Below are 57,671 nucleotides of genomic sequence, written 5' to 3' on the forward strand. Positions count from 1 at the left end.
ATCAAAGGTTTTGATTATTTTTTCATCAATTGATGCTGTCTTTGGCCAATCGGCAATACAGAGTGCATTTTCAGGTGTTCTTTCTGAGATATGCTGCCATACCTCCTCGGTCAAGAAAGGCATAAATGGATGCAACAGCTTTAGGTTTTCTTCAAATAGGCGAATGACCGTTTCATATGTTTTTCTGTCTATGGGCTGCTGATATGCAGGTTTCACAATCTCGAGGAGCCATGAACAAAAATCGTCCCAGACCAGTTTATAGATGGCCATCAGGGCATCTGAAATACGGTATTTGCCAAAATGACCTTCAATTTCTGCCAAGACTTGGTTGAACCGGGCGGTGTACCAATCAACACCTATTTTGGCAGCTTCGGGTTGATCGATATTGGCAATTTCCCAACCCTTGACCAAGCGAAAGGCGTTCCAAATCTTGTTGGCAAAGTTTGCCCCCTGTTGGCAAAGGGCCTCATCGAACATTAGATCGTTTCCAGCAGCAGAACTAAGCAATAATCCTACCCGAACGCCATCTGCACCATAATCCGCTATCAATTTTAAGGCATCGGGCGAATTGCCCAATTGTTTCGACATTTTACGCCGTTGCTTGTCGCGCACCAATCCGGTAAGATATACACTGTCAAACGGTCGCTCGTCGCGAAATTCATACCCCGCCACTATCATACGTGCCACCCAGAAAAATAGAATGTCGGGAGCGGTCACCAAATCATTGGTCGGATAGTAATACTTCACTTCTTCGTTGTCGGGATCTAAAATGCCGCCGAACACACTGATGGGCCATAACCATGAAGAGAACCATGTATCCAAAACATCAGGGTCTTGGCGTAGCGTCGAGGCGTCGATGTTTGAATTTTTGGTCTTTGCCTTTTCTAAAGCCTCCTCCTTAGTTTCGGCCACCACAAAATCATTTTGCCCAGTACCGTAATAATAAGCAGGTATTTGCTGACCCCACCAAAGTTGACGGGAAATATTCCAATCGCGTATGTTCTCCATCCAATGACGGTAGATGTTTTCGAATTTCTTTGGAAAAAACTTTACTTCCCCACTCTTCAACACTGCCTCAATAGCGGGCTTTGCCAATTCTTCCATCTTTAAGAACCACTGCTCAGATAATCGCGGCTCGATGACAGCTTTGGTACGTTCAGATAGCCCAACTTTGTTGGTGTATTGCTCGGTTTTTACCAAATGTCCATTTTCCTCAAGTTCTTTGGCAATCTCTTTTCGAACCACAAAACGGTCTTTGCCTTCATAATGGAGGCCATAGCTGTTCAAGGAAGCATCCTCATTGAAAATATCGATAACTTCCAAGTTGTGCTTCTCTCCTAAACTTTTATCGTTCTCATCGTGTGCAGGGGTTACTTTTAAACATCCGGTACCAAACTCAACATCTACATATTCATCTTCAATTATGGGAATTACCCTATTGCAAATGGGCACAATGACCTTTTTCCCCTTCAGGTGATGGTATCTTTCGTCATCAGGATTGATACAAACCGCCGTATCGCCCAAAATGGTCTCAGGCCGTGTGGTGGCAATAGTCACTTTTTCATCAGAATCTTCCACGTCATAGGCCAAATAGTACAACAGCCCTTGTTTTTCCTCATAAACGACCTCTTCATCAGATAGGGTGGTCTTGGCTTCGGGATCCCAGTTTACCATACGATACCCACGGTAAATCAGCCCTTTTTGGTACAAATCGACAAAAACCTTGATGACTGAGGCTGACATATCGTCATCCATGGTGAATTTAGTTCGCTTCCAATCACAAGAACAACCCAGTCTCTTCAATTGTTCTAAAATGACGCCCCCGTATTTATCGGTCCACTCCCAGGCATGTTTCAAAAAGTCTTCCCTAGAAATGTTGGCCTTTGAGATGCCCTCTTCTTTCAGTTTTGCCACCACTTTGGCTTCAGTGGCTATGGAAGCATGGTCCATGCCGGGCACCCAACAGGCATTTTTGCCCTGTAAACGCGCCCTGCGAATCAAAACGTCTTGCAGGGTATTGTTGAGCATATGGCCCATGTGCAGCACACCGGTTACGTTGGGTGGCGGAATTACGATGGTATAAGGCTCTCTACCATCAGGTTTCGAGCTAAAAAAGTCGTGTTCCAACCAATAGGCATACCAATGCTCTTCTACCCTATTGGGCTCATATTTTGATGCTATCTGCATAATTTCGGTACAGTTTTTGTCGAAAAAGAAAACGAATCGGTCATTTTGAGTGAAAAGCGATAAAACATGAAAACTGCGATTCTGTTGAAAAATGGCCAATCCACGAAATACGAAACAAAAATAAGTAACGTTATTACATAACAAAAGAATTTTGGATGCGGTTGTGAAAACAACTACTTTTGAAATTCACCCAAAACTAAAATGATGAAAAAAATTGTATTGTTGTTATTTGTCGGGTTATTGGCCGTAGGTATCAAAGCTCAAGAAAACACTGCGAAAATTGAGTTTAAGACCGAGACCATTAATTATGGCGAAATTGAAAAGGGAAGCGATGGGGTGCGTGTTTTTGAATTTACGAACACCGGTGATGCCCCTTTGGTCATCAGCGATGTAAAATCTAGCTGCGGATGTACGATCCCCAAAAAACCTGAGGCTCCCATTATGCCAGGTGAAACCGGTGAGATTCAGGTCAAGTATGACACTAAGAGGGTCGGGCCTATCAGAAAGGCGGTCACCGTGACCTCTAATGCCGATACGCCAACCAAAATTCTTAAAATTAAAGGATTGGTAAAGGATGGTGGAGCTAAATAAACAGTATTTTACCTTACAAAAAAACCCGCTAGTTGCGGGTTTTTTTGTTTAGAACAGTTTTTTGAGGATAAAACTAAAGGTCAGATCACGGTTTGAACGTTCTATAAGTACCCTGATGCGCTTGCCCTCTTTCTCATTGAGCATTTTTAAAATCTCTTGAAGTTTGTATCTGTGCACCCTTTTGCCATTCACTGCCAGAATAACATCGCCTTGTCTCAGGCCCGCCTCCTCAGCAGGGCTGCCCGCCCGAATGGCAGATACGACAATTTCGGGAACCAAGCTTAACCTTGTTCGATTTTCAAAAAGTATTTGTACGTTGCCCGTGGGGCCATCATCGTTTTTAACGATCCCTTGCGAGTCGGTAATGCGCTCTGCGATATAACGTACGCCGTTGTGCTGTAATTCAACACCGGCCAAATTATATTGAAAAGGAGCTTTGAAGTTTCCGTTTTTCTTAAGGGTAATCTCGTTTCTGGTATAATCAAAAACGATATTGAATCGCTTGAGAATCTCTGCGCCCACACTCCCGTTGCGATTTCCTAAATTTTTGATGGAATTAAATGATTTCATGTATGGAAAGGCCGCTTTGGCATCCTTCAGTGCAAAATCTCCGATACGAACACCGTTTACTTTGGTTCGTTTTCCAAAAATATGCCCGTTTAACCCTTTTCCGAGATAATCTTCATAGTTCTTATCTGGAATGTCAATACCATTTTCGGGATCGTGGAACAACCAGACCGCATCACTACTGCCCGTATCGACCAATAGCTTCACAGGAACCTCCCTGTCTCCATCTATTAATACTGCCGCATCAATATATGCTTTTCGGTTGATTATATCGAGGGGCAGTGTCTGGCTACGCTTATGCTTTTTTTGGGAATACCGTTGGGGATCGTACAATTTCAAAACCTGACTGCCGTAATTTATTTCGACTATGAAATCCCTAAAAAGCTGGTATCCCAATATACCGTGGACCGGAATACCCAATGAGGTCGAAAAATTAAGGTCTTTATCCAAGACCACGTACAGTGTCTGGTACCTGTTTACGGCATTTCCAATCTTAAAAGTATTGCCCTTTGACTGTAGCGCCTTCATAGGTTCACCCTCGCCGAGACCTTTAAGCGTGATTTCAGAGACGTTGTTTATCTGTACCGAATCTTGATCGGAAAGATTGAATAAGATCGGGTTACTGACCCCGCTATCGACAATGAACGATAATTTTGCATCATTCACCTCAACAGGAATTACCATGAGGTTATTGATCAACTTAAACTTGACCTTTTGGTACTTTTGGCCATTGGGTATACCAAATTGTTGAGCCGAAATACAATGACCTAGGCACAAAGCAATGAGTAAGCAATATGTGAGCTTTTTTGTCAATTCGCTTATTTATAACAGGTTGACTCTTTTAAATTTAAGAAATATTTTTATCGAACCCACAAATTTTAACATAACGATAAAAGAAAAGACCTGTTGTTTGGTAGCATTGGTTTTACCATTTTTGCTTAAAATTTAAAAAATGCCAAAAATTTCGGCCAAAGGTCTACGAATGCCAGCCTCGCCCATAAGAAAGTTGGTTCCGTTTGCAGAGCAGGCAAAAAAACGTGGCGTTAACGTCATACACTTGAACATTGGGCAACCAGATATAAAAACTCCTGAAATTGCCTTGAATGCTGTTAAAAATGCCAAAATAGAAGTATTGGCCTACAGCATGACCGAAGGTTCAGAGAATTACCGTAAAAAATTGGCACGGTACTATGCCAAAAACCAAATTCATGTAACTGCCGATGACATTATCGTAACCACTGGAGGCTCTGAGGCACTCTCTTTTGCCATGGGAACCATTATGGACAATGGTGATGAAATCATCATACCTGAGCCCTTTTATGCCAATTACAATGGTTTCGCCACCGCAATGGGCATCAAAGTGGTTCCGATTGTTTCCATGATTGAAGAGAATTTTGCCTTGCCCCCCATTTCTGAGTTTGAAAAATTGATTTCAGAACGTACCAAAGCAATTTTGGTATGCAACCCTGGCAATCCGACCGGATATTTGTATAGCAAAGAAGAAATAGCCCAGCTTGCCCAATTGGCCCGAAAACATGATCTTTTCTTGGTGGCCGATGAGGTTTATAGAGAATTCGCTTATGATGGCAGGGAACACTATTCCATTCTACAGGAACCGAATTTAGAGAACCATGCGATTATCGTAGATTCAGTATCGAAAAGGTACAGCATGTGTGGTGCCCGAGTCGGTTGCTTGGTTTCAAAGAACCGACAGATCATCAAAACCGTCCTTAAATTCGCACAAGCTCGCTTATCGCCGCCTACCTTGGCCCAGATTGCCAGTGAAGCAGCCCTGGAAACCCCTCAAAGTTACTTTCAAGAAGTGATAGACGAGTATGTGGCCAGACGCAATATTCTGGTTTCAGAACTGAAAAAGATCGAGGGTGTCAAAGTTGCCGTGCCACAAGGTGCCTTTTACTGCATGGCAGAGCTTCCTGTCGAAAGTGCCGATGATTTTGCCCAATGGCTTTTGGAAAATTATGAAATGAACGGAGAGACCGTCATGGTAGCTCCGGCCGCGGGCTTTTATGCCACTAAGGGTCTGGGCAACAATCAGATACGTATAGCCTATGTACTCGAGAAAGAGAGCTTGATAAGGGCCGTCAATATACTAGCTTCTGCCTTAAAGACTTATAAACAGCAGTAAGTGAACATTCAAGAAAACATATCCTTAAAAAACCTGAATACGTTTGGTATAGATGTCAAGGCCAGGTTATTCATAGAAATCACCAGTCTTCTTGGGCTGCAAAAAGCATTGGGCCTAGAGGCATACCCAAAAAAGTTTATCATCAGCGGAGGCAGCAACATGCTATTGACCAAAGATATCGATGCATTGGTGCTATATGTCAACATCAAGGGAGTTTCAGTCGTCGAGGAAAATGACGAAACGCTGGTCGTAAAGGCTATGGCGGGTGAAAATTGGCATCAATTTGTCATCTGGTGCCTTGAAAAAGGGTATGGGGGCATTGAGAACCTATCGCTCATTCCAGGCAATGTGGGCACTGCGCCAATACAGAACATCGGTGCCTATGGGGTCGAACTAAAAGATGTGTTCGTAAGCTGCAACGCCATGGAAATCGAAACGGGCGAGCTCGTTGAATTTGATAAAGAGGCTTGTCAGTTTGGTTATCGCGACTCTATCTTTAAACAATCTGCCAAGGGCCGTTACATCATTACATCGGTAAATCTAAGATTGACCAAGAAGAATCATGCCCTGAATACCGATTACGGAGCCATCGAAAAAGAGCTCATACACAAAAACATAGTATATCCGACCATCCAAGACATTTCAAATGCGGTGATCAAAATCAGGCAAAGTAAGCTACCAGACCCCAAAGAAATTGGCAATAGTGGCAGTTTTTTCAAAAACCCCGTTATTTCAAAGAAAAATTTTGAAAAAATGTTAAAAAAACATCCTGAAATGCCGCACTATGAAATTGATGAGGGCCTAATCAAGGTGCCTGCCGGATGGCTCATAGAACAATGTGGTTTTAAAGGAATCAGAGTAGGTGATGCCGGAGTTCATGAAAAACAGGCCCTGGTTCTGGTCAACTATGGAAATGCATCCGGAGAAGATATTTTGGCAATCGCTGAAAAAATCCAGACCTCGGTCAAAAAAAATTTCAAAATAGATTTGGTGCCCGAAGTCAATATCATAAGATAACCCCCGCATCATAATGATGAACAGGGGTCATACCAAACCAAACTAACCAAAAACTTTATAACCATCTGCCACTATCAAAGCAGCAAGTCTTTATTGTTCAAATGCTAAATAATCAATTTCATAATTTAGCGTTACATTATATACGCACGAGTCTTTGGTTTGGATTTTTTTATAAGGTGATTTTTTAAGGCCCATGAGCACACTACTTGAAAAGCATATTGTCGAACTGCTTGCCGAACGCAATGAAAAGGCAATTTCACTTCTGTACGACAATTATGCCGATACCTTGTTCGGTGTAGCCTACAAGGTGGTAAAAGATGAAGACCTTGCCCAAGATGTGCTACAGGAAAGTTTTATCAAGATCTGGAAAAAGTCTGATTCATACGACCCCACAAAGGCAAAATTGTTTACATGGCTATTCAGAATTACCCGCAATACGGCCATCGACAAGCTGCGCAGTGTCAATACAAAAGCTGACAAAGAAATCCAAATTGATGTATCCAACGTATATAATTTAGGAGTGAACAGCATACGACCAGAGTTTCTCGATATGCAAGAAACCCTTGAAAAGATTGAGCCTAAGTACCAAATTGTACTTGATGCCCTTTTTTTTCAAGGGATGACGCAGCAAGAAGCCAGCGAAGAACTCGATATTCCGTTGGGTACGATAAAGTCAAGATTGAAAATTGGCCTAAGGGAACTTCGTAAGATATATGATGCCCAAGTGGTACTCTTACTCCTGATAAATTGTATATTATGAAAGAAAAAATACGCATATTTTTAGATTCTGACCTACTTGAGAAATATCTCATGGGTGATACTTCTACCGAAGAGTCACTTCAGGTAGAGCGGTATATAGCCATGTATCCCGAGGTTCGAAAAACCTATACTGAATTGCAAGAAAATCTCGAAGCCTTTGCCAAGATGCATGCTCGAAAGACCCCTGAGGGACTTAAAGAGACCATTCTTGCCAGGATTCGTAATGAGCGTATCGGTAGAAGAAGGTTTTATCGTTATGCCGTTGCCGCCAGTATCGTGGCCATGATTTTTGCGGGCTCTTCTTACTTTTTCTGGAACCAGAACTTGGATCTACAGGAGAAAAACACCCTGGTCACCAACAAAATCAAAACATTGGAGGAGGATATGAAGGTTCAATTGGAAGATCTGCGAAACCAATACATTGTATTGAACAACCCGAATACAAAAAAATACTCCATCAATGGCAACAAAAAAGCAAGAGAGTTGAAAGCTATGGCATATGTCAACCCTGTCAAGAAATTATCATATATCAACGTAAGCAATTTGCCCGATTTGCCAGAAGACCAATGCTATCAAATGTGGGCAGAAGTGAACGGTGAACTTGTCAATTTGGGTGTAATCAAGCAATTTGGTGACAAAGAACGACTCATGGCTTTGCCCTACGGCGAAGATGCCATCGGTTATATCACCATTGAACCACAAGGTGGAAATCAATCGCCCACGGTACAGAATATTGTGGCCAATATTGATTATTGACCAGATTGCCTTAAAGTATTGATAAATGGGCGCCAAATGGTGCCCATTTTTGTACCTTTGCCCCAAAAGCAGCAATGAAACTTGTACTTCTGACCATAGGCCTTGTCGCACTTGCCGTTTTGGGCATCACTATAAAGATTTGGTCTAAAAAAGATGGAAAATTTGCCGGCACCTGTGCCAGCCAAAGTCCTTTTTTGAACAAAGAAGGTGAGGCATGTGGGTATTGTGGCAAACTACCAAGTGAACAGGAATGCAAAAAGGATTCGGTCGCTGAAATGGGATAAGTACCGAGCCAAAACCCCCTCAACAAAGTTACTTGGGCAAGACCGACACTTTACAAGAAATTATAATTAAGGCAAAGGCAGGCAACCAAATTGCTTTCAGCACCCTTTTGGATACTTTTTGGAACGACGTGTATGCCTTTCAATTCGTCCGCACTAAAAACGAAAATGATGCCGAAGACATCACCATTCGTACTTTTTCAAGGGCTTTCGACAAAATTGATACTTATGATGATACGTATGAGTTCAAAACATGGCTTATTGCCATTTCAAAGAACCTGCATGTAGATCTCATCAGAAAAAGAAAAAGAAACATTCTCGCCGAGACCGAAACGCATAGTGAAGAAATGAAAAAAATACTTGATGAGAGCCCATCGGTAGAGGATCAATTGATTATCGAACAGAATCTCGCCAATCTATTGCGGCATATAAAAAAGCTGAAACCACACTATCAAGAGGTCATCAATCTTCGCTACTTCAACGAATTGAGCTATGCCGACATTGCAACAGCACTCGATGAGCCAGTCAATAATGTAAAGGTGAAGCTGTTACGGGCGCGAAAACTATTGGCTGAAATTATCAAAAAGAGCAACAATTCGCTTGATTAAGTCTATCATGGGTGTTTTGTATCTTTGTAGTTCAAATTATTAGCTATGTCAACAGATGTTGCTGAAAGCATATCGCCCCCAAAGCGGAAGCCGAATTGGCTGCGCGTAAAATTGCCCACAGGCCAAAAATATACCCAATTGAGGGGTCTTGTGGAGAAATATGATCTTCATACCATTTGCACCTCGGGGAGTTGCCCAAACATGGGCGAATGTTGGGGTGAAGGTACTGCCACTTTCATGATTTTGGGCAATATCTGCACCCGATCTTGTGGTTTTTGCGGCGTAAAAACTGGCAGACCTGAAAGCGTGGATTGGGCCGAGCCTGAAAAAGTAGCGCGTTCCATAAAGATCATGGGCATCAAACATGCCGTTGTTACCTCTGTTGATCGCGACGACCTCAAAGACATGGGATCGATTATTTGGGCAGAAACGGTCAAGGCCATAAGAAGAATGAACCCTGAGACGACCCTAGAAACATTGATACCTGATTTTCAGGGTGTAGAAAGACATCTTGACCGAATCTTAGAAGTTGCCCCCGAAGTCATCTCGCACAACATGGAAACCGTTAAGCGGCTGACCCGAGAGGTGCGTATCCAAGCCAAATATGAGCGTAGCCTCGGTGTTCTGGACTATTTAAAGAAAAATGGTGCCAACCGCACCAAATCGGGCATTATGCTCGGTCTCGGTGAAGAAGAGGATGAAGTCATCGCAACAATGAAAGATCTCAGACATGTAAACGTCGATGTGGTTACCATTGGGCAATACCTACAGCCCTCAAAAAAGCACTTGCCGGTAAAACAGTTCATACTGCCCGAACAATTCAAGAAATTTGAGGAAATCGGCCTAGAAATGGGCTTCAGGCATGTTGAAAGCGGGGCATTGGTACGTTCATCGTACAAGGCTCACAAGCATATTGACTGATTCTTCTTAAGAACTTCGACAGACCATAAACCAATAACAACAGTTACAATGCCCAAGGTCAATATCGGAATTAACGGTTTTGGAAGAATTGGCAGAACGCTGTTCAGATTGATGCAAAAGCATTCTGAGTATCAAGTGGTAGCCGTCAATGATCTGGGCAATGCGAAAACCCTGGCCCATCTACTGAAATATGACAGTCTACACGGAACGTTCGAAGGCGAAATCTCATATGAGGAAGATAGCATTTTGGTGAAAAGCAGAAAAACCAAAGTGCTGAACCATGAACATCCGAAAGAAATCGATTGGAAATCACTCCAAGTTGATATTGTAATTGAATCATCTGGCAAATTCAAGCAAAGGGAGGAATTGCAACACCACCTACGAAATGGAGCGAAAAAGGTCATTCTCTCGGTTCCACCGATAGATGAAAACATAAAAATGATTGTCATTGGCGTCAATGAACAAACACTCGATGCCCAAGATGATATCATATCGAACGCTTCATGTACCACAAACAACGCAGCTCCGATGATAAAGGTCATCAACGAGCTATGTGGTATTGAACAGGCTTATATCACCACTGTACATTCGTACACTTCAGACCAAAGCCTACACGATAGACCACATCGTGATTTAAGGAGGTCGAGGGCCGCTGCACAGTCAATCATTCCGACCACCACGGGGGCCGCCAAGGCATTGACCAGAATTTTTCCCGAACTTTCAGAGGTAATCGGCGGCTGCGGTATCAGGGTGCCAGTGCCCAATGGGTCGCTGACCGACATTACCTTCAATGTCAAAAAACAGACTTCGATTGAAGAAATAAACAGTACTTTTAAAAGTATTTCCGAAAATGGACTGAAAAATGTGCTTTTCTATACGGAAGACCCTATAGTATCAGTAGATATAAACAATAGTTGCCATTCTTGTACGTTTGATTCTCAGATGACATCCGTAATCGGAAAAATGGTTAAAGTTATAGGATGGTACGATAATGAGACGGGCTATTGTTCAAGAATAATCGATTTAATTGAATTGCTTATCAAGAAAAACTACGTTTGATATTCAAATATCCAAATAGAAAAATAGGCCGCTTGCTTTCAATGGCATTGTTGGCACTGATGTGCCTTACCCACACTTTTGCCCAAAATCATACGATATCCAATCCTGAAATTCAGAAAATCTTTGATGAGGTCATGGCATTTCGGCACCAAAACAATTTGGATCAAGCCTTGAAATCGCTTGATAAGGCTGCGGAGCTTGCCGAGAAGAATGAAGATTTCAAAGCTTTGTTGGATACGTACCACAAATACGCCCTTTTGTATCTTGACCGTGAAGATTCCGAAACCGCCTCGTTTTATTTGGCAAGGGCCAGTATTCTGCTAAAAGATTTGGCATACCCCCATGGTGAAGCCGTTCATAAGTTTATCAATGCGATATTGCTCTACAAATCAGAAAATAATTTTCAGGCCATCAATATGCTGGAAGAGGCCCGCGAATTGAGCAATGATAGAAATTTACTCAACAACATTCTACTGGTCGAGGCCTATATTTTCATGAACATTGACAAGTTGGATGACGCAGAAAAAAATTACAATGCCCTGCTGGTCAACTCTGATGAAAAAGAGCGGGCCTTTTTGGCCACCAAAGCCAATTTGGGCCTATCACGATTAAACCGACAACTTGAAAAACCGGAAGAAAGTGTAAAACATGCCGAGGCAGCACTTGAGTTGGCCGAGAAAAATGGTTTTTTCAAAGAAATGCTTTTGGCAAATGTATGGTTGACCACGCTGTATGAGCAATTGGACAGATATCGCGAATCGTTGGAGCATAATCGAAACGTGGCCCAAATAAAAGATTCTTTGTTCACTATTGACAAAATAGAACTAGAGGCCAAAACAGCAGATAATATACGCTTTAACCATATGAGCGATGAAATCTCAAAATTGACGGAAAACAATGAAAAGTTGAGCCAATCGGCCAATAGATCTGAGATTACCGCTATTTTGACCTCGGCCTTTTTGGTCATTATCTCCCTTTTGGCCATATCATTGTTCAGAAATAACCAAATAAAGCTTAAAACGAACGATCTGCTGCATACCAAAAACAAAGAATTGGAATTAGCTAGAGACTCGGCCATCTCAGCCATGAAGGCCAAGACCAACTTTCTTTCTACCGTAACACATGAGTTAAGAACACCATTGTACGCGGTGACCGGCCTAACCCATCTGTTGCTCGAAGAAAATCCGGCCCAACACCAAAAAGAACATCTCAAATCGTTGAAGTTTTCAGGTGACTATTTGCTGAACTTCATCAATGATATTTTACAGATCAATAAAATTGATGCAGATAAGGTAGAGCCGTTGAGCGTTGAGTTCAAGCTTAAGAAAGTGCTGACAGATGTAATTGATTCATTACAGCAGAACGCAAAAGAGAAAAAAACAAAAATCAATCTGCATTACGATCAGCAGATTCCTCAAAACCTGTTGGGCGATCCTATGAAGATATCCCAGATTTTCATGAACTTGATAGGAAACGCCTTGAAGTTTACCAAAGATGGGCAGGTAGATGTCATTGCCAAACTTCTCAAAAGAGACCATGATGATATTAGGCTCTATTTTGAGGTCAAGGATAATGGTATTGGCATTTCTGAAGAGCAGCAAAAGACCATTTTCGACAGTTTCGAGCAGGGATCTATTCAAATTAATCGAGAATATGGCGGCACGGGACTTGGCCTGACCATTGTCAAGAGTTTGTTGGGTCTCTTTGGAAGCAAAATCGAACTTGAGAGCGATTTGGGCAAAGGCAGCTCGTTTTTCTTCGAACTTGAACTTAAAACCGAAGACAAAGCCGTTGCAGAAGTTTCTTTTGAGCTGAATTTAGAGGAATTTGATTTCAAGGGCCTACACGTGCTGGTAGTCGAAGACAACAAGATCAATCAGGTCATTACCAAAAAAATGCTCAACAAGAAAGAAATTACCTGCGATATCGCAAACAATGGTAATGAAGCTATCGATCTGGCCAAGGCCAACCGATACGATGCCATTTTGATGGATATTCATATGCCGGGCATAAGTGGTGAGGAAGCTACACGCCAGATACGCAAATTTGATAAAGAAATACCCATTATCGCCCTGACCGCAATCTCTTTAGATGACAGCTTAGACAGTTTTTATGCGGCAGGTTGTAACGATGTGGTGACCAAGCCTTTCAAACCAGAAGTCTTCTATCAAAAAATTGGCGAAAATATCTTCAGGTCAAAGATTGCCGACAAAGCTTGAGATACCGCTCGATATCATTCTTAAGAACCAAGGCGTCTTGTTCAGAAAAATGATGTCTTACTTCCAAGTAATAAAGATTTTCCAGCTTTTCTTCCAGTCTTGTATGATCTTTCTCGGTGGTCAGTACCACTTCATATGTCTTGAAAGTGTCAACTTCGTTATTGGAAAAAAAATGATGGTCGGCATATCTTAGATGTCTAAACTGCACATTTTGGTCCTTCAAATAGTTGACAAGGGGGTCAGGGTTGGCAATGCCCGTAACCAAAGCAACTGTTTTGTCTTTAAGTGCTGTAAGGTCAATTGGGTTTTTTGAACCCTTTAATTGGGGATCATAGGCCAAGCCACAAAAAAGTATTTTTTGATGTGGTTTGGGTCGAAGTGCATCGATTATCGATTCGCGTTCACTTTCATCAAGTTCTCTTGGGCATTTGGTCACAATAATAATATTGGCCCTTTTGGCTTCCCTTTTGGCATCGCGAAGATTTCCGGTGGGCAGATACCAATCTCTCGGATAGATATTTCCATATGACGTCAGAAGCAACGAAAAACCGGGGTTCACACGGCGGTGCTGAAAAGCATCATCCAACAAAATGATATCGGGCTTTATTTCTTGTTCCAATAATGAAATACCTCTTCTTCTATCAGCGTCAACGGCAACGGTCACCATAGGAAACTTCTTGAACATCTGATAGGGCTCATCGCCCAAATCTTCGACCGTTGAATCGGCCTGTGCTATCAAAAAGCCTTTTGATTTTCGTTTATAACCCCTGCTCAGTACCGCCAACCGATACTCATTTTTGAGCATCTCGATCAAATATTCGGTCATTGGAGTCTTTCCAGAACCTCCCACGCCCAAATTTCCTATACAAATAGTGGGCGTTTCAAAAGACCTCGATTTGAAAACACCGATATCATAAAGGTAATTGCGCAGATGAACGACCGCCGCATAGAGGAGCGACAGGGGAAAAGCTATGACCCTAAGTAAATACATCAGGGCGAAATTATAATATTTTATCTTTAAAGCCTGTTCAGGAATTTGTGATTGGAATTTTTATTGGTCATTTTTGATACATTATGAGGCAAAATTTTAAGGCGTGGCCTTAGCTACGGTTTAAAATTTTGACAGGGCCGAGAGAAAAGGCCAACGATTTGGCTTTTGAAAGAGGAGCCAGATGATGCATTGGCCGCGCAAACCTGCCCGCCGGGCAGGCGGGAAGAGGCACAAAAAAACAATTGATAAATTCAAGAACAGGCTCTTAGCGCCCAATACAAATAAAATGAAGGTCAAGGATATCATTCAAAACTTAGAGCAACTGGCCCCATTGCACTACACCGAAGGTTTTGACAATACAGGTCTTTTGGTTGGCAACCTGCAACAAGAAGTAACGGGTGTTCTGGTTACCCATGATACACTCGAAATTGTGATTGACGAGGCAATTGAGAAGAAATGTAATATGGTTGTCAGCTTTCATCCCATCATCTTTTCAGGACTCAAAAAACTTACCGGAAGCACCTATGTCGAACGTGTTGTGGTCAAGGCCATTGAAAGCCAAATGGCCATTTTTGCCATTCATACGGCTTTAGACAACTCGATGATCGGGGTGAACAAAAAGATTTGTGAGGTTCTAGGACTCAAAAATTGTGGCATGTTGATACCAAAATCAAAGACCATCAAAAAACTGACCACCTATATCCCCCTCAAAGACGCTGACCCACTGCGTAATAAGTTGTTCGAAGTAGGAGGAGGCAGTATCGGCAACTATGAAAATTGTAGCTTTTCCACTGAAGGAACAGGTAGTTTCAAACCAAGGGAAAATGCCAATCCGACCATCGGGAAAATCGGAAAAACCCATTTTGAGAATGAAGTGCAGATAAGCATGACCTTTCCTGCCCATCTAGAGGGAGACATTCTTTCCACCCTGTTCAAAAACCATCCTTATGAAGAGGTGGCCTATGAGGTGATTACACTTGACAATTCAAACCAGAACATCGGCATGGGCATGACTGGTGAGCTTGATAGCCCCATCGGAGAAAAAGAGTTCTTGGCCCTGGTCAAGGAAAAAATGCAGACAGGCTGTATCAAACATTCGGCACTATTGGGCAAAAAGGTTCGAAAGGTAGCGGTACTGGGCGGTAGTGGCGCTTTCGCCATAGAGGCAGCAAAACGTTCGGGAGCCGATGTTTTCATAACGGCCGACCTAAAATACCACGAGTTTTACAAGGCTGAAAATCAAATGGTGATCATGGATATCGGACATTTTGAATCAGAGCGGTTTACAAAAAATCTGATATACGATTTTCTTAAGAAAAAAATTCCTAATTTTGCAATCGCTTTATCGGAAAGTGACACTAATCCTATCAAGTATTTTTAGTATATGGCAAAGAAAAAAGAAGCAACCGTAGAGGAAAAATTGAGAGCCCTTTACGATTTGCAACTGATAGACTCACGTGTTGATGAGATTCGCAGCGTCAGGGGCGAACTGCCTTTAGAAGTAGAGGATCTAGAAGATGAGGTGCAGGGTCTTAAGACCCGCATCGACAAACTTAAGACCGATGTTGAGACTGTCAATTATGAAATCTCGGCCAAAAAAAACATGATTGAAGAATCGAAGGCTTTGATCAAAAAATATACCGAGCAACAAAAAAATGTTCGCAATAGCCGTGAGTTCAATTCATTGAGCAAAGAAATTGAATTTCAAGAACTTGAAATTCAATTGGCCGAAAAGAACATCAAAGAATTCAAAGCTCAAATTGAGCAGAAAAAAGAGGTTGTCGCAGATACCAAAGAGAAACTGAACGAAAGAGAAGCACACCTCAAGCACAAAAAAGGAGAGCTCGATGCCATCTTGGCTGAAACTGAAAAGGAAGAAAAGGCCCTACTTAAAAAATCAGAGGAATTTGAAGAAAAAATTGAGGAAAGATTGGTAAAAGCCTATAAGCGCATTCGCCACAATGTCAAGAACGGTTTGGCAGTGGTACCCGTAGAACGAGGCGCTTCAGGTGGTTCTTTCTTCACAATACCCCCACAAGTTCAGGTTGAGATCGCGTCACGTAAAAAAATCATCACTGACGAGCACAGCGGCCGTATTTTGGTAGATCCGATGTTGGCTGAAGAAGAGCAGCAAAAAATGGAAGTACTCTTCGAAAAGCTATAGAATAGAACGAGCAATAAAGAGATAAAGAACCACGCTTGATAGGCGTGGTTCTTTATTTAGAGAAATGACAATATCTTCTGTTCGATTTCTTCAGAGTTCCATTTTTCCCCTATATTGGGAAGTTTCATCACTTCTTGCATGATTTTTTCTTGATGGTCGCCTATGGCCAAGGCTTCTGCATAAGGCCTTTCTGAAAAGGTCACCCTACTATAAACAGGTATCCATTTGTCAGGATGCCTTTCTGCAAACCATTTTTCAATTTTCTTTTGTAACAGAAAATTTGGATTTGCCGTTTTGCTGCTCATTTCCACAAAGTTTCGATAACTGAGTTCCGCAATGGCATCTGCATTGAGCTTACGTTGTTGTTCATATTCCCTAAAAATTGACCCCCAGTCATCACCATGCTTTTTCATCAACTGGCTCAGTACAAAAATATCCTCAAAACCGGCATTCATACCCTGACCATAAAAGGGTACGATAGCATGCGCCGAATCACCCACAAGGGCCACCTTGTCCCAATACGTCCAAGGATAGCATTTCATGGTCACCAAAGCACTGGTGGGGTTTTTAAAAAAATCATCTATTAGGTTATCGATAACCTTTCTGACATTGGGAAAATGCTCTTTAAAAAAAGTTTTAGCCTTCTTTTTGGTGGTCAACTTCTCAAACGACACCTCTCCTTCAAAAGGCAAAAAGAGGGTACAGGTAAAACTACCGTCGATATTGGGCATTGCAATGAGCATGAACCTGCCACGGGGCCAAATATGAAATGAATTTTTGTCCAACTTATGGGTACCGTCATCATTTGCCGGTATGGTCAACTCTTTATACCCTACATCGATAAAGTCTTGTGAGTAATCAAATCGGCTACGACGCTGCATTTTATGCCTGATTCTAGAGAAAGCACCATCACAGCCAAAAACTATGTCAAAGTCGTATTCTTCCCACTCACTTTTTTCGGTTTCGCCTGTATACAATTTAGCTTCTGGAAGGTCAACGTCCCATACCTTTTCATTAAATCTAAAAACGGCTCCCTTTTGCTCTGCCAAATCAATCATCTTGCGGTTCAATACGCCCCGCGAGATTGACCAAATGGCCTCACCTTCTTTTCCGTAATCTTGAAAAAACAAGGGGCTATCGTTCACGTGCATTGCCCTGCGGTAAAGTGGAATGGCAATTTTTCGAACCTCATTTTCGATACCCACTTCACGAAGTGCCTTCCATCCCCTATTGCTCATGGCCAAATTGATGGAGCGTCCCGAAAAATCAATGGTTCTGATATCTGGTCGTCGGTCGAAAATGGTCACTTTGTGGCCAAATTTCCTGAGATAAATGGCCAACAACGAACCTACCAAGCCCGATCCTACAATGGCAATGTTCTTGGGGCCTTGTGACATTATGAACGTAGCATTTTAAAGTTAGTTGGCAAAAGTACTAAAATTAGCCCATAGCATTTTTATTACGACTACGGGGAAAAACAAATTCGTGCATCCTTTAGTTGATCTGAATAACGATCGAAATAAGATAGTAAAATAGTATTTGGTAGAATCCTTTAAAATAGAACAAGGTCATAATCCAAAACAGTACCTACACTCGTATCTAAAATAGAATATCCCGCTTTGGCGTCTATATATATTGAAAAAGTCCTTCACAGTTAATGCGAAGGACTTTTTTATTTCCGAGAAATAAGAAAGGCTATTCCAAAATCTTATCGACGATTCCATATTCAACCGATTCTTCTGCTCCCATCCAGTAATCACGGTCAAAATCTTTCATCACTTTTTCAAAATCCTGTCCACAGTTTTCGGCCAATATCTTGGCGCCCAATTCTTTGGTCTTGATGATTTCCCGTGCCTGGATTTCAATGTTCGAGGCTTGGCCCTGTGCTCCACCACTTGGCTGATGAATCATGACCCGTGCATGGGGCTGAATGAATCTTCTTCCCTTCTTACCGGCAGATAACAGTATAGACCCCATTGAGGCAGCCAATCCTGAGCAAATCGTTGACACCGGACTCTTTATTTGTTTCAGGGTATCATAAATTGCGAAACCGGAGGTAACATATCCTCCGGGGCTATTGATGATAAGTTGAATTTCCTTATTGTTGACAAGGTCAAGATACAATAGCCGGTCAATGACATGTTTGGCAGAGCTATCATCTACCATGCCCCAAAGAAACACCCTGCGTTCTTCCAATAACCGCCCTTGTATCAATTCTTGTACTTTTCCTTTTTCTGAACCCATAGACTTTTTACGAATTAAGCCCCAAAATTAGGCATTTTACGGTACAATTTGAACGGCTGGAGCTGTTTTAGGTAAACTGTTTTCCTACATTTCTTACAATTAATGGTTTTCGTCCATTTTTACATACAAAACTCACTGTTACACAACATTTTACCAATATCGATAAAACCGTGTCGTTTATCTTAAAACAAGACTTTTAACGATAATAACCTGAACCACAACGTCTAATTTTTGCTAAAATCGGGGCTGCCGTTTTCTTTGTAAGCAATTTGAAACCAAATCTTACGAAATAACGATTAATCCCAAAATTGATGAACTTGGCCATGCATGAATCTACTTTCTTGAATTTACTGAGATTATAATTGGCCTTGTGATTCATATGATTTTGGACTAGGGACTTAAGCCACCTGAAACCTAAGCCTATGAAAAGCAAAACTACCCCTCGATTCAAAACACCGGTATTTTTATTGTTGCTGTTGATCTCAATGGCTTCCTTTGGTCAAGTTCAGACTCCTTTTACACCAAGATATTCGGAGACCATAAATGGAGATGTGACCATTATAGCGAACAATGTTTTGTCTCGCCATGCCACCAATGCATATAATGGCTCTGATGGCAATCATGACTTTTCAAACAACGTATTCGTTGATATAGATTCTGATGCCAGCACCTTTAACTCAAGTAGTGCAAACTTTTCTAATCCTGCACCAGCAGTAAGCTGCTTGAACTTCAAAAAGGTGTTTTTGTATTGGGCAGCCGCCGATAAAGAGTATGACAATTATGATCCCGATGACGATGATGGAACAGGTACAGGTTCTAGCAGTGATGAACCTTCATGGAATTATAATCAAGTTAAACTCATGCTCCCTGGTCAAACAACCTATACAACCATTACTGCCGACGAAGTACTCTATCGGGGTCGTGATGACCATTTTGTCAATGATCCCTATGTCTGTGTAAAAGATATCACAACAGAGATACAGGGGTTGACAAATCCATATGGCAAGTTTCAGGTTGCGAACGTAAAGGCCACTGAGGGTGACCTCTACTCACATGGGGGCGGCCATACCGGTACTTCTGGCGGATGGCAAATAGTCTTTGTATATGAAAGCACCGAGCTTCTCGGTAAAAATGTGACCCTTTTTGATGGCTATGTTCACATCACACAAAGTCAAGGTGAAGTAGAGTTCGATTTTAATGGCTTTCAAACCGTACCCAATGGCAATGTCAATGCAGATATCGTCTTGGGTTCATTAGAGGGTGATCGTGACATACCAGGTGATCAATTGCAAATTTTTGACACCAATGGTGTATGGTCAAATCTCTCCACCACTTTAAGGGATGAAAACAATTTTTTTAATAGTCGAATCACCATTGATAACCAAAACTATACCGATAGAAATCCTGCTAGTACCAATACCCTTGGATTTGATGCTGCCGTTTTTGATCTAAAAAATGGTGGTAATAAATTTATCGATAATAACCAGACATCTGCGAGACTGAGAATTACCTCAGACCAAGAAACCTACGGGGTTTATCTTATTGGCTTAAGTGTTGAAGTCTATGAGCCAAGTCTCGGTGCCTTGAATTTCACCTCGTCCTCTTCTGGAGGAGGTTTTAATCCTGGCGACCAAGTTCAAATGACCTTAAGTATTGAAAACTCTGGCAATGATGATATTCAAGACCTTGAAATATTTACAACCTTGCCTCCAGAGGTTGATTTTGTAGATACAGAAACCCTACCCCCTGGTGTAACGCACAACTTCAATTCTACCACAAGGGAATTGCGATTTTTCGTTCCAAACGGAAATACTGATGTTGGAAATCCGTTATACACACTCGATTTCAATGTTCTGATTAAAGATCAGTGCTACTTTTTAGAGTCTGCTTGCTCAGCAACTTTTGCGATGCAAGCAACAGCTACATTTAGGGGTGTCACCAATACAAATCCAGTAACCACTGACAGTTCGGGTACAACAGATTCTTGTGGCATTGGCAATCACGACCCAACGATTGTTGACATTAATCAACCCGATCAAGTCAATTGGATCACGGCTGCCGATGCTTTGAACAGAACCGTTTCTTGTGATGACACAGCAGCATTAAATGCCGCACAGGCACTCGAACCCCAAACAGAATTCTGTAATTTCACACTTAATAAGGTAGCCGGAAGCTTTGCGCCCAATCCTGGTTGTGATTCAGAAGGCACATATACCAATACTTTTACCTTTACAGATGCCTGTGGTAGGGTCAGTGATACTTTTACCCAAGTCATCACTATTGAAGACATAGAAGATCCAAGTTTCGTTGAGGCGCTTCCAAGCGATACGGTTGCTCCTTATGATAACATTCCATCTCCAGCAACCTTAACGGCTACCGATAATTGCGATACGAACGCATCGGTCAATTTCAATGAAACCTATATAGGCGACAATTCCAGCACTACCTATACCATTGTTAGAACATGGACGGCCTCTGACTGTGCCGGAAACTCGATACAACATATACAGAATATCTTCGTGACCGAAGATGGCGACCCGCTCGGTCTTTCCATAAATGATATTACCGTAAACGAAAATGTGGGAACCGCTACCCTTCAGGTTACCCATGTCGGTTTTATAGCAAGTGGGTTCACAGTAAACTACGATACCGCTGACGGAGATGCCGTCGAACCGGGTGATTATGTACAGGCTTCGAACGCATTATCTTTTGTAGGCTCGCATGGCGAGGTGATGAACATTGATATCACTATCAACGACGATTCGGTCATTGAATTTACCGAAGCTTTTAACGTAAACCTGTCTTCGGGCACCAACACCCCCCCCATTAATGACAACTCGGGTGAAATAACCATACTGGACAACGACGGCGGCGGGTCGAACGGCATAGCCTTCGACGCCACCAGCGTCACCGTGAACGAGGGCGACGGAACGGCGACCTTCACCGTCAGGCTCACGGGCAACGTACAGGGGGGGTTCACCGTGGACTACGCCACCAACGACGGTAGCGCGGGAGAGCCCGGCGACTACACCGACGTCAGCGGGACGCTCAACTTCACCGGCAACGACGGCGAGAGCTACGACATCACCGTGCCCATCATCGACGACAGCCTGATCGAGCCCACCGAGGACTTCACCGTGCTGCTGGACAACCTGTCGACCACCCTGATAGGCATCAACGGCGACACCGCCACGGGCAACATACTGGACAACGACGGCGGCGGGTCGAACGGCATAGCCTTCGACGCCACCAGCGTCACCGTGAACGAGGGCGACGGAACGGCCACCTTCACCGTCAGGCTCACGGGCAACGTACAGGGGGGGTTCACCGTGGACTACGCCACCAACGACGGTAGCGCGGGAGAGCCCGGCGACTACACCGACGTCAGCGGGACGCTCAACTTCACCGGCAACGACGGCGAGAGCTACGACATCACCGTGCCCATCATCGACGACAGCCTGATCGAGCCCACCGAGGACTTCACCGTGCTGCTGGACAACCTGTCGACCACCCTGATAGGCATCAACGGCGACACCGCCACGGGCAACATACTGGACAACGACGGCGGCGGGTCGAACGGCATAGCCTTCGACGCCACCAGCGTCACCGTGAACGAGGGCGACGGAACGGCGACCTTCACCGTCAGGCTCACGGGCAACGTACAGGGGGGGTTCACCGTGGACTACGCCACCAACGACGGTAGCGCGGGAGAGCCCGGCGACTACACCGACGTCAGCGGGACGCTCAACTTCACCGGCAACGACGGCGAGAGCTACGACATCACCGTGCCCATCATCGACGACAGCCTGATCGAGCCCACCGAGGACTTCACCGTGCTGCTGGACAACCTGTCGACCACCCTGATAGGCATCAACGGCGACACCGCCACGGGCAACATACTGGACAACGACGGCGGCGGGTCGAACGGCATAGCCTTCGACGCCACCAGCGTCACCGTGAACGAGGGCGACGGAACGGCCACCTTCACCGTCAGGCTCACGGGCAACGTAGGGGGGGTTCACCGTGGACTACGCCACCAACGACGGTAGCGCGGGAGAGCCCGGCGACTACACCGACGTCAGCGGGACGCTCAACTTCACCGGCAACGACGGCGAGAGCTACGACATCACCGTGCCCATCATCGACGACAGCCTGATCGAGCCCACCGAGGACTTCACCGTGCTGCTGGACAACCTGTCGACCACCCTGATAGGCATCAACGGCGACACCGCCACGGGCAACATACTGGACAACGACGGCGGCGGGTCGAACGGCATAGCCTTCGACGCCACCAGCGTCACCGTGAACGAGGGCGACGGAACGGCCACCTTCACCGTCAGGCTCACGGGCAACGTACAGGGGGGGTTCACCGTGGACTACGCCACCAACGACGGTAGCGCGGGAGAGCCCGGCGACTACACCGACGTCAGCGGGACGCTCAACTTCACCGGCAACGACGGCGAGAGCTACGACATCACCGTGCCCATCATCGACGACAGCCTGATCGAGCCCACCGAGGACTTCACCGTGCTGCTGGACAACCTGTCGACCACCCTGATAGGCATCAACGGCGACACCGCCACGGGCAACATACTGGACAACGACGGCGGCGGGTCGAACGGCATAGCCTTCGACGCCACCAGCGTCACCGTGAACGAGGGCGACGGAACGGCGACCTTCACCGTCAGGCTCACGGGCAACGTACAGGGGGGGTTCACCGTGGACTACGCCACCAACGACGGTAGCGCGGGAGAGCCCGGCGACTACACCGACGTCAGCGGGACGCTCAACTTCACCGGCAACGACGGCGAGAGCTACGACATCACCGTGCCCATCATCGACGACAGCCTGATCGAGCCCACCGAGGACTTCACCGTGCTGCTGGACAACCTGTCGACCACCCTGATAGGCATCAACGGCGACACCGCCACGGGCAACATACTGGACAACGACGGCGGCGGGTCGAACGGCATAGCCTTCGACGCCACCAGCGTCACCGTGAACGAGGGCGACGGAACGGCCACCTTCACCGTCAGGCTCACGGGCAACGTACAGGGGGGGTTCACCGTGGACTACGCCACCAACGACGGTAGCGCGGGAGAGCCCGGCGACTACACCGACGTCAGCGGGACGCTCAACTTCACCGGCAACGACGGCGAGAGCTACGACATCACCGTGCCCATCATCGACGACAGCCTGATCGAGCCCACCGAGGACTTCACCGTGCTGCTGGACAACCTGTCGACAACCCTGATAGGCATCAACGGCGACACCGCCACGGGCAACATACTGGACAACGACGGCGGCGGGTCGAACGGCATAGCCTTCGACGCCACCAGCGTCACCGTGAACGAGGGCGACGGAACGGCGACCTTCACCGTCAGGCTCACGGGCAACGTACAGGGGGGGTTCACCGTGGACTACGCCACCAACGACGGTAGCGCGGGAGAGCCCGGCGACTACACCGACGTCAGCGGGACGCTCAACTTCACCGGCAACGACGGCGAGAGCTACGACATCACCGTGCCCATCATCGACGACAGCCTGATCGAGCCCACCGAGGACTTCACCGTGCTGCTGGACAACCTGTCGACACCCTGATAGGCATCAACGGCGACACCGCCACGGGCAACATACTGGACAACGACGGCGGCGGGTCGAACGGCATAGCCTTCGACGCCACCAGCGTCACCGTGAACGAGGGCGACGGAACGGCGACCTTCACCGTCAGGCTCACGGGCAACGTACAGGGGGGGTTCACCGTGGACTACGCCACCAACGACGGTAGCGCGGGAGAGCCCGGCGACTACACCGACGTCAGCGGGACGCTCAACTTCACCGGCAACGACGGCGAGAGCTACGACATCACCGTGCCCATCATCGACGACAGCCTGATCGAGCCCACCGAGGACTTCACCGTGCTGCTGGACAACCTGTCGAACCCTGATAGGCATCAACGGCGACACCGCCACGGGCAACATACTGGACAACGACGGCGGCGGGTCGAACGGCATAGCCTTCGACGCCACCAGCGTCACCGTGAACGAGGGCGACGGAACGGCGACCTTCACCGTCAGGCTCACGGGCAACGTACAGGGGGGGTTCACCGTGGACTACGCCACCAACGACGGTAGCGCGGGAGAGCCCGGCGACTACACCGACGTCAGCGGGACGCTCAACTTCACCGGCAACGACGGCGAGAGCTACGACATCACCGTGCCCATCATCGACGACAGCCTGATCGAGCCCACCGAGGACTTCACCGTGCTGCTGGACAACCTGTCGACCACCCTGATAGGCATCAACGGCGACACCGCCACGGGCAACATACTGGACAACGACGGCGGGGGTCGAACGGCATAGCCTTCGACGCCACCAGCGTCACCGTGAACGAGGGCGACGGAACGGCCACCTTCACCGTCAGGCTCACGGGCAACGTACAGGGGGGTTCACCGTGGACTACGCCACCAACGACGGTAGCGCGGGAGAGCCCGGCGACTACACCGACGTCAGCGGACGCTCAACTTCACCGGCAACGACGGCGAGAGCTACGACATCACCGTGCCCATCATCGACGACAGCCTGATCGAGCCCACCGAGGACTTCACCGTGCTGCTGGACAACCTGTCGACACCCTGATAGGCATCAACGGCGACACCGCCACGGGCAACATACTGGACAACGACGGCGGCGGGTCGAACGGCATAGCCTTCGACGCCACCAGCGTCACCGTGAACGAGGGCGACGGAACGGCACCTTCACCGTCAGGCTCACGGGCAACGTACAGGGGGGTTCACCGTGGACTACGCCACCAACGACGGTAGCGCGGGAGAGCCCGGCGACTACACCGACGTCAGCGGGACGCTCAACTTCACCGGCAACGACGGCGAGAGCTACGACATCACCGTGCCCATCATCGACGACAGCCTGATCGAGCCCACCGAGGACTTCACCGTGCTGCTGGACAACCTGTCGACCACCCTGATAGGCATCAACGGCGACACCGCCACGGGCAACATACTGGACAACGACGGCGGCGGGTCGAACGGCATAGCCTTCGACGCCACCAGCGTCACCGTGAACGAGGGCGACGGAACGGGACCTTCACCGTCAGGCTCACGGGCAACGTACAGGGGGGTTCACCGTGGACTACGCCACCAACGACGGTAGCGCGGGAGAGCCCGGCGACTACACCGACGTCAGCGGACGCTCAACTTCACCGGCAACGACGGCGAGAGCTACGACATCACCGTGCCCATCATCGACGACAGCCTGATCGAGCCCACCGAGGACTTCACCGTGCTGCTGGACAACCTGTCGACCACCCTGATAGGCATCAACGGCGACACCGCCACGGGCAACATACTGGACAACGACGGCGGCGGGTCGAACGGCATAGCCTTCGACGCCACCAGCGTCACCGTGAACGAGGGCGACGGAACGGCCACCTTCACCGTCAGGCTCACGGGCAACGTACAGGGGGGGTTCACCGTGGACTACGCCACCAACGACGGTAGCGCGGGAGAGCCCGGCGACTACACCGACGTCAGCGGGACGCTCAACTTCACCGGCAACGACGGCGAGAGCTACGACATCACCGTGCCCATCATCGACGACAGCCTGATCGAGCCCACCGAGGACTTCACCGTGCTGCTGGACAACCTGTCGACCACCCTGATAGGCATCAACGGCGACACCGCCACGGGCAACATACTGGACAACGACGGCGGCGGGTCGAACGGCATAGCCTTCGACGCCACCAGCGTCACCGTGAACGAGGGCGACGGAACGGCGACCTTCACCGTCAGGCTCACGGGCAACGTACAGGGGGGTTCACCGTGGACTACGCCACCAACGACGGTAGCGCGGGAGAGCCCGGCGACTACACCGACGTCAGCGGGACGCTCAACTTCACCGGCAACGACGGCGAGAGCTACGACATCACCGTGCCCATCATCGACGACAGCCTGATCGAGCCCACCGAGGACTTCACCGTGCTGCTGGACAACCTGTCGACCACCCTGATAGGCATCAACGGCGACACCGCCACGGGCAACATACTGGACAACGACGGCGGCGGGTCGAACGGCATAGCCTTCGACGCCACCAGCGTCACCGTGAACGAGGGCGACGGAACGGCGACCTTCACCGTCAGGCTCACGGGCAACGTACAGGGGGGTTCACCGTGGACTACGCCACCAACGACGGTAGCGCGGGAGAGCCCGGCGACTACACCGACGTCAGCGGGACGCTCAACTTCACCGGCAACGACGGCGAGAGCTACGACATCACCGTGCCCATCATCGACGACAGCCTGATCGAGCCCACCGAGGACTTCACCGTGCTGCTGGACAACCTGTCGACCAACCCTGATAGGCATCAACGGCGACACCGCCACGGGCAACATACTGGACAACGACGGCGGCGGGTCGAACGGCATAGCCTTCGACGCCACCAGCGTCACCGTGAACGAGGGCGACGGAACGGCCACCTTCACCGTCAGGCTCACGGGCAACGTACAGGGGGGGTTCACCGTGGACTACGCCACCAACGACGGTAGCGCGGGAGAGCCCGGCGACTACACCGACGTCAGCGGGACGCTCAACTTCACCGGCAACGACGGCGAGAGCTACGACATCACCGTGCCCATCATCGACGACAGCCTGATCGAGCCCACCGAGGACTTCACCGTGCTGCTGGACAACCTGTCGACCACCCTGATAGGCATCAACGGCGACACCGCCACGGGCAACATACTGGACAACGACGGCGGCGGGTCGAACGGCATAGCCTTCGACGCCACCAGCGTCACCGTGAACGAGGGCGACGGAACGGCCACCTTCACCGTCAGGCTCACGGGCAACGTACAGGGGGGTTCACCGTGGACTACGCCACCAACGACGGTAGCGCGGGAGAGCCCGGCGACTACACCGACGTCAGCGGGACGCTCAACTTCACCGGCAACGACGGCGAGAGCTACGACATCACCGTGCCCATCATCGACGACAGCCTGATCGAGCCCACCGAGGACTTCACCGTGCTGCTGGACAACCTGTCGACCACCCTGATAGGCATCAACGGCGACCACCGCCACGGGCAACATACTGGACAACGACGGCGGCGGGTCGAAGCATAGCCTTCGACGCACCAGCGTCACCGTGAACGAGGGCGACGGAACGGCCACCTTCACCGTCAGGCTCACGGGCAACGTACAGGGGGGTTCACCGTGGACTACGCCACCAACGACGGTAGCGCGGGAGAGCCCGGCGACTACACCGACGTCAGCGGGACGCTCAACTTCACCGGCAACGACGGCGAGAGCTACGACATCACCGTGCCCATCATCGACGACAGCCTGATCGAGCCCACCGAGGACTTCACCGTGCTGCTGGACAACCTGTCGACAACCCTGATAGGCATCAACGGCGACACCGCCACGGGCAACATACTGGACAACGACGGCGGCGGGTCGAACGGCATAGCCTTCGACGCCACCAGCGTCACCGTGAACGAGGGCGACGGAACGGCGACCTTCACCGTCAGGCTCACGGGCAACGTACAGGGGGGGTTCACCGTGGACTACGCCACCAACGACGGTAGCGCGGGAGAGCCCGGCGACTACACCGACGTCAGCGGGACGCTCAACTTCACCGGCAACGACGGCGAGAGCTACGACATCACCGTGCCCATCATCGACGACAGCCTGATCGAGCCCACCGAGGACTTCACCGTGCTGCTGGACAACCTGTCGACCACCCTGATAGGCATCAACGGCGACACCGCCACGGGCAACATACTGGACAACGACGGCGGCGGGTCGAACGGCATAGCCTTCGACGCCACCAGCGTCACCGTGAACGAGGGCGACGGAACGGCGACCTTCACCGTCAGGCTCACGGGCAACGTACAGGGGGGGTTCACCGTGGACTACGCCACCAACGACGGTAGCGCGGGAGAGCCCGGCGACTACACCGACGTCAGCGGGACGCTCAACTTCACCGGCAACGACGGCGAGAGCTACGACATCACCGTGCCCATCATCGACGACAGCCTGATCGAGCCCACCGAGGACTTCACCGTGCTGCTGGACAACCTGTCGACAACCCTGATAGGCATCAACGGCGACACCGCCACGGGCAACATACTGGACAACGACGGCGGCGGGTCGAACGGCATAGCCTTCGACGCCACCAGCGTCACCGTGAACGAGGGCGACGGAACGGCCACCTTCACCGTCAGGCTCACGGGCAACGTACAGGGGGGGTTCACCGTGGACTACGCCACCAACGACGGTAGCGCGGGAGAGCCCGGCGACTACACCGACGTCAGCGGGACGCTCAACTTCACCGGCAACGACGGCGAGAGCTACGACATCACCGTGCCCATCATCGACGACAGCCTGATCGAGCCCACCGAGGACTTCACCGTGCTGCTGGACAACCTGTCGACAACCCTGATAGGCATCAACGGCGACACCGCCACGGGCAACATACTGGACAACGACGGCGGCGGGTCGAACGGCATAGCCTTCGACGCCACCAGCGTCACCGTGAACGAGGGCGACGGAACGGCGACCTTCACCGTCAGGCTCACGGGCAACGTACAGGGGGGGTTCACCGTGGACTACGCCACCAACGACGGTAGCGCGGGAGAGCCCGGCGACTACACCGACGTCAGCGGGACGCTCAACTTCACCGGCAACGACGGCGAGAGCTACGACATCACCGTGCCCATCATCGACGACAGCCTGATCGAGCCCACCGAGGACTTCACCGTGCTGCTGGACAACCTGTCGACAACCCTGATAGGCATCAACGGCGACACCGCCACGGGCAACATACTGGACAACGACGGCGGCGGGTCGAACGGCATAGCCTTCGACGCCACCAGCGTCACCGTGAACGAGGGCGACGGAACGGCGACCTTCACCGTCAGGCTCACGGGCAACGTACAGGGGGGTTCACCGTGGACTACGCCACCAACGACGGTAGCGCGGGAGAGCCCGGCGACTACACCGACGTCAGCGGGACGCTCAACTTCACCGGCAACGACGGCGAGAGCTACGACATCACCGTGCCCATCATCGACGACAGCCTGATCGAGCCCACCGAGGACTTCACCGTGCTGCTGGACAACCTGTCGACCACCCTGATAGGCATCAACGGCGACACCGCCACGGGCAACATACTGGACAACGACGGCGGCGGGTCGAACGGCATAGCCTTCGACGCCACCAGCGTCACCGTGAACGAGGGCGACGGAACGGCCACCTTCACCGTCAGGCTCACGGGCAACGTACAGGGGGGTTCACCGTGGACTACGCCACCAACGACGGTAGCGCGGGAGAGCCCGGCGACTACACCGACGTCAGCGGGACGCTCAACTTCACCGGCAACGACGGCGAGAGCTACGACATCACCGTGCCCATCATCGACGACAGCCTGATCGAGCCCACCGAGGACTTCACCGTGCTGCTGGACAACCTGTCGACCACCCTGATAGGCATCAACGGCGACACCGCCACGGGCAACATACTGGACAACGACGGCGGCGGGTCGAACGGCATAGCCTTCGACGCCACCAGCGTCACCGTGAACGAGGGCGACGGAACGGCCACCTTCACCGTCAGGCTCACGGGCAACGTACAGGGAGGGTTCACCGTGGACTACGCCACCAACGACGGTAGCGCGGGAGAGCCCGGCGACTACACCGACGTCAGCGGGACGCTCAACTTCACCGGCAACGACGGCGAGAGCTACGACATCACCGTGCCCATCATCGACGACAGCCTGATCGAGCCCACCGAGGACTTCACCGTGCTGCTGGACAACCTGTCGACCACCCTGATAGGCATCAACGGCGACACCGCCACGGGCAACATACTGGACAACGACGGCGGCGGGTCGAACGGCATAGCCTTCGACGCCACCAGCGTCACCGTGAACGAGGGCGACGGAACGGCGACCTTCACCGTCAGGCTCACGGGCAACGTACAGGGAGGGTTCACCGTGGACTACGCCACCAACGACGGTAGCGCGGGAGAGCCCGGCGACTACACCGACGTCAGCGGAACGCTCAACTTCACCGGCAACGACGGCGAGAGCTACGACATCACCGTGCCCATCATCGACGACAGCCTGATCGAGCCCACCGAGGACTTCACCGTGCTGCTGGACAACCTGTCGACAACCCTGATAGGCATCAACGGCGACACCGCCACGGGCAACATACTGGACAACGACGGCGGCGGGTCGAACGGCATAGCCTTCGACGCCACCAGCGTCACCGTGAACGAGGGCGACGGAACGGCCACCTTCACCGTCAGGCTCACGGGCAACGTACAGGGGGGGTTCACCGTGGACTACGCCACCAACGACGGTAGCGCGGGAGAGCCCGGCGACTACACCGACGTCAGCGGGACGCTCAACTTCACCGGCAACGACGGCGAGAGCTACGACATCACCGTGCCCATCATCGACGACAGCCTGATCGAGCCCACCGAGGACTTCACCGTGCTGCTGGACAACCTGTCGACCACCCTGATAGGCATCAACGGCGACACCGCCACGGGCAACATACTGGACAACGACGGCGGCGGGTCGAACGGCATAGCCTTCGACGCCACCAGCGTCACCGTGAACGAGGGCGACGGAACGGCGACCTTCACCGTCAGGCTCACGGGCAACGTACAGGGGGGGTTCACCGTGGACTACGCCACCAACGACGGTAGCGCGGGAGAGCCCGGCGACTACACCGACGTCAGCGGAACGCTCAACTTCACCGGCAACGACGGCGAGAGCTACGACATCACCGTGCCCATCATCGACGACAGCCTGATCGAGCCCACCGAGGACTTCACCGTGCTGCTGGACAACCTGTCGACCACCCTGATAGGCATCAACGGCGACACCGCCACGGGCAACATACTGGACAACGATAACATTCCTGGGGTTACGGGCCTATCATTTGACAGCACCGAGGTAACGGTTGATGAAGATGCAGGCACAGCTATCTTTACGGTACGTCTGACAGGAGATGTTCAAAATGGATTTACAGTAGATTATACAACTGTGGATGATTTTGCCATCAGTCCTGATGACTATACATCGACCAGCGCAACGTTGACCTTTGCTGGTAATGATGGCGAGAATTATGATATTATTGTTCCAATTATCGATGATGTAATCGTTGAGAATACAGAATCATATCAAGTCGTATTGTCAAATCTTTCGCCCAATGTCATAGGCATCAACGGCGACACCGCGACCGGAAACATTATCGACAATGATAGTGATAATGATTTCCCAGGCGATGTAACCGCTAACTGTGATGACGTGCCAACGGTACCCGTAATCACATTGAATGCCGACGGATGCAACTATACAGAAGTCTTTGAAGAGACCATTACAGGTCAAGACGATGGTTGTGCCACAGAGTACACCATCACCAGAACGTGGACCATCACCGATTGTGTTGATAATGTTCGTGTACACGTACAGACCATTACAGTAGTTGACGATGAAGCACCAAACTTTGTGGAAGCGCTGCCAAGTGATATGACCGTATCATGTGACAGTGTACCACAGGCTGAAACATTGACGGCCATCGACAACTGTGACAACGATGCCTTCGTTACGTTCGATGAGCAGATTACCGATACGGATAGCTGCGGTTCGAATTATATGATCACCAGAACGTGGACGGCCATGGATTGTGCTGGCAACCAAACGGTTCATGTACAGACCATTACGGTTGAGGACACAGAGGCACCTGTTTTCGTGGAAGAATTGCCGCAAAGTATGACGGTAATGTGTAACGAAGTGCCCGATGCCGCCACACTTACCGCAATCGACAATTGTGATACCGATGTATCGGTAACCTATGATGAGACCATCACTAACGATGCGAACTGTTCACAGGGTTATATGATTACCAGAACCTGGTCAACGACCGATTGTGCGGGCAATGTAAATAGTCACACACAGGTGATCACCATTAATCCAACAGGTCCGATTACAGCTAGTGACTATGAGGAGCAAATCACGATCATGTGCGGAGATGATGTGCCTGAGGTACCAGAATTGACCTTCATGGGCGGTTGCGGCAATTATCAAGTAGACTTTACGGAAGATACCGTATTCTCTGATGACACTGATGATTATATGATTACCAGAACCTGGGAGGTCACTGACTCATGCGGCAATATGGCCACTTTTGAGCAGGTCATCTTTGTAATGCAACCACAATTGGAAGAGGTGACCATAGAAATATGTGTCGAAGATGATCCGATTGATCTTATAGACCATCTTCCAGAGTCATTTGACACCAATGGTGTATTCGAAGTCATGAACGGTAATGTCATTTTGGATGGCAGCACGTTCAATCCTGCAAACCTTGAAGTAGGCGACTATCTGATATCGTACAGTTCTACCGAAGGTACTTGTAAGTACTATGTTGATTTTACCATCAAGGTCGATAGTGATTGTGTACCATGTGGAAGAGATGAGATACAGGTTTCCAAAACGGTAACCGCCAATGGCGATGGTATCAATGATGTGTTCGAAATTACCGGAGTGGAGTATTGCAATTATACTTTCAATGTAATGCTATTCAACCGCTGGGGAGACAAGGTCTTTGAATCAAGGAACTATGAAAACAACTGGGGTGGATTCTCACCAAACAACTCGTTTGGTAATTCAGGAATGCTTCCAGCTGGCACCTATTATTATATCATTTCCGTGAACGAGGCAGATTTTGAGCCTATCAATGGGTTTATCTATCTCGGAACCAGTAAGTAATAACAACCACTGAAAAATCCCGGCCGACCATGCCGGGATTTTTTTTTATCCCGGTTTTCCGATCAACTTGATTTTCACGCCAGAAATACGTTCATCCATAGAAAAATACACTTCAACGAAACATAGGTTTCAGAACGAATATTAAGACACGTTCAACGTCTAAATTACTGATATAGAGCATGTTTTTGTTGCTTTGTATATGAATTATATCCAAATCTTAATTCAACAGGAATACTGAAAAAACTTAACCGATACACCATGAAAAAAATTACTTTACTCGTTCTATTGGGCATGGTTTTTTGTGGTTTGCAGTCTTTTGCGCAGCAATTGCCGCAGTTTACCCAATACATGTTCAACACCATATCGGTAAACCCTGCCTATGCAGGAAGCCGAGAAACGATGAACGTTACCGCCTTGCACCGTAACCAATGGGCAGGGCTTGATGGCAACCCGACCACGAGTACCTTTTCATTTCATGCTCCTTTGAATAACGAGCGGGTAGGGCTTGGCCTTTCGTACATCACAGACCAATTGGGTTTCGAGAACACCAATTATGTGTACGGTGATTTCTCGTATACCATTCCCGTTTCGTACAACACCAAGCTATCTTTTGGCCTAAAAGCCGGTTTCACCAACTATAGATTGGAAAATCCAGATTTGAACGATCCTTTCTTCACCTCTAACTTCAACAGTTGGAAGCCCAATTTTGGTGCCGGACTATATTTGAGCAGTGAAAAATGGTATGTAGGTCTGTCTTCACCAAGAATTTTAAACACCGATTTAAATGAAGGTGAGTTTGAGGCCCTCGAAAGAAACAGTTACTATGCCATTGCAGGTTTGGTACTCGATATATCTGCAGATGTCAAGTTTCGACCTACGGTATTGAGCAAGTTCACCAATGGTGCACCGGCATCATATGACCTGACCTCAAGCTTTTTGTTTTATGACAAGTTTTGGCTGGGTGCCTCATATCGGTTGAACGATGCCGCCAATTTTGGTGCCTTCTTAGACTATCAGGTAGCCAACAACTTCAGACTCGGTTATGCCTACGATTTGCCCACATCGACCATAAGACCTTATACAGGTGGCACCCATGAAGTCATCTTAATCTACGAACCAAGGTTTTCAAAGAAAACGAAGCTTTACAAATCACCGAGATACTTCTAAACACCGAACCATGAGAACAAAGCACTCATTTTCATTCATTTTACTGTTCTGTTTCGGCTTGACAACCAGTGTTATAGCACAATCGAATCTTAGAAGACAGGCCGATCAGTTGTTCTATAAATTTGCCTACGCAAAGGCTATTCCCGCTTATGAGAAGTTGGCATTGAAAGACAATCACTCCCACCACGCATGGCAGCGACTTGCCGAATGCCATTTGATGCTTCGTGATTTTGAAAAGGCACTTCCCTACTTTGATAGGTTCATCAATGAAGAAGACCTAGAACCTGATTATTATTTCAAGTATGGCATGGCACTGAAAAGTGCCGGTAAAGAAAAGGAGGCGCTCAAATGGTTCAAACGCTATAAAAAGCTCACCAAGAACGATTCACGGATAAAAAGGTACCTTAAAGAAGGTAATTATGCCTCGGTACTGTTCAATAGTAGGGAGAGTTATGAGATCGAACCTGTTCATTTCAATACCGAATATGGAGAATTTGGTGCCATTTCCCACAATGGAAAACTGTATTTCAGCTCAAGTAGAATTGATGAAAAAGAGAACAATTTATATGATTGGAACAATGAGGCATGGTTAGATATCTACTATATTGAAGAAGGCATCGATAGTGTACCGCCAAGAAAACTGAAAGGTGATATCAATTCAAAATACCATGAGAGCTCTTTGGTGTTCTCAACCAACCATAAGAACGATACGGTCATCTATTTTACCCGTAACAACTATTTCAACAAAAAGGAAGGATTTCATACAAAGAAAGAAGACAATAAGGTCGAAAGCACGAGCAATCTCAAAATATATAGGGCAGAGCATATTGACGGCGAATGGAAGGTCACTAGAAATATGCTCAAGAACGCAGACCACTATTCTTCAGGGCATCCTAGTGTCAACTCAGCTAGAACTTACATCTATTTTGCGTCTGACAAACCTGGTGGGTTTGGTGGCACTGACATTTATTATGCCAAAATACACGCAAGGGGGGGCATAGGTGAGCCGATAAACGCCGGTCCGGTGGTCAATACGGCCGGTAATGAAATGTTTCCGTACGTGAACAACGAGGGCCAACTGTTCTTCTCTTCTGATGGCCACCCTGGTTTTGGCCAATTGGATGTTTTTGCCACAGTGGCTGATTCCATAGGAGCATTTAAAGACGTTATCAATCTTGGCAAACCGATAAACAGTGAAAAAGATGACTTCGGGTATTTTGCCTATGACAACGGTATCGATGGGTATATCAGTTCAAACAGGGATGGTGGCGCAGGAGGCGATGATATTTACGAGTTCAGATTCTACCCTTCTCTACGCGTAGAAGGCAAAGTAACCGATGGCATTAACCTAAAGCCATTGAACAATGTGAAAATCTCCTTGTACGACCAAAAGACCAGTGAGCTTGTCGCAGAGACCCTTACCGATGCCGATGGCAGTTATGAAATTTTCATCGATAGAAAACGTAACTATATGATAGAGGCGTCACGAAAAACGCATCCTAAAAAGAATATATATTTCAATACGTTCACCACACCGAGGGCCGAAAGAGTACTTGTTCAAGACATTACCTTAGATCCCATTCTTGATGTAAAGGTCTTGGCCGGGCTCAATAAAATATATTTCGATTTCAACAAACATAATATAAGACCCGATGCTGCCGAAGAATTGGATAAAGTGGTCAAATTGATGACAAAGACCTATCCTGACATGATCATCAAACTAGAATCACATACAGACCCTGTGGGCAGCCACGCGTACAACGATTCGCTATCTGAACGTAGGGCAAAATCAACATACGAATATTTGATAGCCAACGGTGTGCCCAGACACCATATCTTATCGTATAAGGGATATGGCGAGAGACAATTGGTGAATGATTGCAAGGGTAAGGAAGACTGCACCCCTGAAGAATTGGAACTCAACAGAAGAACAGAGTTCCCCATCATTCAGATCAAAGGCAAACCTTTGGCAAAATCAAATTAAAAGAAAAGGGCACCCAATCGGGTGCCTTTCTTTATTGCTGTTTTAATGAAACCCTATTTGCGGTCAAGTCCCTTATGGGAACGATCAATTTGCCATCACGGGTCTTCAGGGTAATTGTGGTGTTATCAATGGCCTCAATGGTACCCTCAACATTATCAAAAGATATCTTGTCACCGACCATGTAAATTTTGCGCATGTAAAACATTTTCATCAGATCAGAAAAAACATCTCGTGCACCCAGGCCAAAACCAAGGGCGACCGCAACCAAAAAAGCGCCCAGAATCATGGTAAAGTTGCTGGTTATGATATCAGTGTTGATACCTGCCTGGTTCAAGGCCGTAACCGATATAAAAAATGTAATGAGATAAAACAATACGTTGCTGATGAACTTAGATCCGCCAACACCCATAGACTCAAGTAGGGCCAAGGTTCCCTTTTTGGCCAAAGAAGCCAAATAGAGACCACCTGCCAAAATCAAAATGGCACTGATCAATGTGGGCAAATACCCGAACATAGCCATGATACCTTCTGAAATCGGGGTCAGACCGAGCACATCGGCAATGATAATGGCAAAAAGAAGAATCAACAAGATACGTACGGTGCCCAAAATGATTTTTAAAAGGTCGATTTTGACTTCCCTATCGCCAAAAAGCTTTGCTTCGGTCACCTTTTGTGAAACGGTATCGATTTTTGCCGCTTTCAGTATCCTTTTCAATATGAATAAAACAATCTTCAACACAAGCCAAGCGACAATGAGGCCAATGACTCCCAAAATGATTTTTGGAAGTATTTCAGCTGCCCCTGACAACATGTTTCCCAGACTTTCAGAAAGAACATCTTTATACGTTTCCATTTTTTTGAATTTTGTTGTTTACTATAATCGGTTATTTTCTTCTATTGGTTCTGAACAATCCGGCCAAAAGCGATGAATAGTTAGACGTGACCAAAATGGCCAAATCCATAAAAAACTTGGCAATGGCCACATCGTTCATGACCTTTTTGCGCATTTCGGGAGGTACGTCCCTCAGTTTCTTGTCCAACTCCTTAAAAGGATTTCTAAATTCGTCTGCCATCGATTACAGGGTATTATAGATTTCCAATAATTTAGCCTTGGCCCTTTTCAAGCGCATTTTAACAGCACTTTCACCAATTTCAAATAAAACGCACAATTCTTTGATCGAAACCCCGTCTTGATATTTCAATAACAAGATTGATTTATCTTCAGGAACCAATTCGACCAATGCCTTTTCAAGCTTGTTGGCCTTCATCCCGTAAATGCTCTTATCGGGCACCTCTTCTGTCAGCTTGTACTCTTTGTCTTCAATGGGCACCGATTTATCCTTCAACTTTCGACCCTTGTCACGGTTCACATAGTTCACACAGAAATTATAGGTGAACGAATACAACCAGGTCGAAAATTTTGACCTGCCCTTGAACGACGCCAGTTTGATGAACAACATCAGAAAGACATCTTGTGTCAGGTCTTCGGCCTCATCATCTGATTTGGCAAATCCGTAACACTTGTTATACACCATTTTGGCATACCGGTCGTAAAGTATGCCAAACAAAAAGGTGTCGTTTTTGGCCACGATTTTTGCCACCAATTGCTCATCTGACAAATGGCCAAAAGGGTCTTTTCTCTCCAATGACTGATTTGATTGGTTGCTTATTAAGATTAGAAACAGTCTTTTGAGAAAAGTCACTTTTTATATTGGTCTTTGAAAGAGGAATAGGGCAATATAGTCAAAACAACCTATCTTTGAACAAAAATGGACATGCGCTTTTCAAGATACTTTTTCTTACTTTTTTTATTGGGATTTTTGGCCTGTAAAACCGACAAAAAACAAAGGAAAAACAATGTTGTACCAGAAAAATCCATTCTTGAAAAAATCGCCGCTGCACATGGCTATGATCACTGGAACCGCGTAGATGAAATTCGATTTACCTTTAATGTGGATAAGGATTCGACCCATTTTGAACGTTCATGGGCCTGGAAACCCAAGAGCAATCAAGTGACCTCCATTACGGGCAATGATACCCTTATGTACCATCGGAAACAAATGGACAGTGTCGCCCATAAGATCAATGGTGGCTTTATCAATGATCGCTATTGGCTGTTGGCCCCTTTCAACTTACTATGGGATTCGAACAATTTTGAACACCAACATTCTCTCGATGGCATTGCTCCGATCAGCGGTCAGCCCATGCAAAAATTGACCATTGTCTATGGCAGTGATGGCGGTTATACCCCAGGTGATGCTTACGATTTCTATTTTGGTGATGATTATCTCATTCGCGAATGGGTTTTTAGAAAGGGTAACCAAGCAGAACCGTCTATGACCACCACATGGGAAAACTATCAAGAAGTCAACGGTCTCAAATTGGCCATGGACCATAAAAAAGAAGGGGAGGTTTTTAATCTCTATTTTTCCGGGGTGACCGTAAAGTAATGTTTTACCGGATCATTTTCTTTCGTCTCCCCATCACTGAAGTGGCTACCAGAATTAGGGCCGCACAGCCCAACAAGGCCCAAAAGCTCGTCTTTAATGAAGATTCCTCGGCCATAAAACCCAGAATGACCGGGCCCAATAAGAATCCCGAATAGCCACTGCCTGCAATAAAGGCCACCCCCTGTGAAGATTCAACGCCTTTTACATTGCCCCCGATCCTGAAAAGCTCGGGCACCATGACCGAAAAACCAAGGCCATTAAGGGCAAAACCGATGATGGCCAGCAAGGTATGGCCAGACAACACGGAAATATACCCTACAAGGGCCACTAAAGCCCCGAGAGCGACTATTTTTATCGAGCCAATACGTTGACTGATGCCATCGCCCAGAAAACGCCCTAGGGTCATGGCTGTCGAAAAGGCCAAAAAACCTGCCCCGATAAGTGCTTCGGGTGCCAAGGTGATTTCCTTCAGGTAAAGTCCACTCCAATCCACAATGGCCCCCTCACTGCCCATACTCACAAATGAAATGATTCCCAAAATAAGCAATGGTTTAAAAAGTTTTAGGCTAAAGGGTTCTTTTTCAATGGCTGCTGCCTCGATCCGTAGATAGTTGTTTCGCAGTGAAAAATTGATCAAAAATACCAAGACTACGGTTAGGGCCATATGCAACGGCGGATTGTCGATCAAGGGCATCAATAGACTACCCAGGCCCACAACAACCCCTCCCAAACTGAAAAAACCATGCATGGCAGACATGAAATTCTGTTGGTCTTCCTTTTCGATTTCGGTGACCAAAGTATTCATAGAAATATCCAAAAATCCGTTTGAGGCCCCAAAAAAGAACAACGAGGCGCACAACAGATGATAATTGGGTGCCAAAAGCGGAAAAATTGCAAAAACACTGCACATCGCCACCCCTATCCAAGTAGCCCTGCCCACTCTCAATTTATTGATAATCTTTGAGGCGATCGGAAAAACGGTAAAAACGCCCAACGAAAGAAAAAAGATGGCAAACCCCAATTCAGCCTTGTCAATCTGCAATTTTTCCTTTACGGATGGAATGTATATGGCCCACGTACCGAACCAAATATTCAGGCTGGCAAAGACAAATGCGGGGGCAAAGTATCGAGAATTGGAAAGAATCAGTCTTAAAGACCTCATGGACGGTGGTTAAAAAACCGCTAAGCTAACTCATTTTGACAAGATTCCTTTCTTTAAAATATGTCCAAAGCGGTACATATCTTCATAGGAACAATAAAAAGGCACCGGCGCCAACCGTATGACATTGGGCTCGCGCCAATCTACAATTACGCCTTTTTTCATGAGGTAATCAAAGAGTGGCCTGCCCTCACCGTGCAGAAATACAGAAAGTTGGCAGCCCCTGGCCTCTGGTGTGATAATCTCAAAAGTGCTTTCCACTTCTTTATCGATTTCTTTCAAAATGAACTCTAGATAGGCCGTCAACTTTTTTTGTTTTTGTATCAGGGCAGACATGCCCACCTCATCAAAAAGCTCAAGAGAGGCTAGATAAGGTGCCAATGACAATACGGGTGGGTTGCTCACTTGCCAGGCATCAGCGGTTTCAATGGGCTCAAATTCAGGTTTCATTTGAAATCGCGTTTCCTTTTTGGTGCCCCACCAACCTTCAAAACGGGGAATGTCTACTTCATCAAGGTATTTTTCATTCACAAAAATACCAGAGGCATTGCCCGGCCCACTGTTCATATACTTATAGCTGCACCAAGCGGCAAAATCAACTTGCCAATCGTGTAGTTTCAACTCGACATTGCCCACGGCATGGGCGAGGTCCCAACCAACCATGGCACCAGCCATCTTACCCGCTTTGGTGATTTCGGCCATATCGAATACCTGCCCATTGTAATAATTGACACCGCCTATAAGCACCAATGCAAGTTCATCGCCTACCTCCTTTATTGTCTTGAGCACATCATCAGTTCTCCAAAAATGCTCTCCTGCCCTTTTTTTGATCGCTACAATTGCATTTGCCGGGTCATGGCCATGAAACCGCACTTGGCTCTGCAACATATACTGATCTGAAGGAAAGGCCTTTTCTTCGCAGATAATCTTGAACCGTTTTGCTGTAGGGCGATAGAACGAGACCATTAAAAAATGGAGGTTGACGGTCAACGTGTTCATCACCGATACCTCTTCGGGCTTTGCACCGACTACACTGGCCAAAGGTCTGGCTAAACGCTCATGATAGTCCCACCACGGTTTTTCGGCGTAAAAATGGCCCTCTACTGCCAATTCACGCCAGTCTTTCATGATATCATCAACGTACTTTTGGGTACGCTTGGGTTGGAGTCCGAGGGAATTTCCAGTAAAATAGATGACATCTTTCCCATTTACTTGTGGAAAGTGAAACTGCTCTCGATATGCCTTCAGGGCATCATGTTCATCAAAGTCTCGGGCAAAAGCGAGTGTGTTTTCAAATGTCATAGTTGATTTTTTGGCAAATTTACGTTATCTGCTCATCTGAAACCATTCGCATTTCAATGATATGTTTTTTAAATCCCTTTTTTTCATAAGCCCTGATAGCGGGCAGATTTTCGTCATAAACGGTCAACCTTACTTCGTTAAGGCCTTTCGCGAGGCTCCATGCAATCAGGTTCTCGATAATTTTTTGGTTGATGCCCCTGCCCCTGAACTCTGGTTTGGTGTACATAAAGCCCAAATAAGCGTAGTCTTCATGGTCTAGGTAATGTCGTGCCTTTTTGGCCAATGCATAACCAGAGCTTACAATTTCGCCGTCAATAATTGCTACCACTACTTTGACGGTATCATCGGCCACATACGCTTCAACATCATAATAGCTGACCGGGTCGGGTCTGATGCAAGGATCAAAGGGTCTCTCGGCCTTTATGAGTTCTTGCTCAAACCTCTTGAGAATGGGCACATCGTTCAATACCGCATCACGAATGATCAAATTTTTCATGTCTTGGAACAAAATCGATTCAAGAACCAATGTAGCCTTAATTCGATATTTTTACAAAAAAGTGGTCATGCATTTTTTATCGGAAATACTTGAAGAATATATCGACGATCATTCTGAAGAAGAACCTGGATTATTGAAACAATTGGCCCATGAGACCCATCTAAGAGTCGTTCGGCCCCGTATGATTACCGGGCATTACCAAGGGCGTGTACTTAGCCTCTTGTCAAAGATCATCGCCCCAAAAACCATTTTGGAAATCGGCACCTATACGGGCTACTCAGCCCTTTGCCTGGCGGAAGGACTGACTTCTGACGGTGCGTTGCACACCATCGAAATCAATGAAGAACTGACAGAGATGCAGCGGAAATATTTTGATAGAAGCCCATATGGGAAACAAATCGTACAGCATATCGGTGATGCTTTGGAAATCATTCCGAAAATGGAAGATGTTTTTGATTTGGTGTTCATAGATGCAGAAAAAAAACGCTATAACAAATACCTCGACATCGTAATGCCCAAAGTACGCTCTGGAAGCATCATCTTATCTGACAATGTACTTTGGTCAGGTAAGGTAATCGAGCCTTTGGTAAAATCTGACAAGGCCACAAAAGAGCTTCTTGAATACAATAAACGCCTGAAAGAAGACGCCCGGTTCGAAACGGTCATCTTGCCCGTTCGCGATGGCTTAACCTTGAGCAGAGTGCGCTGAGCACAGGGTGCAGGCGATAGAACAAAAAGGCCGATAACAGGCCGAAAAACATACCCGTTAAAATATCGATGGGATAGTGAACCCCCACAAAAATACGGCTCATTGAAAACACTATGGGCCAAGCAAAAAACAGGGCCGTCCATCTCAACCTTTCTCTTAGAAAAAGAAAGGCCAACAGGGTAATCGAAAATGAAGTCGCGGCATGTCCTGAAAAAAAACTGTAATCATCCGGACTCTTCAAAATACGGATCAACGTATTGATTTCGGTATCATTGTTGGGCCGTAATCGGCCCACCCATTCTTTGGTCAATTTGGTAACGATGAGCACCAAGGCCACCATCAAAAGAATGGTCAATATTCGATAAACACCTTCTTGTCTGCCGTATTTTGACACCAATAGGTAGCCGAACAGCAAAAAAAGGGGAATCCAAGTAGAAGTTTGGGTAACGATAGACCAAAAAGCATCATGTGCTTCAATGCCCAGACCGTTAAGATAGATAAAAGTATCGCGATCCCATTGCAACAATTTTTCGAGCATCGAGGTTATTTTCTTTTGATAGAACCTGTGACTTCGTCAACATTCTTCTTCACCTCGTTAAGCTCTTCGCGTATATCTTTGGTAAAATCGGTATCGATACCCTGTTTTTCAGCACTTTTTTGAATCTCTCTTTTGATATCATCGGTAGCGTCACGCAACTGGCGCATGCCCTTTCCCAAGCCTTTGGCGATACCGGGAATCTTATCGGCACCAAAGACCATTACCACAATGAAGAGGATGAAGAAAATTTCTGCTCCGCTGATAAACAAAAAATGCATACACAAATATAGTGAGAAGTTATCGGTACAAACAAAAAGCCCCGTGAAAACACGGGGCCCATTTGTCAAGGTCTGTACCTTATTTTCCTTTTACCCTTTCTTTGAACTGGTCAAAATCTGACTTCTGGTCTTTCATCGGCCAGGCATTGTTCGTGGTGTCGATATCTGCAGTTTCGAGTTTTGGGTCTACAATGATGCCCACCAATTCTTTTTCAGAAGAAATCACCCTTCTGACCTCGACATCGTTCTTTCTCCAGATTTCTGGCGGATAGGTTACATTCTCTTTTGAGCCATCGGCATAACTGTACTCGACGATTAAGGGCATTGGTATGCCTCCTGGCTTGTCAAAGGTCACTTCGTAGATATACTTGGGTTCTTTGACCTCGGCCCTTTCTTCAGCGGTCATATTGTCCATCATATATTCTTTTAAAGTGGTCGAAGTCTCAGAGGGTGCTTTGCCCTTTAGCTCTTCATTGTAATCTTCACTGTTTTCCTCGGCCAGGTAAACCAAGGGCGGTAGGTCGGCTTCCGTCAAATTACGGGTAGCCATATATTCTTCCATTTGTTTCGTGGGCCTGTTGCTCACATAGTATTTTTTGACCTCTTTTATGCCAATATCCACATAATCGGTGGTATAGAACCAACTCCTCCAGAACCAATCGAGGTCTACGGCAGAGGCATCTTCCATCGTTCTGAAGAAATCTTCAGGTGTCGGATGCTTAAATTTCCAACGCTGCGCATAGGTTTTAAAGGCATGGTCGAACAATTCTTTGCCCATTACCGTCTCGCGTAGAATATTCAAGGCAGTAGCAGGCTTGCTGTAGGCATTTGGCCCCAGTTGATAGACATTTTCTGGATTCGACATAATGGGTGAAATATACTCTTGGTCACCGGCCATATAGGGAACGATCTTGGCCGCCTCACCACGTCTTGAAGGATACTTTTCATTCGGGGCAACCGCTTCAGGGAAGTTTTTGCCAAACTCTTGCTCGGTCAAATATTGTACGAAGGTATCAAGGCCTTCGTCCATCCAGCCCCATTGACGTTCATCAGAATTCACGATCATCGGGAAGAAATTGTGCCCCACTTCGTGAATGATGACACTGATCATTCCATATTTGACCCTGTCTGAATACGTGCCGTCTTCATTTGGGCGGCCGTAGTTCCAGCAGATCATGGGGTACTCCATACCCTGGTTCTTGGCATGTACCGAAATCGCCTTGTGGTAGGGGTAATCAAACGTATGTTTTGAATATGTTTGCAGGGTCTGTACCACTGCTTTTGTGGAAAACTCTTCCCACAACGGATTTCCTTCCTTGGGATACATCGATACCGCCATAATGTCTTTGCCGCCAATGTTAACGGCCTGCATATCCCAAATGAACTTTCTAGAGGTGGCGAACCCAAAATCCCTCACCATTTTGCCAGGTTCGGTCTTGAATTTCCACGTTTTCTTCTTTTCTGAGAAACCTTTTTCGGCCTCTTCTGCTTCCGCTTGTGTTACAATGATGACCGGCTTGTCATATGATTTTTTTGCCTGCTCATAGCGTTTCATCATTTCTCTGGTATAGACTTCCTTGCGATTTTGAAGTACACCGGTGGCATCGAGCACATGGTCGGCGGGTACGGTGATGTTCACCTCATAATTTCCAAAAGGAAGCGCAAACTCACCTCTTCCCCAGAACTGGTGGTTCTGCCAACCTTCCACATCGCTGTAAACGGCCATTCTCGGAAAGAACTGGGCAATTACATAGGCGTTATTGCCATCTTTTGAGAAATGTTCATAACCTGAACGTGCCCTGTTTACCGTATGGTCAGGAATGTTATACCACCACTTGATGGAAAACGAGATCTTGTCGCCGCTTTTGAGTTCCTGTGGAATATTGACCCGCATCATGGTCTGGTTAATGGTATACGACAATGGCTTGCCATTGGCATCTTTTACGTGCTCTATATTAAATCCGCCATCAAAAGGTTCGGTCAAATACTCTTTTGCAAAAGAACTTGTGCGATAGGCCAAGGGTACCCCGCCCCCATCTCTGAGGGGTGATTTTGAATCTTTCGCCCTTACGTTCTGATCTAATTGTACCCATAAGAATTCAAGATCGTCAGGTGAGTTGTTATGATAGGTGATGGTCTCTTCGCCATAGATTTTGGCATTTTTGTCATCAAGTTCAATGTTCATGACGTAATCGGCCTGCTGTTGGTAGTAATCAGGGCCAGGCTTGCCCGTGGCAGAGCGATATGTATTGGGGGTCGAAAACTCTTCATAGAGCTGTTTGAACTTGCTCTGGTTATAATGACCCGGTTTACGCTCTTCTTTTTGCTCTTCTTCTTGTGCGACCAATGTCACGGCAAAAAGAAATGGGATGGAAGCAAAATAGTACTTGAATTTCATCATTTTCATTGGATTTTATGGGCGCGAAAAATACTTCTTTTTCAACGGAACGGTAAGAAAAGGTCACAAATTTAACATACCTTTATTATTCTCTTTTATGAGCACAAAACTCTTTTTTTTGCCCGCTATTTTGATGTGGACGATATTCTGCTGTTCTTCGAACAGATCAGTCAACACTTCGTTCTGAACCGTAATTGATCTACGTGTTGAAAGGTTTACCCGTGGCACTTCCAAATAACAGATGACCACATCGTTGTCATACCTTTTGCCCAAGAACTCGAAAGGTATGGTCTCCTCGTCCAATTGCAACGAAAACTTGGTCTTCATATACTTCTCAATGTACTCATCTGCCCATTCTGCCTCTTTCTTTGTAGCCAGTTCAGGATTTACATCATAACGTTCTTCCAACACGTTTTCAAGATCGTCGATAAAGATTCGACTGGTAATCTGCAGCGCATCGTCTTTTTGGGAGTAATTCACGTTCGTGACGCTCACATAGAACTTATGGGCCTCGGTGAATGCCAAGGAAAGCAAAAGGGCCAAAGCCAAGATTCCGTTTTTTATATAATTCACACTCATCATGTTAACCAAGCAAAAATAAGCAAACTGTATGCCACTTTTTTGTTCATGGGTTTTTGATAGTGGCAGTAGGCAGTGGGCTGTGGACAGTGGGCAGCGTCTAACGTCTAAATTCCAAATTTCAAATCCCAAATCTCAAATTCCAAACTCTAAACTCCAACTTCTAACGCCTAGCGTCCAGCGTCCAGCGCCTAAATCCCAAACTCTTAACTCCAAACTCCAACTTCTGACGCCTAGCGTCCAGCGTCCAGCGTCTAACGTCTAAATCTCAAATCCCAAATCTCAAATCCCAAACTTTTAACTCTAAATTCCAACTCCTAACTCCCAACTCTAAACTCTAAACTCTTAACTCTTAACTCCAATTTCTAACGCCTAGCGTCCAGCGTCCAGCGTCCAGCGTCCAGCGTCTAACAAACCTACTCCAATCCATTGTTCTTTCGATACACGACACTTTTGTCGATCATGAATTGCCATAGCTTCAATTCGTCATTGGTATTGAGTACACCCTCAAAGCCTGGGTCGGCTTCGCAGAAATACATAAAATTGTCAATTCGGTCTTTCGGAACCTTTAGTACCACTATAAAGAGTGAATCGGCAACGCTTTGCTGCACGCGTTGCGTCTGCGCATCCTTTTTATCGATGGCCACCCGCTTTTTCAACATTTTGGTACGACCGGTCAAGGCATTTATAATCGGATTGAGCGATAAAGCGCCGCCCGCACCGAAGGCACTTCCCCCGGCGGTCATTCGCATGCTTGAGGCTTCTTGTAATTTTCTTTCGTTTTGTGTTATAATCTTTCGTTGCGCATTGGGGAGTCCTAAAGTCTCTGCACTGACATCTTGCGGTAATTCCAAATTTTCGGCATCTTTGGTAAGGTCTCCCGAAAGGTCAAAGGGCCTTACCACCACTTCGTCAAGCTCGTTCACGAATTCCTCTAACGAAACGTTCACAAAATCGGCGTTGAACACCGAAGAAGTAATCGGCAATACCCTGCTCTTGAACTGTACGGCCAGGAACACCAAGGTATCGTTCAACCGAACGGGCATGGCAAAATTGCCCTCGAAATCGGTGATGGTGGCCCTTTTTGAGGTATTGTTGCGCACGACCACACCGGTGACATCCTTGCCATCGGCCAAAACCCTTCCCCGCAAGTTTTTGATGGAGTTGTCTTGGGCAAGAACGGTCGTACCCCCGATTAACAGAAAAAACAACAGGAAGCTACTCCTTTTCATACAAGCTATTGTTTTTGCGGTACACCATACTTTTATCAAGCAGAAACTGCCATAACCTCAATTCATCTTTACCATTTGCCAAGTCAAAAAATTGGGTGTCTGCCTCACAATACCGGATAAAATCATAATAGCTGTCTTCGGGAATATTTAAATGGGTCACTAAAAGTGAATCAATAAATGCGTTTTCAATGTATTGTATGACTTCATATTTTTTATCAAGCTTCACTCGATCTTTCAACATTTTGGTCCGACCACTGATTCTATTCAAAATTTTGTTGACATTGATAGCGAAACCAACCCCATAGAAATATAAAAACTTACCATGATCCGCATCATATAATTTGTTCTCGCTCTGCGATATGACCCGAACATCTGCATAAGGCAATCCCAAAGTCTCTGCACTGACATCTTGTGGTAATTCCAAATTTTCGGCATCTTTTGACAGGTCTCCCGAAAGGTCAAAGGGCCTTACCACCACTTCGTCAAGCTCGTTCACGAACTCCTCTAGCGGAACGTTCACAAAATCGGCGTTGAACACCGAAGAAGTAATCGGCAACACCCTGCTCTTGAACTGTACGGCCAGGAACACCAAGGTATCGTTCAGCCGAACGGGCATGGCAAAATTGCCCTCGAAATCGGTGATGGTGGCCCTTTTTGAGGTATTGTTGCGCACGACCACGCCGGTGACGTCCTTGCCATCGGCCAAAACCCTTCCCCTTAAGTTTTTGATGGAGTTGTCTTGGGCAAGAACGGTCGTACCCCCGACCAACAGAAAAAACAACAGGAAGCTACTCCTCATTCAACTGTTTCAAAAAATTCTTGCTTTGGGTCACCAGAAAATCGATGAGTTGAAACTCGTTCTCTTTTCGTAGCAATGCCTCAGAGGGAATCCTATCATCGCAATAGACCAAAAAAGCATCGATCTTGTCTTGGGGCAACCGAAGGTCGGCCACAAAAAATTCGTCATCATACACTTGGCGCAGCACATCGCTTACCTTGAGCGGTGGTCTTCCAACATCTCCCCCATTTTTTACCGCCTTGAAGAGCGCCCTAAAAACATTGGCCACATTGAGTCCGTCGCGCATACCCCGTACCGACTGTGATTCTGCGATATTCTCTACTTCTGTGGTTCGGTCAATTTCATAGTCAAACTGCTTGAAATCTTCGTTTTTGACCTCTAGAAACCGCTCCTGGTCTTCAGGGGTGACCACCACCTCGTCAAGTTCGGTGACCTTTTCGGTGACCTCTACCACCAAACGCCGGTTTTCAATGATCTCTTGGGTAATCTGAACAATTTCCAATTGATAGTTCACCGCGGTGAATACTAGCTGGTCACCAGCCTTGACCCTGATCAGAAACCGTCCGTTTTCATCGGTGATCGTGGCAAAACCTGTCGTAGAGTTGATGACATTCTCATTTTCAACATTATTGCCCCGATACAGTACTTGTCCCCGTAAGATTTCACGGCTGTCATCTTGGGAAAAAGAAAGGGTAGTCACTAGTACGAAAAGAGCAAAAAGTGCCGAAAACTTCATAATGGTCATTTAGCTAAAGGTAAAGAAAACCTATGAAGCCCTATTATAAAAATTTGCTACCTCTAAACTTTTGTTAATTCTTGCTGAATACACTGAAGAACAGTCAAAAGTGGTTCTTGAAGACCGATAATTTTGATGGGCTTTCCATTCACCCATACTGCAAGGTATTTTGACGTATAAAATTAGGCCGATACGATCAGAAAGTTACTTTTGTTAGTTAGGTTGCCACACCCTGTAATCATCTTGCACTATGAGAACTACGTACGTTTTTTTGATTTTCGGCTTTTTGGCCATTTTATCGGGTCGAGCCCAAGTGAAAATTGGTGATAATCCACAAAACATAGACCCCGCTTCGGTACTTGAACTGGAGAGCAGTTCGCGGGTATTGGTCATCTCTCGAATGAGTGGGGCACAGATGAACGCCCTGACCCCCCTTAGAGGGGCCTTGGTCTTCAACACCGACAGCCAATGTATACACTATTACGATGGCACCCAATGGATCAATCTTTGCGAGGGGCTGAACGGTACCACCAATGAAAGCCTGACCATTGTGGATGGTGAGCTGGTATTGACCGACAGCGAGGGCAACTCGGTCAGTGTTACGTTAGAATCGCTATCTGAACTGACCTTCAGTACCGATGCCATTGAAAATGCCAATGAATCCATCATCATTACGCAAAATGGCAACAATTACAATTTTGAGGTCGGGCAGATTACGGGCGAGGATAATATTGTCGATGGCTCTATCAATGGGTTTCTCGATATTCAATTCAACTCGATCAGTGCCGATCAATTGGCCCCCAATTCGGTGGGGCAAGAAGAACTGCAAGACAATACGGTGGCGGATCTTGAAATCGATTATTCGCAAGTGACCCTTAATGACTTCACCAATGATGCCGGTTTTATCAACTCGGCCCAAATCATAAGCCCCGAACCGGGCAACTCGCTGTTCGATAACAATGGTGCGTTTTACGATGATAGTCAATTGCAGACCAATATTGCGGACAACAACAACCTGATCGGCAACCATATTTCAAATGATTTGGATTTGAGTGATCAGAATGAGATACAAGATGCCTCTGAAGTAGATGTAGTTCCCAATGGAAACCTAGGTAGTGACAATGTGCAGGCAGCCCTAGTTGAATTGCAGGGAGATGTAGATATTCTCAACTCAGGTGGAGCCAATACAGATGAGCAGAATTTAAATAACAACCCTGCTATTCCAGGTAATATATCTATAGACAATGGCAATACCATCACTATAAATGTCAATGATGCTGATTCAAACCCTACCAATGAAATACAAAATGCAGCTCAAGTAAGCGTCGCGGCCAATCCGACAAATTACACCCAATCAGCAGCTAATGTCGAAGGCCACTTAGAAGGAATTGATGACGCTATCGGAGATATCTTGGCCGGTGGAGGTGCCGATGGTGTAATTACCAACATAACCACTTCAGGCAACAATCTGGTGGTTACTGGTGCAGGTGGAGCTTTTGGCGGCAATATAAATTTAGAACCCTTGGTGGACAATGCGGTTTCTAACAATGGCTTTCTAACAGCAGAGGTTGACGGTAGCGTGGTCAACGAAGCTATTACAAATGCAGAATTAAATGGAAATATTCTGGAAATCACTGAAGGAGGAAATTTAATCACAGCAAATCTTAGTGGTCTTTCTGGAGGTGGCGCTGATGGAGTAGTTACAGGTGTGACATTAAGCGGAACCAATTTGATATTTTCAGGAACGGCACCAGGATTCGTAGGAACAGTACCATTGGGTAGTTTAGATACTACATTGGATGAGGCGGCAGTTGATGCATTTGTAAATAATAATGGATATCTAACGGTAGAATTGGATGATGACCCAACCAATGAAATTGAGATTCCCGCCGGCGGTACCAATGGGCAGGTCTTAGCGACTGATGGTGCAGGAAACTATTCTTGGGCGACTGTTGGTGGAGGTGGCCTGGACACTAATGATTTTATAACTGGGGGTGTTCTTAATAATGAGAGTTTGGAATTAACCGGAACGGGAGGAGCTGGAGCAATAGTTGACCTTTCTGATTTCGCTTTAGATACTGATTTGGCAGGGTTTCTTACCACCGAGGCGGATGGAGATCCCGCAAACGAGATACAGACGCTCTCGATCGCAGGCAGCGACCTGACCATAAGCGGCCCGGGCGGGAACACCGTGACATTGCCGGCCGCAGGCGCCCCAGACTGGACGACCATCACCAACATACCAGCGGGCTTCGCCGACGACATCGATGACGATACGCAGCTCGACGAGGCCGCGGTGGATGCCTTCGTGGCGAACAACGGGTACCTGACCGCCGAGCTCGACGACGACCCCGCAAACGAGATACAGACGCTCTCGATCGCAGGCAGCGACCTGACCATAAGCGGCCCGGGCGGGAACACCGTGACATTGCCGGCCGCAGGCGCCCCAGACTGGACGACCATCACCAACATACCGGCGGGCTTCGCCGACGACATCGATGACGATACGCAGCTCGACGAGGCCGCGGTGGATGCCTTCGTGGCGAACAACGGGTACCTGACCGCCGAGCTCGACGACGACCCCGCAAACGAGATACAGACGCTCTCGATCGCGGGCAGCGACCTGACCATAAGCGGCCCGGGCGGGAACACCGTGACATTGCCGGCCGCAGGCGCCCCAGACTGGACGACCATCACCAACATACCGGCGGGCTTCGCCGACGACATCGATGACGATACGCAGCTCGACGAGGCCGCGGTGGATGCCTTCGTGGCGAACAACGGGTACCTGACCGCCGAGCTCGACGACGACCCCGCAAACGAGATACAGACGCTCTCGATCGCAGGCAGCGACCTGACCATAAGCGGCCCGGGCGGGAACACCGTGACATTGCCGGCCGCAGGCGCCCCAGACTGGACGACCATCACCAACATACCGGCGGGCTTCGCCGACGACATCGATGACGATACGCAGCTCGACGAGGCCGCGGTGGATGCCTTCGTGGCGAACAACGGGTACCTGACCGCCGAGGCGGATGGAGATCCCACCAATGAGATACAGACGCTCTCGATCGCGGGCAGCGACCTGACCATAAGCGGCCCCGGAGGGAACACCGTGACATTGCCGGCCGCAGGCACCGCAGACTGGACGACCATCACCAACATACCGGCGGGCTTCGCCGACGACATCGATGACGACACACAGCTCGACGAGGCCGCGGTGGATGCCTTCGTGGCGAACAACGGGTACCTGACCGCCGAGCTCGACGACGACCCCGCAAACGAGATACAGACGCTCTCGATCGCAGGCAGCGACCTGACCATAAGCGGCCCGGGCGGGAACACCGTGACATTGCCGGCCGCAGGCGCCCCAGACTGGACGACCATCACCAACATACCGGCGGGCTTCGCCGACGACATCGATGACGATACGCAGCTCGACGAGGCCGCGGTGGATGCCTTCGTGGCGAACAACGGGTACCTGACCGCCGAGCTCGACGACGACCCCGCAAACGAGATACAGACGCTCTCGATCGCAGGCAGCGACCTGACCATAAGCGGCCCGGGCGGGAACACCGTGACATTGCCGGCCGCAGGCACCGCAGACTGGACGACCATCACCAACATACCGGCGGGCTTCGCCGACGACATCGATGACGACACACAGCTCGACGAGGCCGCGGTAGACGCGTTCGTGGCGAACAACGGGTACCTGACCACCGAGGCGGATGGAGATCCCACCAATGAGATACAGACGCTCTCGATCGCGGGCAGCGACCTGACCATAAGCGGCCCCGGAGGGAACACCGTGACGTTGCCGGGAGCTACCGGTAGTATCACATCAAGCACATTAGCCGTTACTGGCGGGGCAAATGTCCTATTCGGCAACGTAACAATTGAAATTGCCCCAAATGGTATAACTCAGACTGAAATGGCAGGCAATTCAGTTGGCACTGGCGAAATACAACCAAATGCTATTAGTACTTTTAAAATTGCCAATGGCGCTATTCTTAATGAAGATATAAATGCTTCAGCAGCCATTGATGGAAGTAAAGTGAATCCTGTGTTTACATCACAAATTAATGCTACAGCAGGAATGACGACCGGCGCGGATATTTTAATGAATGGCAACACGGTTGTCCCCGACTTTGTCTTCCAAAACTATTTTGACGGATACTCTGAATTAAAGAAAGATTACCGGTTTAAGACCTTAGAAGAAATAGAGGCATTTGTCAAAAAGAACAAACATCTTCCAGGGGTAACTTCTTTAGCACAAGCTAAAAAAGACGGACACTGGAATCTGAGTCAATCCAATCTTCAAAACCTCGAAAAAATCGAAGAACTGTTCTTGCATACCATCGAGCAAGAAAAGAAAATCAAAACGCTGCAAGAACAGAACCAAGCATTGAACAGTGAACTACTGGCCATAAAAAAAGACATGGCCGAGATCAAGGCACTGCTAAAAGCCAAAAATTAAAGGGTGAAGCTACTGCTCAACATAGTATTTTTATTGGGTGCGTCGCTTAGCTGCGCCCAAACCGCCCTGTACAAGAGCGGTAACCTGCAAGTGCACGGTAATGGGCAGATAGGCTTTCATACCGACTTGATCAATGACGGGGTATTTGATAACAACCAAGGGCTGGTCGGTTTTTATGGTACCGAGACCCTAAATGTGTCGGGCGCCTTTGCCACCCAATTTCAAGATATGGAGGTCATGGTCGATAACGGCTTATCGCTTAACACGACCATGGCCGTGACCAACAATGCCAATTTTGTGGTGGGCGACATCATCACTCCCAAAAACCTCATCGATGTCTATTTTGAGTTTATGGACGATGCCTTTTTCAGCGGTGAGAACGATGCCGCCAAGGTCGATGGTTTTGTCGCCGTTTCAAACAAGCGGTTCTTTTCGTTTCCTGTGGGTGATGCCGAATATCTGCGCCCATTGATACTCGATTCTGATAGCAACAACGATCTGGCCCGCTGTGCCTATTTTTTTGAAAATCCGTCGAACCCGACATCGCTTTCAGAGCAGTTTGATACCGACAGCAGAGTGCGCGATATAGGTGAAATCTCGCCGAACGAATTCTGGATAATACAGGGCAACGTGCCTTCGAGGGTCACCATCAGTTGGAACTCTCGTAGCAATCTTTCGGTCTTGGCCTCAACGCCCGAAGACCTTGTCATCGTGGGATACAATATTTCAACGGGCCAATGGGTCATTTTGGGCAATTCGGCCTTTAGTGGTGACATCGATCAGGGCTTTATGACTTCCGAAACCTTTGTGCCCGATGATTTTGCGGCCATCACTTTCGGCACCGTACCCCTGCCCACCGATATTTTTGTAGTGAACAACCCAACTTTGGGGGGCTATTTTGTGAGTCCGAATGGTGATGGCATCAATGATGTTTTGGTCATCGATGGTATGGAAGAATCACCCAACAACAGCATTCAGATCTTTAACCGCTTTGGCCAAAAGGTGTATGAAAGAACCAATTACACCAACGAATTCAATGGAACATCGAATTTTGGCAATTTTGTGATCAACCGAGATGCAGGGCTCCCCGAGGGCATTTACTACTACTTGGTCACGCTTAACGACATTGATGAGGGCGTTCAATACCAAGGCTTCTTCTTTTTAGACAGGTGATTTGGTGTTTCCTTCTGTCTGAATACCATTTTTAAAACTGGCATCTTATTTGTTATGTACGGATTGCATAAGTTTGTTATCTAAATATCCATTGACAATGCAACGACGTTCATTCATCAAAAACTCAGGGTTGGCAGGGCTGGCCGTGACCGCTTTTCCACAGAATCTATTGGGTCCACAAGAAGAATTTACTACCGAAGAACTGATGGGCAAGGCCGATATCGCCCTTTTTGGAGAAGGGATCAACTTACGAAAAGAGGCCCACGACGCCTATGTAAAAATGAAGGAAGCGGCCCAAAAAGAGGGGTTTGACATAAAGATGGTATCGAGTTATCGCGATTTTTACAGACAGCGGTCCATTTGGGAACGTAAGTACATTCGCTTCACCGAAGATGATGAAATGCCCCCTTTGGATGCCATTGAGAAAATCATCGAGTATTCGACCATACCCGGCACCAGTAGGCACCATTGGGGTACCGATATCGATATTATCGATGGAAATGCTCAGGTCAGTGGCGATGTCTTGGTGACCGAAAAATTTGAAAAGGGCGGTGCCTTCGAAGATCTTAAGCTGTGGCTGGACGATAATGCGGAGAAATTCGATTTTCATTTGGTCTATACCGATGATCCCAAACGAAAAGGGTTTAAATACGAGCCCTGGCATTACAGTTATGCCCCACTTTCGATACCCATGCTCATCGCGTACCGAAAACTCAATCTGTTAAAATTGCTGTCAAAAGAAGATTTTTTGGGATCTGAGCACTTCACCACCGGTTTTTTGAAGACTTATATACAAGACAACATTTTGGATATCAACCAAGATCTTCTGTAGCGTTTTTTTGTATCTTACAAGCCACTTGAACACTAACGACCATGAGAAGTAGGGGCAGCTGGAAAATCCGGATACTGATCGGTCTGGCCATTGTGGCCTTCGCCTTTATTCAACGATGCAACAACAAAGAAGAAAACCCGTATACCGGAAGGGTACAGAATATCAATATGACCGCTGAGCAAGAGATTGCCATCGGTCTTCAAAGTGCCCCACAGATGGCCCAACAGCATGGGGGGCTGTATCCTGACGAACGCTTACAGACCTTAGTAGATGCCGTAGGGCAAAAATTGGTCAATAACAGTATCGCCCGTGAAACACCCTATCAATATGACTTTCATTTATTGGCCGATGACCGCACCATTAATGCCTTTGCATTACCGGGAGGGCAGTGCTTTATTACCTATGCACTGTTCGAGCAACTCAATGAGGCCCAGTTGGCCGGGGTATTGGGCCATGAGATTGGGCATGTCATAGGGCGCCATTCAGCCGAAAGAATTGCCGAGACCAATTTTTGGCGCACCGTCTCAATGGGGGCCAGTGTTGGGGCCGATGCCGGAGACATTGTGGGCAGTATCGGGCAGAACACCTTACTGAAAAATGGTCGCGGTGATGAACTAGAAAGTGATGAATTGGGCGTGCTCTTCATGATTCAAGCAGGTTATGACCCAAATGAAATGATCGAGGTCATGAAAATACTGAAAGCTGCCGCAGGCCCCAATAGAGTGCCCGAGTTTCAGAGCACACATCCCGATCCTGAAAACCGTATTGAAAAAATAAAGGAGGCCATCAAAAAGCATGAAGGTCGATGATAATCGCTGTTCACCGACTAAATATCATTATTGAACCCTTTTTTGTACCTTTATAAACCCCAAAGACTTACTACCAGAATTTAAACCCACATAGCTGTGCAGATTTAATGACGAAGACAGACTATATGGGAACTTTTTTACATTTCAAAAACCTTTATGTTCAAGCCTTTGACAATTGTAAGCCAGAGGTATTGGTCATATTGCTAAAGGCCTATTCCATTTTTTGTGCCATCATGTTATCAATGGCCGTATATGCTTTTTTATATAGGGCCTTCACAGGATTTGACTTTTGAAAAATCAACAAGAATTCATTTACTCTTTTACTTGAACACTATATGTTGTAAATGAAAAAACCCATTGCAGTGCAATGGGTTTTTTGATTGATGGATAAACGCGGCATCATTTTTTCATAGCGGCTTCAATAACCTCCAACGCTTCGGTCGCATTCGAAAGTTCAGCATGCTTTTTTGCAGTATAGCCTTTGTCACACCTTTTTTTGATGTTGGCACCATTGGCCAGCAAAACTTCCAATATTTCCGCCTTATTGTATCGTGCGGCAAAATGAACGGGAGCCATGCCCAAAGATTTCTGATTTACGTCTTCGCCAAGAGCGATCATCTTTTTTACAAGGTCAACATCACCTTTCATGATCGCCTTACAGAAAGAATTAAGTTCAAAGTCTTCGATTAGGCTAATGTCTTTTGTAACTTTGGCCGTTTCGTCAATAGTACCTGCATGTGCGAAACCGAATACACAGGCCACCAATAGTGTCAGGATTGTTTTTTTCATGATGAATAATTTTTTGATTAATAAAAATGATTGATGCTAAATAGACTCATATTGCACAAAAATGTTACACGATTAACAGATATATAACTAAATTTTAACAAGATGCACAACGAGAAGGACTCTTGACCTCTTTTTTCACAATGACCATCATGATTTTAGCTAAATAGTAACCTAAATTCACAACTGATTTTGAACTAGATATGAGAAAAAAAGTAATATTGATGATTTTGGATGGATGGGGCATTTCACCTAACCCTGAAGTTTCGGCAATTGAAAAAGCACACACCCCATTTATCGACGCTCTCTATGAAAAATATGCCAACGCCCAACTATTGACCGATGGCATGAACGTGGGACTTCCAGAAGGGCAAATGGGAAACAGTGAGGTAGGGCATATGAACCTTGGTGCGGGCAGAATTGTTTATCAAGATCTGGCAAAAATTAATATGGCGGTCA

The 57,671-nt window shown here is 47.3% G+C and carries 47 protein-coding genes and 9 pseudogenes (2 of these 56 cut by a window edge); 36 read left to right on the forward strand and 20 right to left on the reverse strand.

The features are described 5' to 3' along the window. A protein-coding gene (locus L0P89_RS02615) for a valine--tRNA ligase (protein WP_235266849.1) crosses the window boundary here: on the reverse strand, positions 1-2,187 show its 5' portion. Its footprint begins 438 nt before the window's first position; the window shows 2,187 of its 2,625 coding nt (coding positions 1-2,187); it begins with the start codon at positions 2,185-2,187; its stop codon lies beyond the left edge, outside the window. 201 nt (positions 2,188-2,388) lie between these two features. Between L0P89_RS02615 and L0P89_RS02620 the strand changes: the two genes are divergently transcribed. Next, positions 2,389-2,778, forward strand: coding sequence for a DUF1573 domain-containing protein (locus tag L0P89_RS02620; protein WP_409557560.1), 390 nt, complete (start codon positions 2,389-2,391; stop codon positions 2,776-2,778). Positions 2,779-2,826: 48 nt separating this feature from the next. On the opposite strand, the gene L0P89_RS02625 is transcribed toward L0P89_RS02620, so the two are convergent. Then, positions 2,827-4,044 carry an aspartyl protease family protein gene (locus tag L0P89_RS02625; protein WP_235266850.1) on the reverse strand — a complete coding sequence of 406 codons (1,218 nt, stop codon included), beginning with the start codon at positions 4,042-4,044 and terminating at the stop codon, positions 2,827-2,829. Between the two features lie 253 nt (positions 4,045-4,297). Here L0P89_RS02625 and L0P89_RS02630 point away from each other — a divergent pair, with 253 nt between their 5' ends. The 9 genes from L0P89_RS02630 (at position 4,298) to L0P89_RS02670 (ending at position 13,111) form a co-directional block, all read left to right on the forward strand. Next, positions 4,298-5,491: a pyridoxal phosphate-dependent aminotransferase gene (locus tag L0P89_RS02630; RefSeq protein WP_235266851.1), complete on the forward strand. Its 1,194-nt coding sequence runs from the start codon at positions 4,298-4,300 to the stop codon at positions 5,489-5,491. Continuing rightward, entirely contained in the window at positions 5,492-6,508 is a 1,017-nt protein-coding gene (gene murB / locus L0P89_RS02635; RefSeq protein WP_235266852.1) for a UDP-N-acetylmuramate dehydrogenase, read from the forward strand. It begins immediately after the preceding gene. Positions 6,509-6,701: 193 nt separating this feature from the next. Continuing rightward, positions 6,702-7,268, forward strand: a complete 567-nt coding sequence (locus L0P89_RS02640; RefSeq protein ID WP_235266853.1) for an RNA polymerase sigma factor — start codon at positions 6,702-6,704, stop codon at positions 7,266-7,268. Continuing rightward, positions 7,265-8,023 carry an anti-sigma factor domain-containing protein gene (locus L0P89_RS02645; protein ID WP_235266854.1) on the forward strand — a complete coding sequence of 253 codons (759 nt, stop codon included), beginning with the start codon at positions 7,265-7,267 and terminating at the stop codon, positions 8,021-8,023. Before L0P89_RS02640 ends, L0P89_RS02645 begins: the two co-directional genes overlap by 4 nt. Positions 8,024-8,097: 74 nt before the next feature. Further along, complete coding sequence (locus tag L0P89_RS02650) at positions 8,098-8,307, forward strand: membrane or secreted protein (RefSeq protein WP_235266855.1); 210 nt, start codon at positions 8,098-8,100, stop codon at positions 8,305-8,307. Positions 8,308-8,339: 32 nt separating this feature from the next. Next, positions 8,340-8,912 carry an RNA polymerase sigma factor gene (locus tag L0P89_RS02655; protein WP_235266856.1) on the forward strand — a complete coding sequence of 191 codons (573 nt, stop codon included), beginning with the start codon at positions 8,340-8,342 and terminating at the stop codon, positions 8,910-8,912. A gap of 45 nt (positions 8,913-8,957) precedes the next feature. Beyond that, the gene (lipA, locus tag L0P89_RS02660) at positions 8,958-9,833 is read left to right on the forward strand and encodes a lipoyl synthase (RefSeq protein WP_235266857.1); all 876 of its coding nucleotides are present in this window, start codon (positions 8,958-8,960) and stop codon (positions 9,831-9,833) included. Positions 9,834-9,881: 48 nt separating this feature from the next. After that, positions 9,882-10,892, forward strand: coding sequence for a type I glyceraldehyde-3-phosphate dehydrogenase (gap, locus tag L0P89_RS02665; RefSeq protein ID WP_235266858.1), 1,011 nt, complete (start codon positions 9,882-9,884; stop codon positions 10,890-10,892). 41 nt (positions 10,893-10,933) lie between these two features. After that, positions 10,934-13,111, forward strand: a complete 2,178-nt coding sequence (locus tag L0P89_RS02670; RefSeq protein ID WP_235267980.1) for a response regulator — start codon at positions 10,934-10,936, stop codon at positions 13,109-13,111. On the opposite strand, the gene lpxK is transcribed toward L0P89_RS02670, so the two are convergent. Then, positions 13,083-14,102: a tetraacyldisaccharide 4'-kinase gene (gene lpxK, locus L0P89_RS02675; RefSeq protein ID WP_235266859.1), complete on the reverse strand. Its 1,020-nt coding sequence runs from the start codon at positions 14,100-14,102 to the stop codon at positions 13,083-13,085. The two genes, L0P89_RS02670 and lpxK, sit on opposite strands and share 29 nt — an antisense overlap. A gap of 286 nt (positions 14,103-14,388) precedes the next feature. Here lpxK and L0P89_RS02680 point away from each other — a divergent pair, with 286 nt between their 5' ends. Both L0P89_RS02680 and L0P89_RS02685 read left to right on the forward strand, forming a co-directional pair. Then, positions 14,389-15,483 carry a Nif3-like dinuclear metal center hexameric protein gene (locus L0P89_RS02680; RefSeq protein ID WP_235266860.1) on the forward strand — a complete coding sequence of 365 codons (1,095 nt, stop codon included), beginning with the start codon at positions 14,389-14,391 and terminating at the stop codon, positions 15,481-15,483. Between the two features lie 3 nt (positions 15,484-15,486). Further along, the gene (locus L0P89_RS02685; RefSeq protein ID WP_235266861.1) at positions 15,487-16,266 is read left to right on the forward strand and encodes a zinc ribbon domain-containing protein; all 780 of its coding nucleotides are present in this window, start codon (positions 15,487-15,489) and stop codon (positions 16,264-16,266) included. A 56-nt stretch (positions 16,267-16,322) separates the two neighbouring features. On the opposite strand, the gene L0P89_RS02690 is transcribed toward L0P89_RS02685, so the two are convergent. Then, a complete protein-coding gene (locus tag L0P89_RS02690) occupies positions 16,323-17,663 on the reverse strand; it encodes an FAD-dependent oxidoreductase (protein ID WP_235266862.1) in 1,341 nt (446 codons plus the stop codon). 298 nt (positions 17,664-17,961) lie between these two features. Next, entirely contained in the window at positions 17,962-18,510 is a 549-nt protein-coding gene (locus L0P89_RS02695) for a ClpP family protease (RefSeq protein ID WP_235266863.1), read from the reverse strand. A gap of 422 nt (positions 18,511-18,932) precedes the next feature. Between L0P89_RS02695 and L0P89_RS02700 the strand changes: the two genes are divergently transcribed. The 9 genes and pseudogenes from L0P89_RS02700 to L0P89_RS17030 all read left to right on the forward strand — a co-directional run. After that, complete coding sequence (locus tag L0P89_RS02700; RefSeq protein ID WP_235266864.1) at positions 18,933-22,559, forward strand: Calx-beta domain-containing protein; 3,627 nt, start codon at positions 18,933-18,935, stop codon at positions 22,557-22,559. Further along, the gene (locus L0P89_RS02705) at positions 22,534-24,111 is read left to right on the forward strand and encodes a Calx-beta domain-containing protein (RefSeq protein ID WP_235266865.1); all 1,578 of its coding nucleotides are present in this window, start codon (positions 22,534-22,536) and stop codon (positions 24,109-24,111) included. Before L0P89_RS02700 ends, L0P89_RS02705 begins: the two co-directional genes overlap by 26 nt. Before the next feature lie 65 nt (positions 24,112-24,176). Next, a pseudogene (locus L0P89_RS17010) lies at positions 24,177-24,449 on the forward strand (Calx-beta domain-containing protein); the annotation flags it as partial. Positions 24,450-24,522: 73 nt separating this feature from the next. Further along, complete coding sequence (locus tag L0P89_RS02710) at positions 24,523-24,873, forward strand: Calx-beta domain-containing protein (RefSeq protein WP_235267981.1); 351 nt, start codon at positions 24,523-24,525, stop codon at positions 24,871-24,873. A gap of 423 nt (positions 24,874-25,296) precedes the next feature. After that, positions 25,297-25,680, forward strand: a pseudogene (locus L0P89_RS02715) (Calx-beta domain-containing protein); the annotation flags it as partial. Between the two features lie 48 nt (positions 25,681-25,728). After that, positions 25,729-26,223, forward strand: a pseudogene (locus tag L0P89_RS17015) (Calx-beta domain-containing protein); the annotation flags it as partial. A gap of 125 nt (positions 26,224-26,348) precedes the next feature. Beyond that, positions 26,349-26,522: pseudogene (locus L0P89_RS17020) on the forward strand (Calx-beta domain-containing protein); the annotation flags it as partial. A gap of 173 nt (positions 26,523-26,695) precedes the next feature. Further along, positions 26,696-27,070, forward strand: coding sequence for a Calx-beta domain-containing protein (locus L0P89_RS17025; protein WP_409557561.1), 375 nt, complete (start codon positions 26,696-26,698; stop codon positions 27,068-27,070). Next, positions 26,976-27,218 (forward strand): annotated as a pseudogene (locus L0P89_RS17030) (Calx-beta domain-containing protein); the annotation flags it as partial. The gene L0P89_RS17025 and the pseudogene L0P89_RS17030, both read left to right, overlap by 95 nt. Here the strand turns inward: L0P89_RS17030 and L0P89_RS02730 are convergent. Then, positions 27,140-27,367 carry a hypothetical protein gene (locus tag L0P89_RS02730; RefSeq protein WP_235266869.1) on the reverse strand — a complete coding sequence of 76 codons (228 nt, stop codon included), beginning with the start codon at positions 27,365-27,367 and terminating at the stop codon, positions 27,140-27,142. The pseudogene L0P89_RS17030 and the gene L0P89_RS02730 sit on opposite strands and share 79 nt — an antisense overlap. 12 nt (positions 27,368-27,379) lie before the next feature. Here L0P89_RS02730 and L0P89_RS02735 point away from each other — a divergent pair. The 7 genes and pseudogenes from L0P89_RS02735 to L0P89_RS02760 form a co-directional block, all read left to right on the forward strand. Continuing rightward, positions 27,380-27,646: pseudogene (locus tag L0P89_RS02735) on the forward strand (Calx-beta domain-containing protein); the annotation flags it as partial. Between the two features lie 78 nt (positions 27,647-27,724). Then, positions 27,725-29,350 (forward strand): annotated as a pseudogene (locus tag L0P89_RS02740) (Calx-beta domain-containing protein); the annotation flags it as partial. A gap of 125 nt (positions 29,351-29,475) precedes the next feature. Beyond that, positions 29,476-29,649, forward strand: a pseudogene (locus L0P89_RS17035) (Calx-beta domain-containing protein); the annotation flags it as partial. 161 nt (positions 29,650-29,810) lie between these two features. Then, positions 29,811-30,392, forward strand: a pseudogene (locus tag L0P89_RS17040) (Calx-beta domain-containing protein); the annotation flags it as partial. Between the two features lie 30 nt (positions 30,393-30,422). Further along, positions 30,423-33,308 (forward strand): Calx-beta domain-containing protein, encoded by a 2,886-nt coding sequence (locus tag L0P89_RS17045; RefSeq protein ID WP_409557570.1) that lies wholly within the window; start codon positions 30,423-30,425, stop codon positions 33,306-33,308. A gap of 258 nt (positions 33,309-33,566) precedes the next feature. After that, positions 33,567-34,475, forward strand: a complete 909-nt coding sequence (locus L0P89_RS02755; protein ID WP_235266871.1) for a type IX secretion system membrane protein PorP/SprF — start codon at positions 33,567-33,569, stop codon at positions 34,473-34,475. Between the two features lie 10 nt (positions 34,476-34,485). Beyond that, a complete protein-coding gene (locus L0P89_RS02760) occupies positions 34,486-36,459 on the forward strand; it encodes an OmpA family protein (protein WP_235266872.1) in 1,974 nt (657 codons plus the stop codon). A 31-nt stretch (positions 36,460-36,490) separates the two neighbouring features. Here L0P89_RS02760 and L0P89_RS02765 read toward each other — a convergent pair whose 3' ends face one another. From L0P89_RS02765 to L0P89_RS02775, 3 genes are read right to left on the reverse strand one after another with little or no spacing between them, the layout of a single operon-like run. Continuing rightward, on the reverse strand, positions 36,491-37,312 hold the full coding sequence (locus L0P89_RS02765; protein ID WP_235266873.1) for a mechanosensitive ion channel family protein: 822 nt from the start codon (positions 37,310-37,312) through the stop codon (positions 36,491-36,493). Between the two features lie 31 nt (positions 37,313-37,343). Then, entirely contained in the window at positions 37,344-37,532 is a 189-nt protein-coding gene (locus tag L0P89_RS02770) for a hypothetical protein (protein ID WP_235266874.1), read from the reverse strand. Positions 37,533-37,535: 3 nt separating this feature from the next. Further along, the gene (locus L0P89_RS02775) at positions 37,536-38,105 is read right to left on the reverse strand and encodes an RNA polymerase sigma factor (RefSeq protein ID WP_235266875.1); all 570 of its coding nucleotides are present in this window, start codon (positions 38,103-38,105) and stop codon (positions 37,536-37,538) included. A 123-nt stretch (positions 38,106-38,228) separates the two neighbouring features. Between L0P89_RS02775 and L0P89_RS02780 the strand changes: the two genes are divergently transcribed. Beyond that, positions 38,229-38,909 (forward strand): hypothetical protein, encoded by a 681-nt coding sequence (locus L0P89_RS02780; protein ID WP_313790940.1) that lies wholly within the window; start codon positions 38,229-38,231, stop codon positions 38,907-38,909. A 4-nt stretch (positions 38,910-38,913) separates the two neighbouring features. On the opposite strand, the gene L0P89_RS02785 is transcribed toward L0P89_RS02780, so the two are convergent. From L0P89_RS02785 to L0P89_RS02795, 3 genes are read right to left on the reverse strand one after another with little or no spacing between them, the layout of a single operon-like run. After that, entirely contained in the window at positions 38,914-40,071 is a 1,158-nt protein-coding gene (locus L0P89_RS02785; protein WP_235266876.1) for an MFS transporter, read from the reverse strand. A gap of 30 nt (positions 40,072-40,101) precedes the next feature. Beyond that, positions 40,102-41,370 (reverse strand): kynureninase, encoded by a 1,269-nt coding sequence (gene kynU / locus L0P89_RS02790; RefSeq protein WP_235266877.1) that lies wholly within the window; start codon positions 41,368-41,370, stop codon positions 40,102-40,104. A gap of 19 nt (positions 41,371-41,389) precedes the next feature. Continuing rightward, positions 41,390-41,866 carry a GNAT family N-acetyltransferase gene (locus tag L0P89_RS02795; protein ID WP_235266878.1) on the reverse strand — a complete coding sequence of 159 codons (477 nt, stop codon included), beginning with the start codon at positions 41,864-41,866 and terminating at the stop codon, positions 41,390-41,392. 67 nt (positions 41,867-41,933) lie between these two features. Here L0P89_RS02795 and L0P89_RS02800 point away from each other — a divergent pair, with 67 nt between their 5' ends. Next, complete coding sequence (locus L0P89_RS02800) at positions 41,934-42,575, forward strand: O-methyltransferase (protein WP_235267984.1); 642 nt, start codon at positions 41,934-41,936, stop codon at positions 42,573-42,575. Here L0P89_RS02800 and L0P89_RS02805 read toward each other — a convergent pair. From L0P89_RS02805 to L0P89_RS02835, 7 genes are all read right to left on the reverse strand, one after another. Further along, positions 42,529-43,113 carry a phosphatase PAP2 family protein gene (locus L0P89_RS02805; RefSeq protein ID WP_235266879.1) on the reverse strand — a complete coding sequence of 195 codons (585 nt, stop codon included), beginning with the start codon at positions 43,111-43,113 and terminating at the stop codon, positions 42,529-42,531. The two genes, L0P89_RS02800 and L0P89_RS02805, sit on opposite strands and share 47 nt — an antisense overlap. A gap of 5 nt (positions 43,114-43,118) precedes the next feature. Further along, on the reverse strand, positions 43,119-43,391 hold the full coding sequence (locus L0P89_RS02810) for a twin-arginine translocase TatA/TatE family subunit (RefSeq protein WP_235266880.1): 273 nt from the start codon (positions 43,389-43,391) through the stop codon (positions 43,119-43,121). 79 nt (positions 43,392-43,470) lie between these two features. Next, positions 43,471-45,792 carry a M1 family metallopeptidase gene (locus L0P89_RS02815; RefSeq protein WP_235266881.1) on the reverse strand — a complete coding sequence of 774 codons (2,322 nt, stop codon included), beginning with the start codon at positions 45,790-45,792 and terminating at the stop codon, positions 43,471-43,473. Between the two features lie 60 nt (positions 45,793-45,852). Continuing rightward, complete coding sequence (locus L0P89_RS02820; protein ID WP_313790953.1) at positions 45,853-46,368, reverse strand: DUF6702 family protein; 516 nt, start codon at positions 46,366-46,368, stop codon at positions 45,853-45,855. Positions 46,369-46,784: 416 nt separating this feature from the next. Beyond that, positions 46,785-47,600, reverse strand: a complete 816-nt coding sequence (locus L0P89_RS02825) for a hypothetical protein (protein WP_235266883.1) — start codon at positions 47,598-47,600, stop codon at positions 46,785-46,787. Then, complete coding sequence (locus tag L0P89_RS02830) at positions 47,587-48,399, reverse strand: hypothetical protein (protein ID WP_235266884.1); 813 nt, start codon at positions 48,397-48,399, stop codon at positions 47,587-47,589. Before L0P89_RS02830 ends, L0P89_RS02825 begins: the two co-directional genes overlap by 14 nt. Further along, the gene (locus L0P89_RS02835) at positions 48,389-49,135 is read right to left on the reverse strand and encodes a carboxypeptidase-like regulatory domain-containing protein (protein ID WP_235266885.1); all 747 of its coding nucleotides are present in this window, start codon (positions 49,133-49,135) and stop codon (positions 48,389-48,391) included. The genes L0P89_RS02830 and L0P89_RS02835 overlap by 11 nt, the downstream gene beginning before the upstream one ends. A 250-nt stretch (positions 49,136-49,385) precedes the next feature. On the opposite strand from L0P89_RS02835, the gene L0P89_RS02840 reads away from it, so the two are divergent. From L0P89_RS02840 to L0P89_RS02860, 5 genes are all read left to right on the forward strand, one after another. After that, complete coding sequence (locus L0P89_RS02840) at positions 49,386-53,612, forward strand: hypothetical protein (RefSeq protein WP_235266886.1); 4,227 nt, start codon at positions 49,386-49,388, stop codon at positions 53,610-53,612. Positions 53,613-53,615: 3 nt separating this feature from the next. Continuing rightward, complete coding sequence (locus L0P89_RS02845) at positions 53,616-54,785, forward strand: gliding motility-associated C-terminal domain-containing protein (protein ID WP_235266887.1); 1,170 nt, start codon at positions 53,616-53,618, stop codon at positions 54,783-54,785. Between the two features lie 97 nt (positions 54,786-54,882). Continuing rightward, entirely contained in the window at positions 54,883-55,617 is a 735-nt protein-coding gene (locus L0P89_RS02850) for a M15 family metallopeptidase (protein ID WP_235266888.1), read from the forward strand. Positions 55,618-55,658: 41 nt separating this feature from the next. Continuing rightward, the gene (locus tag L0P89_RS02855; RefSeq protein ID WP_235266889.1) at positions 55,659-56,426 is read left to right on the forward strand and encodes a M48 family metalloprotease; all 768 of its coding nucleotides are present in this window, start codon (positions 55,659-55,661) and stop codon (positions 56,424-56,426) included. Positions 56,427-56,551: 125 nt separating this feature from the next. Then, entirely contained in the window at positions 56,552-56,719 is a 168-nt protein-coding gene (locus tag L0P89_RS02860; protein ID WP_235266890.1) for a DUF6747 family protein, read from the forward strand. 106 nt (positions 56,720-56,825) lie between these two features. Here L0P89_RS02860 and L0P89_RS02865 read toward each other — a convergent pair whose 3' ends face one another. Continuing rightward, positions 56,826-57,215 (reverse strand): ankyrin repeat domain-containing protein, encoded by a 390-nt coding sequence (locus L0P89_RS02865; RefSeq protein WP_235266891.1) that lies wholly within the window; start codon positions 57,213-57,215, stop codon positions 56,826-56,828. A 200-nt stretch (positions 57,216-57,415) separates the two neighbouring features. Between L0P89_RS02865 and gpmI the strand changes: the two genes are divergently transcribed. Continuing rightward, on the forward strand, positions 57,416-57,671 hold the beginning of the coding sequence (gpmI, locus tag L0P89_RS02870; RefSeq protein ID WP_235266892.1) for a 2,3-bisphosphoglycerate-independent phosphoglycerate mutase. It continues 1,247 nt past the right edge of the window; the window shows 256 of its 1,503 coding nt (coding positions 1-256); its start codon is at positions 57,416-57,418; the stop codon falls past the right edge of the window.

This window comes from Muricauda sp. SCSIO 65647 (assembly GCF_021534965.1).
Lineage (GTDB): Bacteria > Bacteroidota > Bacteroidia > Flavobacteriales > Flavobacteriaceae > Flagellimonas_A.

Coding starts and splice junctions, on each gene's coding strand:
- L0P89_RS02865 (WP_235266891.1), bottom strand. CDS start 57,215: ATGAAAAAAACAATCCTGACACTATTGGTGGCCTGTGTATTCGGTTTC.
- L0P89_RS02755 (WP_235266871.1), top strand. CDS start 33,567: ATGAAAAAAATTACTTTACTCGTTCTATTGGGCATGGTTTTTTGTGGT.
- L0P89_RS02690 (WP_235266862.1), bottom strand. CDS start 17,663: ATGTCACAAGGCCCCAAGAACATTGCCATTGTAGGATCGGGCTTGGTA.
- L0P89_RS02770 (WP_235266874.1), bottom strand. CDS start 37,532: ATGGCAGACGAATTTAGAAATCCTTTTAAGGAGTTGGACAAGAAACTG.
- L0P89_RS02645 (WP_235266854.1), top strand. CDS start 7,265: ATGAAAGAAAAAATACGCATATTTTTAGATTCTGACCTACTTGAGAAA.
- kynU (WP_235266877.1), bottom strand. CDS start 41,370: ATGACATTTGAAAACACACTCGCTTTTGCCCGAGACTTTGATGAACAT.
- L0P89_RS02680 (WP_235266860.1), top strand. CDS start 14,389: ATGAAGGTCAAGGATATCATTCAAAACTTAGAGCAACTGGCCCCATTG.
- L0P89_RS02795 (WP_235266878.1), bottom strand. CDS start 41,866: ATGAAAAATTTGATCATTCGTGATGCGGTATTGAACGATGTGCCCATT.
- L0P89_RS02765 (WP_235266873.1), bottom strand. CDS start 37,312: ATGGAAACGTATAAAGATGTTCTTTCTGAAAGTCTGGGAAACATGTTG.
- L0P89_RS02670 (WP_235267980.1), top strand. CDS start 10,934: ATGGCATTGTTGGCACTGATGTGCCTTACCCACACTTTTGCCCAAAAT.
- L0P89_RS02630 (WP_235266851.1), top strand. CDS start 4,298: ATGCCAAAAATTTCGGCCAAAGGTCTACGAATGCCAGCCTCGCCCATA.
- L0P89_RS02820 (WP_313790953.1), bottom strand. CDS start 46,368: ATGAGTGTGAATTATATAAAAAACGGAATCTTGGCTTTGGCCCTTTTG.
- L0P89_RS02860 (WP_235266890.1), top strand. CDS start 56,552: ATGGGAACTTTTTTACATTTCAAAAACCTTTATGTTCAAGCCTTTGAC.
- L0P89_RS02855 (WP_235266889.1), top strand. CDS start 55,659: ATGAGAAGTAGGGGCAGCTGGAAAATCCGGATACTGATCGGTCTGGCC.
- L0P89_RS02650 (WP_235266855.1), top strand. CDS start 8,098: ATGAAACTTGTACTTCTGACCATAGGCCTTGTCGCACTTGCCGTTTTG.
- L0P89_RS02780 (WP_313790940.1), top strand. CDS start 38,229: ATGGACATGCGCTTTTCAAGATACTTTTTCTTACTTTTTTTATTGGGA.
- L0P89_RS02620 (WP_409557560.1), top strand. CDS start 2,389: ATGATGAAAAAAATTGTATTGTTGTTATTTGTCGGGTTATTGGCCGTA.
- L0P89_RS02850 (WP_235266888.1), top strand. CDS start 54,883: ATGCAACGACGTTCATTCATCAAAAACTCAGGGTTGGCAGGGCTGGCC.
- L0P89_RS02810 (WP_235266880.1), bottom strand. CDS start 43,391: ATGCATTTTTTGTTTATCAGCGGAGCAGAAATTTTCTTCATCCTCTTC.
- L0P89_RS02695 (WP_235266863.1), bottom strand. CDS start 18,510: ATGGGTTCAGAAAAAGGAAAAGTACAAGAATTGATACAAGGGCGGTTA.
- gap (WP_235266858.1), top strand. CDS start 9,882: ATGCCCAAGGTCAATATCGGAATTAACGGTTTTGGAAGAATTGGCAGA.
- L0P89_RS02685 (WP_235266861.1), top strand. CDS start 15,487: ATGGCAAAGAAAAAAGAAGCAACCGTAGAGGAAAAATTGAGAGCCCTT.
- L0P89_RS02640 (WP_235266853.1), top strand. CDS start 6,702: ATGAGCACACTACTTGAAAAGCATATTGTCGAACTGCTTGCCGAACGC.
- L0P89_RS02830 (WP_235266884.1), bottom strand. CDS start 48,399: ATGAGGAGTAGCTTCCTGTTGTTTTTTCTGTTGGTCGGGGGTACGACC.
- L0P89_RS02815 (WP_235266881.1), bottom strand. CDS start 45,792: ATGATGAAATTCAAGTACTATTTTGCTTCCATCCCATTTCTTTTTGCC.
- lipA (WP_235266857.1), top strand. CDS start 8,958: ATGTCAACAGATGTTGCTGAAAGCATATCGCCCCCAAAGCGGAAGCCG.
- lpxK (WP_235266859.1), bottom strand. CDS start 14,102: ATGTATTTACTTAGGGTCATAGCTTTTCCCCTGTCGCTCCTCTATGCG.
- L0P89_RS02785 (WP_235266876.1), bottom strand. CDS start 40,071: ATGAGGTCTTTAAGACTGATTCTTTCCAATTCTCGATACTTTGCCCCC.
- L0P89_RS02800 (WP_235267984.1), top strand. CDS start 41,934: ATGCATTTTTTATCGGAAATACTTGAAGAATATATCGACGATCATTCT.
- L0P89_RS02840 (WP_235266886.1), top strand. CDS start 49,386: ATGAGAACTACGTACGTTTTTTTGATTTTCGGCTTTTTGGCCATTTTA.
- L0P89_RS02805 (WP_235266879.1), bottom strand. CDS start 43,113: ATGCTCGAAAAATTGTTGCAATGGGATCGCGATACTTTTATCTATCTT.
- L0P89_RS02760 (WP_235266872.1), top strand. CDS start 34,486: ATGAGAACAAAGCACTCATTTTCATTCATTTTACTGTTCTGTTTCGGC.
- L0P89_RS02835 (WP_235266885.1), bottom strand. CDS start 49,135: ATGAAGTTTTCGGCACTTTTTGCTCTTTTCGTACTAGTGACTACCCTT.
- L0P89_RS02700 (WP_235266864.1), top strand. CDS start 18,933: ATGAAAAGCAAAACTACCCCTCGATTCAAAACACCGGTATTTTTATTG.
- L0P89_RS02825 (WP_235266883.1), bottom strand. CDS start 47,600: ATGAAAAGGAGTAGCTTCCTGTTGTTTTTTCTGTTAATCGGGGGTACG.